Annotated in this window: 50 protein-coding genes (2 of these 50 running past the window's edge); 23 read left to right on the top strand and 27 right to left on the bottom strand. The window is 70.6% G+C overall.

Annotated elements, in window-relative coordinates; translation table 11 throughout:
- On the top strand, positions 1-580 hold the 3' end of the coding sequence (locus ACFXMF_RS03910; RefSeq protein WP_380020509.1) for an MFS transporter. Its footprint begins 1,409 nt before the window's first position; 580 of the gene's 1,989 nt are visible here — the last part of the coding sequence; its start codon lies off the left edge, out of view; its stop codon occupies positions 578-580.
- 20 nt (positions 581-600) lie between these two features.
- On the opposite strand, the gene ACFXMF_RS03905 is transcribed toward ACFXMF_RS03910, so the two are convergent.
- Positions 601-897: a WhiB family transcriptional regulator gene (locus ACFXMF_RS03905; RefSeq protein ID WP_360314541.1), complete on the bottom strand. Its 297-nt coding sequence runs from the start codon at positions 895-897 to the stop codon at positions 601-603.
- 148 nt (positions 898-1,045) lie between these two features.
- On the opposite strand from ACFXMF_RS03905, the gene ACFXMF_RS03900 reads away from it, so the two are divergent.
- A complete protein-coding gene (locus ACFXMF_RS03900; protein ID WP_379988108.1) occupies positions 1,046-1,519 on the top strand; it encodes a MarR family winged helix-turn-helix transcriptional regulator in 474 nt (157 codons plus the stop codon).
- Between the two features lie 42 nt (positions 1,520-1,561).
- Here the strand turns inward: ACFXMF_RS03900 and ACFXMF_RS03895 are convergent, their stop codons facing one another.
- From ACFXMF_RS03895 to ACFXMF_RS03880, 4 genes are read right to left on the bottom strand one after another with little or no spacing between them, the layout of a single operon-like run.
- The gene (locus ACFXMF_RS03895) at positions 1,562-3,220 is read right to left on the bottom strand and encodes a fumarate hydratase (RefSeq protein WP_360314537.1); all 1,659 of its coding nucleotides are present in this window, start codon (positions 3,218-3,220) and stop codon (positions 1,562-1,564) included.
- Between the two features lie 59 nt (positions 3,221-3,279).
- Positions 3,280-3,996 carry a hypothetical protein gene (locus ACFXMF_RS03890; RefSeq protein WP_379988109.1) on the bottom strand — a complete coding sequence of 239 codons (717 nt, stop codon included), beginning with the start codon at positions 3,994-3,996 and terminating at the stop codon, positions 3,280-3,282.
- Positions 3,993-4,640: an RNA polymerase sigma factor gene (locus tag ACFXMF_RS03885; protein ID WP_379988122.1), complete on the bottom strand. Its 648-nt coding sequence runs from the start codon at positions 4,638-4,640 to the stop codon at positions 3,993-3,995. The genes ACFXMF_RS03890 and ACFXMF_RS03885 overlap by 4 nt, the downstream gene beginning before the upstream one ends.
- A 43-nt stretch (positions 4,641-4,683) precedes the next feature.
- Positions 4,684-5,673, bottom strand: coding sequence for an EamA family transporter (locus ACFXMF_RS03880; protein ID WP_379988110.1), 990 nt, complete (start codon positions 5,671-5,673; stop codon positions 4,684-4,686).
- Positions 5,674-5,797: 124 nt separating this feature from the next.
- Here ACFXMF_RS03880 and ACFXMF_RS03875 point away from each other — a divergent pair, with 124 nt between their 5' ends.
- Together ACFXMF_RS03875 and ACFXMF_RS03870 are read left to right on the top strand one after the other, a co-directional pair.
- Positions 5,798-7,189, top strand: coding sequence for a PLP-dependent aminotransferase family protein (locus ACFXMF_RS03875; RefSeq protein WP_360314533.1), 1,392 nt, complete (start codon positions 5,798-5,800; stop codon positions 7,187-7,189).
- A 9-nt stretch (positions 7,190-7,198) separates the two neighbouring features.
- Complete coding sequence (locus ACFXMF_RS03870; protein WP_360314531.1) at positions 7,199-7,918, top strand: DUF1707 domain-containing protein; 720 nt, start codon at positions 7,199-7,201, stop codon at positions 7,916-7,918.
- A gap of 60 nt (positions 7,919-7,978) precedes the next feature.
- On the opposite strand, the gene ACFXMF_RS03865 is transcribed toward ACFXMF_RS03870, so the two are convergent.
- Positions 7,979-9,967: a ricin-type beta-trefoil lectin domain protein gene (locus tag ACFXMF_RS03865; protein ID WP_379988111.1), complete on the bottom strand. Its 1,989-nt coding sequence runs from the start codon at positions 9,965-9,967 to the stop codon at positions 7,979-7,981.
- Between the two features lie 226 nt (positions 9,968-10,193).
- Here ACFXMF_RS03865 and ACFXMF_RS03860 point away from each other — a divergent pair, with 226 nt between their 5' ends.
- Positions 10,194-11,126: a hydrogen peroxide-inducible genes activator gene (locus tag ACFXMF_RS03860; RefSeq protein ID WP_360314693.1), complete on the top strand. Its 933-nt coding sequence runs from the start codon at positions 10,194-10,196 to the stop codon at positions 11,124-11,126.
- Between the two features lie 67 nt (positions 11,127-11,193).
- On the opposite strand, the gene ACFXMF_RS03855 is transcribed toward ACFXMF_RS03860, so the two are convergent.
- The 5 genes from ACFXMF_RS03855 to ACFXMF_RS03835 form a co-directional block, all read right to left on the bottom strand.
- Positions 11,194-11,880: a DUF402 domain-containing protein gene (locus ACFXMF_RS03855; RefSeq protein ID WP_360314529.1), complete on the bottom strand. Its 687-nt coding sequence runs from the start codon at positions 11,878-11,880 to the stop codon at positions 11,194-11,196.
- Between the two features lie 123 nt (positions 11,881-12,003).
- A complete protein-coding gene (locus tag ACFXMF_RS03850; RefSeq protein ID WP_360314527.1) occupies positions 12,004-13,419 on the bottom strand; it encodes a class II fumarate hydratase in 1,416 nt (471 codons plus the stop codon).
- Positions 13,420-13,523: 104 nt separating this feature from the next.
- Positions 13,524-14,171, bottom strand: coding sequence for an LUD domain-containing protein (locus ACFXMF_RS03845; RefSeq protein WP_360314525.1), 648 nt, complete (start codon positions 14,169-14,171; stop codon positions 13,524-13,526).
- Positions 14,168-15,664 carry a lactate utilization protein B gene (locus ACFXMF_RS03840; protein WP_360314523.1) on the bottom strand — a complete coding sequence of 499 codons (1,497 nt, stop codon included), beginning with the start codon at positions 15,662-15,664 and terminating at the stop codon, positions 14,168-14,170. The genes ACFXMF_RS03845 and ACFXMF_RS03840 overlap by 4 nt, the downstream gene beginning before the upstream one ends.
- A complete protein-coding gene (locus tag ACFXMF_RS03835) occupies positions 15,661-16,473 on the bottom strand; it encodes a (Fe-S)-binding protein (protein WP_360314521.1) in 813 nt (270 codons plus the stop codon). The genes ACFXMF_RS03840 and ACFXMF_RS03835 overlap by 4 nt, the downstream gene beginning before the upstream one ends.
- A gap of 164 nt (positions 16,474-16,637) precedes the next feature.
- On the opposite strand from ACFXMF_RS03835, the gene ACFXMF_RS03830 reads away from it, so the two are divergent.
- The 3 genes from ACFXMF_RS03830 (at position 16,638) to ACFXMF_RS03820 (ending at position 22,154) form a co-directional block, all read left to right on the top strand.
- Positions 16,638-19,415 carry an alpha/beta fold hydrolase gene (locus ACFXMF_RS03830; RefSeq protein WP_360314519.1) on the top strand — a complete coding sequence of 926 codons (2,778 nt, stop codon included), beginning with the start codon at positions 16,638-16,640 and terminating at the stop codon, positions 19,413-19,415.
- The gene (locus ACFXMF_RS03825) at positions 19,415-20,311 is read left to right on the top strand and encodes an ABC transporter permease (protein ID WP_379988112.1); all 897 of its coding nucleotides are present in this window, start codon (positions 19,415-19,417) and stop codon (positions 20,309-20,311) included. The genes ACFXMF_RS03830 and ACFXMF_RS03825 overlap by 1 nt, the downstream gene beginning before the upstream one ends.
- 409 nt (positions 20,312-20,720) lie before the next feature.
- Positions 20,721-22,154 carry an alpha/beta fold hydrolase gene (locus ACFXMF_RS03820; protein ID WP_379988113.1) on the top strand — a complete coding sequence of 478 codons (1,434 nt, stop codon included), beginning with the start codon at positions 20,721-20,723 and terminating at the stop codon, positions 22,152-22,154.
- 340 nt (positions 22,155-22,494) lie between these two features.
- Here the strand turns inward: ACFXMF_RS03820 and ACFXMF_RS03815 are convergent, their stop codons facing one another.
- A complete protein-coding gene (locus ACFXMF_RS03815) occupies positions 22,495-23,295 on the bottom strand; it encodes a hypothetical protein (protein ID WP_379988114.1) in 801 nt (266 codons plus the stop codon).
- Between the two features lie 81 nt (positions 23,296-23,376).
- Between ACFXMF_RS03815 and ACFXMF_RS03810 the strand changes: the two genes are divergently transcribed.
- On the top strand, positions 23,377-24,279 hold the full coding sequence (locus tag ACFXMF_RS03810; RefSeq protein WP_379988115.1) for an alpha/beta fold hydrolase: 903 nt from the start codon (positions 23,377-23,379) through the stop codon (positions 24,277-24,279).
- Between the two features lie 1,744 nt (positions 24,280-26,023).
- On the opposite strand, the gene ACFXMF_RS03805 is transcribed toward ACFXMF_RS03810, so the two are convergent.
- The 6 genes from ACFXMF_RS03805 to ACFXMF_RS03780 form a co-directional block, all read right to left on the bottom strand.
- A protein-coding gene (locus ACFXMF_RS03805; RefSeq protein ID WP_379988116.1) for an IS3 family transposase occupies positions 26,024-27,192 on the bottom strand; the annotation gives its coding sequence in 2 pieces (ribosomal slippage) (positions 26,024-26,943 and positions 26,943-27,192; 1,170 coding nt in all).
- A gap of 384 nt (positions 27,193-27,576) precedes the next feature.
- Positions 27,577-27,930 (bottom strand): VOC family protein, encoded by a 354-nt coding sequence (locus tag ACFXMF_RS03800; protein WP_360311920.1) that lies wholly within the window; start codon positions 27,928-27,930, stop codon positions 27,577-27,579.
- Between the two features lie 254 nt (positions 27,931-28,184).
- Positions 28,185-28,868, bottom strand: a complete 684-nt coding sequence (locus ACFXMF_RS03795; RefSeq protein ID WP_360311918.1) for a hypothetical protein — start codon at positions 28,866-28,868, stop codon at positions 28,185-28,187.
- Between the two features lie 323 nt (positions 28,869-29,191).
- Entirely contained in the window at positions 29,192-30,151 is a 960-nt protein-coding gene (locus ACFXMF_RS03790) for a helix-turn-helix domain-containing protein (protein ID WP_360311916.1), read from the bottom strand.
- A 361-nt stretch (positions 30,152-30,512) separates the two neighbouring features.
- Positions 30,513-30,989, bottom strand: a complete 477-nt coding sequence (locus ACFXMF_RS03785) for a hypothetical protein (RefSeq protein WP_379988117.1) — start codon at positions 30,987-30,989, stop codon at positions 30,513-30,515.
- Positions 30,990-31,118: 129 nt separating this feature from the next.
- Complete coding sequence (locus ACFXMF_RS03780) at positions 31,119-31,988, bottom strand: hypothetical protein (protein ID WP_379988123.1); 870 nt, start codon at positions 31,986-31,988, stop codon at positions 31,119-31,121.
- Positions 31,989-32,704: 716 nt separating this feature from the next.
- Between ACFXMF_RS03780 and ACFXMF_RS03775 the strand changes: the two genes are divergently transcribed.
- Both ACFXMF_RS03775 and ACFXMF_RS03770 read left to right on the top strand, forming a co-directional pair.
- The gene (locus ACFXMF_RS03775; RefSeq protein ID WP_078976832.1) at positions 32,705-33,256 is read left to right on the top strand and encodes a peroxiredoxin; all 552 of its coding nucleotides are present in this window, start codon (positions 32,705-32,707) and stop codon (positions 33,254-33,256) included.
- A gap of 3 nt (positions 33,257-33,259) precedes the next feature.
- Positions 33,260-33,784, top strand: coding sequence for a carboxymuconolactone decarboxylase family protein (locus ACFXMF_RS03770; protein ID WP_360311911.1), 525 nt, complete (start codon positions 33,260-33,262; stop codon positions 33,782-33,784).
- Positions 33,785-34,183: 399 nt separating this feature from the next.
- On the opposite strand, the gene ACFXMF_RS03765 is transcribed toward ACFXMF_RS03770, so the two are convergent.
- Positions 34,184-35,494 (bottom strand): TetR/AcrR family transcriptional regulator, encoded by a 1,311-nt coding sequence (locus ACFXMF_RS03765; RefSeq protein WP_379988118.1) that lies wholly within the window; start codon positions 35,492-35,494, stop codon positions 34,184-34,186.
- Between the two features lie 340 nt (positions 35,495-35,834).
- Here ACFXMF_RS03765 and ACFXMF_RS03760 point away from each other — a divergent pair, with 340 nt between their 5' ends.
- Positions 35,835-36,995, top strand: a complete 1,161-nt coding sequence (locus tag ACFXMF_RS03760; RefSeq protein ID WP_360311907.1) for a steroid 3-ketoacyl-CoA thiolase — start codon at positions 35,835-35,837, stop codon at positions 36,993-36,995.
- Between the two features lie 100 nt (positions 36,996-37,095).
- Here ACFXMF_RS03760 and ACFXMF_RS03755 read toward each other — a convergent pair whose 3' ends face one another.
- The 4 genes from ACFXMF_RS03755 to ACFXMF_RS03740 all read right to left on the bottom strand — a co-directional run bounded on the left by ACFXMF_RS03755 (position 37,096) and on the right by ACFXMF_RS03740 (position 42,629).
- Positions 37,096-37,818 (bottom strand): transglycosylase SLT domain-containing protein, encoded by a 723-nt coding sequence (locus ACFXMF_RS03755; RefSeq protein WP_379988119.1) that lies wholly within the window; start codon positions 37,816-37,818, stop codon positions 37,096-37,098.
- 411 nt (positions 37,819-38,229) lie between these two features.
- Positions 38,230-39,546, bottom strand: a complete 1,317-nt coding sequence (locus ACFXMF_RS03750; RefSeq protein ID WP_360311903.1) for a PhoH family protein — start codon at positions 39,544-39,546, stop codon at positions 38,230-38,232.
- A 292-nt stretch (positions 39,547-39,838) separates the two neighbouring features.
- Complete coding sequence (locus ACFXMF_RS03745; protein ID WP_360311901.1) at positions 39,839-40,600, bottom strand: isoprenyl transferase; 762 nt, start codon at positions 40,598-40,600, stop codon at positions 39,839-39,841.
- A gap of 226 nt (positions 40,601-40,826) precedes the next feature.
- Complete coding sequence (locus tag ACFXMF_RS03740) at positions 40,827-42,629, bottom strand: phosphoenolpyruvate carboxykinase (GTP) (RefSeq protein ID WP_379988120.1); 1,803 nt, start codon at positions 42,627-42,629, stop codon at positions 40,827-40,829.
- A 245-nt stretch (positions 42,630-42,874) separates the two neighbouring features.
- Between ACFXMF_RS03740 and ACFXMF_RS03735 the strand changes: the two genes are divergently transcribed.
- The 3 genes from ACFXMF_RS03735 to ACFXMF_RS03725 all read left to right on the top strand — a co-directional run bounded on the left by ACFXMF_RS03735 (position 42,875) and on the right by ACFXMF_RS03725 (position 45,913).
- Complete coding sequence (locus tag ACFXMF_RS03735) at positions 42,875-43,540, top strand: hemolysin III family protein (RefSeq protein WP_360311897.1); 666 nt, start codon at positions 42,875-42,877, stop codon at positions 43,538-43,540.
- 173 nt (positions 43,541-43,713) lie between these two features.
- Entirely contained in the window at positions 43,714-45,312 is a 1,599-nt protein-coding gene (locus ACFXMF_RS03730) for an MFS transporter (protein WP_379988121.1), read from the top strand.
- Positions 45,284-45,913, top strand: coding sequence for a TetR family transcriptional regulator (locus tag ACFXMF_RS03725; RefSeq protein ID WP_360311893.1), 630 nt, complete (start codon positions 45,284-45,286; stop codon positions 45,911-45,913). The genes ACFXMF_RS03730 and ACFXMF_RS03725 overlap by 29 nt, the downstream gene beginning before the upstream one ends.
- Before the next feature lie 67 nt (positions 45,914-45,980).
- Here the strand turns inward: ACFXMF_RS03725 and ACFXMF_RS03720 are convergent, their stop codons facing one another.
- Both ACFXMF_RS03720 and ACFXMF_RS03715 read right to left on the bottom strand, forming a co-directional pair.
- Positions 45,981-48,044, bottom strand: coding sequence for a thioredoxin domain-containing protein (locus ACFXMF_RS03720; protein ID WP_379990883.1), 2,064 nt, complete (start codon positions 48,042-48,044; stop codon positions 45,981-45,983).
- A gap of 77 nt (positions 48,045-48,121) precedes the next feature.
- A complete protein-coding gene (locus ACFXMF_RS03715) occupies positions 48,122-48,478 on the bottom strand; it encodes an ABC transporter permease (protein ID WP_379990882.1) in 357 nt (118 codons plus the stop codon).
- Positions 48,479-48,523: 45 nt separating this feature from the next.
- Between ACFXMF_RS03715 and ACFXMF_RS03710 the strand changes: the two genes are divergently transcribed.
- From ACFXMF_RS03710 to ACFXMF_RS03695, 4 genes are all read left to right on the top strand, one after another.
- Complete coding sequence (locus ACFXMF_RS03710) at positions 48,524-49,066, top strand: TetR/AcrR family transcriptional regulator (protein WP_379990885.1); 543 nt, start codon at positions 48,524-48,526, stop codon at positions 49,064-49,066.
- Between the two features lie 253 nt (positions 49,067-49,319).
- Positions 49,320-50,156: a hypothetical protein gene (locus tag ACFXMF_RS03705; RefSeq protein WP_379990881.1), complete on the top strand. Its 837-nt coding sequence runs from the start codon at positions 49,320-49,322 to the stop codon at positions 50,154-50,156.
- Between the two features lie 168 nt (positions 50,157-50,324).
- The gene (locus tag ACFXMF_RS03700) at positions 50,325-51,074 is read left to right on the top strand and encodes a hypothetical protein (protein ID WP_379990880.1); all 750 of its coding nucleotides are present in this window, start codon (positions 50,325-50,327) and stop codon (positions 51,072-51,074) included.
- A gap of 77 nt (positions 51,075-51,151) precedes the next feature.
- Positions 51,152-52,300 (top strand): cystathionine gamma-synthase, encoded by a 1,149-nt coding sequence (locus ACFXMF_RS03695; protein WP_360311883.1) that lies wholly within the window; start codon positions 51,152-51,154, stop codon positions 52,298-52,300.
- A 17-nt stretch (positions 52,301-52,317) separates the two neighbouring features.
- Here the strand turns inward: ACFXMF_RS03695 and ACFXMF_RS03690 are convergent, their stop codons facing one another.
- Together ACFXMF_RS03690 and ACFXMF_RS03685 are read right to left on the bottom strand one after the other, a co-directional pair.
- On the bottom strand, positions 52,318-53,028 hold the full coding sequence (locus ACFXMF_RS03690) for a hypothetical protein (protein ID WP_379990879.1): 711 nt from the start codon (positions 53,026-53,028) through the stop codon (positions 52,318-52,320).
- The gene (locus ACFXMF_RS03685; protein ID WP_360311879.1) at positions 53,025-53,510 is read right to left on the bottom strand and encodes a hypothetical protein; all 486 of its coding nucleotides are present in this window, start codon (positions 53,508-53,510) and stop codon (positions 53,025-53,027) included. Before ACFXMF_RS03685 ends, ACFXMF_RS03690 begins: the two co-directional genes overlap by 4 nt.
- 297 nt (positions 53,511-53,807) lie before the next feature.
- On the opposite strand from ACFXMF_RS03685, the gene ACFXMF_RS03680 reads away from it, so the two are divergent.
- From ACFXMF_RS03680 to ACFXMF_RS03665, 4 genes are all read left to right on the top strand, one after another.
- On the top strand, positions 53,808-54,305 hold the full coding sequence (locus ACFXMF_RS03680) for a MarR family transcriptional regulator (protein ID WP_360311877.1): 498 nt from the start codon (positions 53,808-53,810) through the stop codon (positions 54,303-54,305).
- Positions 54,306-54,375: 70 nt separating this feature from the next.
- Positions 54,376-55,599 (top strand): threonine ammonia-lyase, encoded by a 1,224-nt coding sequence (gene ilvA, locus ACFXMF_RS03675; RefSeq protein WP_360311875.1) that lies wholly within the window; start codon positions 54,376-54,378, stop codon positions 55,597-55,599.
- Positions 55,600-55,950: 351 nt separating this feature from the next.
- The gene (locus tag ACFXMF_RS03670; protein WP_360311873.1) at positions 55,951-56,982 is read left to right on the top strand and encodes an ATP-binding cassette domain-containing protein; all 1,032 of its coding nucleotides are present in this window, start codon (positions 55,951-55,953) and stop codon (positions 56,980-56,982) included.
- A gap of 130 nt (positions 56,983-57,112) precedes the next feature.
- Positions 57,113-57,671 carry the 5' portion of an ABC transporter permease gene (locus tag ACFXMF_RS03665; protein ID WP_360311928.1) on the top strand. It continues 275 nt past the right edge of the window, so only the first 559 of its 834 coding nucleotides appear in the window; the start codon lies at positions 57,113-57,115; the stop codon falls past the right edge of the window.

Raw genomic sequence — 57,671 nt, 5'->3', positions numbered from 1 at the left:
CCTGGCCGCCTCCTGCATCGTGCTGGTCGCGTTCCTGCTGTCCTTCCTGCTCAAGGAGGTCCCGCTGCGCGAGGCCACCCGCGAGACCGAGCGCACGCCGCTGATGTCGCCGACCTCGCGCAGTTCGGTGGACGAGATCGAGCGCGCGATGGCCCAGATGGTGCGCCGGGAGAACGGCTGGTCCCGCTACGAACGCATGATCCAGCGCTCGGGCGTGGACCTGTCGGTGCCGTGCGCGTACGGACTCGTGCAACTCGACCAGTTGAGCCCGATCTCGATCCCCGACCTCGCGGGCCGACTCCACGAATCCGAGGACCGGGTCCGCCGTTACGCCGACGAACTGACCTTCGCCGGCTACATCGAGCGGCTGGGCGAGGGCACGATGACGCTCACCGCCAAGGGCCACGAGGCGCTGGAGGCGCTGGTCGAGGCCCGTCGGCAGATCCTCACCGAGGTGATGGCGGACTGGTCACCGGAGCAATCCGAGGAACTGACCGCGCTGTTGCACAAACTGGCCCGGCTGACCACCGACACCCCGCGCGACCACATCGTCGGTGAGGCCGACCGGCACCCGAGCTGACCGGGGAGCGGCGCCGGCCCTCAGCGCTGGGCGCGGCGTCGACGCACCGCACCACGCTCGTTCGAGGTCAGGCCGCCGCGCACGCCGGCCGGGGTCGTCTCGGCCAGCGCGCTCGCGCGGCATTCGAGCAGGACGGAGCAGCGTGCGCAGACGCGCTTGGCGTCCTCCTCGCGGGCGAGACGGGCAACGGCGGGCTCCCCCGGAGCACCGACGAACAACTGCCGATCCACGGTCGCACACGCGCCGGCCGCCGGGGGCGTCCAGGTCGCGGTGCGGGTGCCGCGGACCATGTCGATCCGTGCCGTCAGGTCCGTCACGCTGGTCTCCTTCGGTCGGGTGTGTCCGTCGCCTACCCGAGCCGAACCGGCGCATGCGCACCTTCGCGACAACACGACGACAAGTAACCGTAAGGAAACGTCAAGGACATCCGACGCGAAGAAATAGTAGCCATATACCGTATTGCCCATGAGTACGACAACCGAGGGCGCGACACCCGGCTTCCTGGTCTGGCGCCTGTCGATGAAGTGGCGGGTGGCGGTCGATCGGGCCGTCGGACCGTTGGGCCTGACCCACGCGCAGTACTCGCTGCTGGCCTCGTTGTACGGCATGGAACGCTCCGGCCGCAGCCCCAGTCAACGCGAACTCGCCGACCACACCGGCCTGGAGGCGCTCTACGTCTCCAAGCTGGCCCGGACCCTGGAGGGCGCGGGCGTGATCGGGCGCACCCGGGACGCCACCGACAGCCGGGCGATCCGGCTGACGCTCACCGAGCAGGGGCGCGAGGTCACCGGCCGCGCCATCGCCATCGTCCGAGACCTGCACGAACGTTTCCTGGCCCCACTGGACGGCCCGGGAAGCCCACGCAGCCGGGCGTTCGCCGCCGAGTTGGCGGCCCTGCTCGACGCGCCGCTCGACTTCGCCGCCGAGGAGCGGCCGTGACCACCGCCGCCGGCCCGGGAGGGACCCCCGGGCCGGTGGAGGTCACGCGCGCCGGTTGATCTGGAAGGTCGGCACGGTCACGTCGGCGAAGAAGTCCTGGCCCTTGTCGTCGACCACGATGAAGGCCGGGAAGTCCTCGACCTCGATCTTCCAGACCGCCTCCATGCCCAGCTCCGGGTACTCCAGCACCTCGACCTTCTTGATGCAGTCCTGCGCCAGCCGGGCCGCCGGGCCGCCGATCGAACCGAGGTAGAAGCCGCCGTGTGCCTGGCACGCGTCGGTGACCTGCTTGCTGCGGTTGCCCTTGGCCAGCATCACGAACGAGCCGCCCGCGGCCTGGAACTGCTCGACGTAGGAGTCCATCCGGCCTGCCGTGGTCGGGCCGAACGAACCCGACGCGTAGCCCTCGGGGGTCTTGGCCGGGCCCGCGTAGTAGACCGCGTGGTCGCGCAGGTACTGCGGCATCGGTTGGCCCGCGTCCAGCAGTTCCTTGATCTTCGCGTGTGCGATGTCGCGTGCGACCACGACCGGTCCGGACAGCGACAGCCGGGTCTTGACCGGGTACTTGGACAGCTCGGCCCGGATCTCGCTCATCGGCCGGTTGAGGTCGATCTGCACGACGGTGTCGTCCAGGTCCTCGTGGGTGGTGTCCGGGAGGTACTTGGCCGGGTCGGTCTCCAGCTCCTCCAGGAACACGCCCTCGGCGGTGATCTTGGCCAGCGCCTGACGGTCCGCCGAGCAGGACACCGCGATCGCCACCGGGCAGGACGCGCCGTGCCGGGGCAGCCGGATCACCCGCACGTCGTGGCAGAAGTACTTGCCGCCGAACTGCGCGCCGATGCCCATCTGCTGGGTCAGCTTGAGCACCTCGGCCTCGAACTCGACGTCGCGGAAGCCGTGACCCAGCGGCGAGCCCTGGCCGGGCAGCGTGTCCAGGTAACGGGTGGAGGCGTACTTCGCGGTCTTGAGCGCGTGCTCGGCGCTGGTGCCGCCGACCACGATGGCCAGGTGGTACGGCGGGCAGGCCGCGGTGCCCAGGGAGCGGATCTTCTCGTCCAAGAAGCGCAGCATGCTCTGCGGGTTCAGGACGGCCTTGGTCTCCTGGTACAGGTAGGACTTGTTGGCGCTGCCGCCGCCCTTGGCCATGAACAGGAACTTGTACGCCTCGCCGGGAGTCGCGTACAGCTCGATCTGGGCGGGCAGGTTGTTGCCGGTGTTCTTCTCGTCCCACATGGTCAGCGGGGCCATCTGCGAGTAGCGCAGGTTCAGCTCGGTGTACGCGTTGGAGATGCCTCGGGACAGGTGTTCCTCGTCCCGCCCGTCGGTGAGCACGTGCTGGCCGCGCTTGCCCATCACGATCGCGGTGCCGGTGTCCTGGCACATCGGCAACACGCCGCCGGCCGCGATGTTGGCGTTCTTGAGCAGGTCCAACGCGACGAAGCGGTCGTTGGCCGACGCCTCGGGGTCTTCCAGGATCCGCGCGACCTGGGCCAGGTGGCCGGGCCGCAGCAGGTGCGAGATGTCGCGCATCGCGGTCCGCGCGAGCAGCGTGATCACCTCGGGATCGACGTTGAGGAACCGCCGCCCGCCCGCCTCGAACGTGGACACGCCGTCGGCGGTCAGCAGCCGGTACGGCGTGGTGTCCTCCCCCAGCGGCAGCAGATCCGTGTAGGCGCTGAAGGTGTTCTCAGGGGCGGGCATCGTGATCCTCACTCATGCGGTAACGGGGCCTGCTCCAGGGTAGAGCGGCCCCGAATCGGTCACGGCCCCGAGGTCACCGGCGGCGCCGGGTGGTAGCGCGCGCCCGGCGAGTACGGAGGTTTGTCACCGTCCCACGGCGGCGGCCGGTAGCCGGGCCGAGGTTCGAGCTCGCACGGGGCCACCGCACCGGTGGCGAGGGCGAAGGACCCGAACGAGCCGGATTGTCCGCCGTGATCGTAGTAACCCTCGGTGAGCACGAGGGTGGTGCCCGGCGGGATCAGCCCGGGAACCAGTTCGTGCCACCCCTGCACCAGGTGGGCGATCTCGGCGTCGTTCAGCAGCTCGCCGTTCTCGGGCCGGGTCGGCTCCCAGTGGTAGATCGCGGTGAGGCCGTCGCCCGGCATCTCGTATTCGGTGAAACGCGGCTGCTTGCACCGCTTCTCCACCGGTACGTAGTCCACCACCACCGGGACGCCCAGCTCGCGCAGTCGTTGTTCGAGCGCCTCGGGGTTGCGGAACTCGACCACCCGGAACAGGATCCGCCCGTCGTCCTTCCTGATCACCTCGAAGGGCTGGGCATCGGCCGAGGAGCCGTCGACCAGGAGCGGCGCGCCGACCGAGAGGCCGGTCGCGAGCAGCACCGACGCGGCCAGTCCGAACACCGTCCGCCGGTTTCGCCCGAACCGTCGGCCGGTCCGGGGCACCGGCGGCACCGTGTCGTCGGCCGCGGCCACCTTCCGCAACTCGTCCAGCAGTCGTTCCTCGAAGGTGCTCATGCCTTCGCCTCCGCTCGCAAAGCCGTGCCGGGGGTGTCCGTCGGGTACGTCCGAGCACGTGCGCCCTCGGTACGCCGGTCGTCCCCCGGTGCCGGGCGGGTCGGCTCGTCCCGGTCCGCCTTCAGCTCCTCCGTCAGCCGCCGGCGGGCCCGATGCAACCGCACCCGAGCCGACACCGGGCGGATGCCGAGCGCCGCCGCCGCCTCGGTCACGTCCAACCCGTCCAGGTTGACCAGTTCGAGCACCGCGCGATCGGCCTCGGACAGCCGCTCGATCGCCCGGTAGACCCGTCGGGCCGCCGCCTCGGCGTCCAGCCGCTCCTCGATCCGGACCAGGTCGTCGGCGTCGAGCAGGCGCCGACCGGCTATCCGGCGCGACGCGTGCACCTCGCGGGCGGCCCGCCGTCGCTCGCTCGCGACCACGTTGCGCGCCACCCCGTACAACCAGGCCCGCTCACCGCCCGGGCCGCCCCGATAGGTCGCCGCCGAGTCGAGCACGGCGAGGAACACCTCCGCGGTCAGATCCGCCGCCGCGTGCGGATCGGCGACCCGGCGGGCCACGAAACGGTTCACCGCGTCGATGTTTCTCCGATAGAACGCCTCCAGGAGGGCCGGCTCGCGTGCGATCCCGGTCACGTCCCCGATGGTGGGCCCGTCCAAGTCGCGCTCCTCGGTCCGATGAACGTTGTCATCGGTTTGTGGGCGGCGGGCCCACGGGTGTTGCGGGCCGCGCGGAGATTTCCGCGGCCGACTCCCCGACGGACACCGCTTCCGACACCGCTTCCGACACCGCCGGGTCGCCGTGTTCGGCCCGCATGCCCAGCACCACGCCCAGTCCGACCAGGAGCGCGCCGCCGAACTGCCCCACCGTCGGCGCACCGGTGCCCAGGACCAGCCCGGACATCGCCGCCGTCACCGGTACCAGCCCCATGAACAGCCCGGCCCGCTCCGGCTCGATCCGGGCCAGCGCCGAGTACCACAGCAGGAACGCCCCGGCGGTGAGCGGCAGCGCCAGGTAGAGCAGGGCGGCCAACTCGGTCCCGGACGGCATCCGGAGCATCTCGCCGCCGTCGGTGAACACCCCCACCACCACCATCTGCGGAATCGCCATCGCGGTCGCGTACGCGGCGATCCGCCAGGCCCCCAGTCGCGGCAGCAGCGGCACCGCGATCAGCGTGAAGCCCATCTCGCACAACGCCACCCCGCACGCGAAGAGCAACCCGAGTGCCGTACCGCCGCCGAGCCCCTGCACCGTCGCCGCCCCCGCGACCACCACCAGCGAGGCGAGCAGCACCGACCGGCTCGGCCGTCGCCCGCCCAGCACCGGCGCGGCCAGCACCAGCAACAGCGGCGTGGCCCCCAGGATGCTGCCCACGGTGGCCGGATCCGCCCGGTCCAGCGCGGCGAACAGGAACAGGTTGAACAGGGTCTGGCCGCACAACGCGAGCAGCCCCAGCCGGAGCAACTCCCGCCGGGTCGGCCGCAGCAGCGGGATCCGGCGCAGCCGCAGCACCCCGAACAACACGAGCGCGGCCACCGCGTAGCGCACCATCTGGCCGCCGGTCACCGGATAGTCCGACAACACCGCGGAGACCCCGGCGGCGGCACCGATCAGCCCCTGTGCGGACGCCGCGCACACCAGACCGATCGAACGGGGAGACATCGAGGAGGGCTTCATGTGACGTAACGTTAGGAAGCCGGTGGATTCCCCGGCAGAGCCACTTCCGGGCCGAAAAACCGGACCAATTCCGGATCGCCGACGCACCGGTCGGCCCCGGCGAACCCGAGGGCAGGTGTCCCGAGTGCGTGAACTCCTCGTCCACCTCGACCGATCGGCGGGCCGGCTCGGCGCCCAGGTGCAGGCGGGCCTGCGGGCCGCGATCCGCTCCGGCCGACTCCCGGCCGGCTTTCGCATGCCGTCCACCCGGGCGCTCGCGGAGAGCCTGGGCGTCTCCCGGGGCATGGTCGTCGACGCCTACGAGCAACTGGTCGCCGAGGGTTATCTGACCTCGCGGCACGGCTCCGGCACCCGGGTCACCGCGGCCTGCACCGCACCGCAACCGGCCGACCCGGGCGGCCCGGAGCCGACCGTCCCGATCACCCACGACCTCAAGCCCGGGGTGCCCGATCTGGCCGCGTTCCCGCGCGCCGCGTGGTCGGCCGCGACCCGGCACGTGCTGCACACCGCCCCGCACAGCGCGTTCGGCTACCCCGGCCCGTCCGGCACGAGCGAACTGCGCGTCGCGCTGACCGACTACCTGGGCCGGGTCCGCGCCGCACAGGCCCGCCCCGAACACATCGTCGTGGTCGACGGCGTGGCCCAGGGCCTGTCCCTGGTCTCCCAGGCACTGCGCCGACGCGGCCTGGACGTGCTCGCGGTGGAGGACCCCTCCAGCGATCGCCAGCGCGACGTCTTCACCACCCACGGCCTCGGCGTCGCCTACGCCCGCACCGACTCCGAGGGCATCGACGTCGACGCGCTGGCCCGTACCGGCGCTCGCGCGGTGCTGGTCACCCCGGCGCACCAATACCCCACCGGCGTGGTCCTGTCGCCTCGCCGCCGCGCGGCCCTGGTCGACTGGGCGCGCGCCAACGACGCGCTGATCGTGGAGGACGACTACGACGCCGAGTTCCGCTACGACCGCGACCCGGTCGGCTGCCTCCAGGGCCTGGCCCCGGATCGGGTGGTGCACCTGGGTTCGACCAGCAAGGCGCTGGCGCCCGGGATGCGGCTGGGCTGGGCGGTGCTGCCCGCGCCGCTGATCGAGCGGATCCACGAGCTCAAGACCAACGCCGATCTGGGTTCGGCCACCCTCCCCCAACTGACCCTGGTCCGCATGCTGGCCACCGGGGCGTACGAGCGCCATCTGCGCACGATGCGCGCGCACTACCGGATCCGCCGCGACGCGGTGGCCGAGGCGCTCGCCGAGCACCTGCCCGCGGCCCGCGTGCACGGCATCGCCGCGGGCATCCATCTCTACGTCGAACTGCCGCCCGGCTCCGACGAGTTCGCCACCGTACGGCGGGCCCGGGAACACGGCGTGCGGGTGGCGCCGATGGCCGAGTTGCGCGCGATCACCGCCGGCCCGCCCGCGGTGATCATCGGATACGCCGGACTCTCGCCCGACCGACTGCGCGAAGCGGTGCGACTGCTCGCCCGGTCCGTACTCCCGGCCGTTGCACCCGCGAGTTAGATTTACCTCGTGGACAACAGCCCAGAGCGTCGAGCCCAGCCGCCCACCCCCGAGCTGCGTGCCTCCGACGCCGACCGCGACCGCTACGTCAACGTGTTGCGGGACGCGCTCGCGGAGGGCCGGCTGACCGCCGACGAACACGCGGAGCGGGTGGACGCGGCGCTGGCCGCGAAGACGCTGCGCCAACTCGAACCGCTCATCGCCGATCTCCCCGCGCCCGGCCCGATCGGTTACGAACTCGCGGCGGCCAACGCGGTGCCGCCCCGCCCGGCCCGGTCGAACATGTTCGCGTTCTGGAGCAGTTCGACCCGCAAGGGCCGCTGGCGGGCGGGCTCGAAGCTGAACGCGGTCGCGGTGATGGGCGGCGTGGAGATCGACCTCACCGACGCGGTGTTCGACGAACCCGAGTTGGTGATCAACGTGTTCACCATCTGGGGCGGCATCGACATCCGGATCCCGGAGGGCGTCACCGTCCGCGATCACGGGTTCGGCTTCATGGGCGGCTTCGACGTGCACGAGCAGTACACCGACGATCCGCGCGCACCCGTCGTGGTGGTCAAGGGCATGGCGATCATGGGCGGCGTGACGGTCAAGGCGAAGCGCCGCAAGGAACAGCGCCGGCGCGAATTCGACCACGACCCCCGCCCCGGCGACCCGGGCGACCGCTTCCGCAAGGACTCGCAACACCCCGAGATCGACCGCTTCCGCAAGGACCGGGATCGACCGTAGGACGGCAGGCCGCGGCCCCCACCCGTGCTCGGGGCGGGGGCCGCAGGTTCGACGCCCGGATCAGTAGGCGTCGTACGGGATCACCGAGTACGGCAGCGGCACCGAGGTGCCCGCCGTCCACTGCTGCGCCGCCGAGCCTCCGGCAGGCTGCTGGGTGATCGCGCCGTTGCCCGCGCTCGGCGCGGTCGCGACCAGCCCGGAGACCCGGCTGATCAGTCGGCCGTCCGCGCCCACGTCGAAGCGCAGGTTGTTCAGGTAGGCGCCGTGCGCGTCGTCACAGCGCCAGATGCCCATCCCGGCACCCGCCGCCGCGGCCCCGCGGTTGTCGAGGCAGTACGCCGGGTCCTTGAGGCTGTGCAGTTGACCCGTGCCGGGGTTGCGCCACCACTTCTGGTTGGTGTTGCCCGTGCAGTCCCAGGCCAGCACACCGCGCCCGGAGCTCATCTCGCCGCCGTCCACGTCCAGGCACTTGGCGGTACCCCCGGCCTTCAACTCGGCGAAGCGCACCGACTGCCCGGGCTCCTTCACCCAGCGCTGCGCCGCCGAACCGTCGCATCCGGCCAGCACCAGCTTGGCGCCCACCGTCGCGTCCGCAGCCGCCGGTGCCACGCACAGGGATTGGGTATCGGCCGGTCGCAGCGTGCCCGCGACCTCGACGAAGCGCTGGTTGCCGCCGCCGTTGCAGTTCCACAACACCAGCGCGGTACCCGAACTGCGCCCGCCGCCCAACGGATCCACACACCGGTCCTGACTCAGCTCGGTGTGCAGCGACTGGTTCGCCGCGTCGTACCAAAAGCCCTGATTGCGCCCGCCGTGACACGCCCACAGGCCCACCGGGGTGTAGTTGCGCGAGGAGAAGCCGTACGCGTCGGCACACAACCCGACGCCCTCGTTGCGCAGTTGCCGGAAGTCGGCACTGAGCACACCCTGGTACAGAGTGGCCGCCCCGGTGCTTGCCGAGTCCGCGCAACTCGCCTGATTCCAGCCCGAGTTGTAGAGCCGGGTCAGACAGGACGCGAAGGCCAGATGACCCCGGGCGTTGGGGTGGAAGCTCTGTCGGGTGGTGTTCGGGTCGAAGATGTCCGGCCCGGCGAACCACAACCCACGCGCCCACGTGTTGTCGGTACAGACCTCGTGCCCGTGGAACAGCCGGGAGTTGTCCAGGTAGGTCGCGCCGGTGTTCGCCGCGGCCTGGCGCTCGGCCCGCTCGAAGATCGGCACCGCCTCGTTGCGCCCCCACGCCGCGTCGCGCAGGTAGCCCAGACAACCGCCGCCGTACCAACCGGGGAAGTCCGGGTTGTCCTCGACGTCCGGGGCGATCGGCGACGGGTAGCCCATCACCACGAGCTTGTAGTCGCCGGCGAGGTAACCCGCGTCCGCCATCGTGGTCTTCAGGTCGCGGACGGTCTGCTCGACCTTGGGCCGCATCGCGTCGGCGCGTGCCTGCCAGCCGGATTGGTAGGTGCCGTAGCACTCGCCCTGGAACAACACCCGCCTGGTCACGCAGTCGGTCATGGTCGGACCGAACTGGATGTCGTCGTTGGCGCCCGCCACCAGCAGGATCAGTTGCACCCTGGTGTTGCGCGCCTTGATCGCCAGGTTGTCCGACTGCACCAATTCGTCGGCGTACTGCTTGGCGCCGCCGATTCGGATGTTCACGGTGGACGCCCCGGAGCACGCGACGTTGTAGGTCACGTCGGCCGGGATCCCGGTGCGGTGGATGGCCGCGTCGGGCGACCGGTGACACCAGTTGTCCGGGCCGTCCGTGCCGGGTTCGTACACGCCGACGCCCTCGCCGGCGATCTCGCTGTCACCGAGCGAGATCAGCGAGGTCTTGCGCTCGGCCAACGGTTTGATCCCGGTGCTCCCGTACAGCGCTTGGGCCTCGTGCTGCCGGATCGTCTCCAGCCCGGGAGGCAGCGCGGTGGCCGCGGGACCCGCCGAGGTCGTGCCGGCCGCCTGGCCCGGCAGACCGCCGGTGAGGCCGATCAGGGTGGCCATCAGCGCCACCGGTAGCACCTTGTTGCGCACTCGCTCGAATGTGGACATGCACCCTCGCCTTCGTGGCATGGAAGGAACACGCACGAGCCGCCCAAAGGGGACTTGGGCACTGTGAAGCGAAAGAAAGCTACCCGCGGGTAGACGGGAAATGAAGGCATCTGCGTGACAACCCTGCCCGCGCCCGCGGGCCGCCGGCGCGCGTCCGGGCCGATCGAAGCGGTTGCCCTATCGTGGAAGACGGCGGGATCCACCGTCCGCACGTATTCGACAGGTGATTCCCATCAGCACTCGCACCCCGACGTTGTCGCAGCTCAGGGCCTTTTCCGCAGTCGCCGACTATCTGCATTTCCGGGATGCCGCGGCAGCGGTGGGCACCAGCCAGCCCGCGCTCTCGGGAGCGATCGCCGCGCTGGAGGAGGCGCTGGGCACCCAGCTCGTCGAGCGCACCACCCGCCGGGTCCTGCTCACCCCGGCCGGCGAGCGGGTCGCGCGGCACACCCGCCGGGTGTTGGACGCGCTGGCCGATCTGGTCGACGAGGCGGAATCCGCCCGCCGCCCGTTCACCGGCCCACTGCACCTGGGCGTGATCCCGACCGTGGCCCCGTACGTGCTGCCGGCACTGTTGCGGCTGATCCGCGAGGAGTATCCGGAGCTGCGGCTGTACGTGCACGAGGAGCAGACCGGCTCGCTGCTGGACGGGCTCACCGGCGGTCGACTCGATCTGCTGCTGCTCGCGCTGCCGTCCGGCATCTCCGGCGTCGAGGAAATCCCGCTCTACGAGGAGGACTTCACCCTGGTCGTGCCCGAGGGGCACGAGTTGGCGGGCCGGTCCGACGTGCCCCGCGCGGCGCTGCGCGGCCTGGACGTGCTGCTCCTGGACGAGGGCCACTGCCTGCGCGACCAGGCCCTGGACGTATGCCGCGAGGTGGGCGCGGGCGAGGCGGGCGCGACCCGCGCGGCGAGCCTGCCCACCCTGGTGCAACTGGTCGCGGGCGGTCTGGGCGTGACCCTGCTGCCGCAGACCGCGATCGACGTGGAGACCCGACCGGGCTCACAACTGGCGGTGTCCCGGTTCGTCGCGCCCGCCCCGTACCGGCGCATCGGCCTGGTGATGCGATCCAGCACGGGACGGGGCGAGGAGTTCGCGAACCTGGCGGCGGCACTGCGCCGCGCCGTCGACGCGCTGCCGGTCCGGGTGGTGGAGTAGCTCCGCCCGGGAAGGGCCGACGGCCGACGGCCCCGGCCGATCCGCCGCGATCGGCCGGAACCGCTCGCTAGGCGATGCGGACGTTGTCCGCCCAGTCGTCCGGGAGCTGGGGCAGTGGCCAGGCCGGGTCCGGGCGCCAGTTCTCCCACCCCTGGTCGAACGGCGCGCCCCAGGCCCGGATCGCCTCGACGGCGGCCCGCCCCTCGGCCTCGATCGCCTCGACCTGCTCGTCGGTGAGCCGACCCGCCTCCCGGGACGCGGCCAGTTCGTCCTGGTCCTTGTACTCCCAGCGCCGGTCCGGGGTGACCCACACGTCGAGCACGTGGTCCTCGGTGTCCACCCCGCCGGACCACCGGGTGCGCGGGCGTTCGAGGTTGACGTACCAGCCGGAGAAGCGCCAGTCGGCCTGCCAGAACAACCAGACCGACCACGGTTCGCCCGGTCGGGCCAGCATCAGCACCCCGGTCCCGGTCCACTCGACGATCGAGGGGATGCGGCCGAGTCGGAATCTGCGTTCGATCGGCGCGGTACGGATATCCGATCCGTCCGGCAACATCGGCTTGACCCGGGAGGTGCCCCCGGCCAGCCAGACGGCGAGTTGGTCGGGGTCGTCGCGAACGACGGTCACCGGACGGCAGTCCAGGACCTGATCGCCGCGTAGATAGCGCCACAACACCTGGTCGCCGGGAGACCAGGCGCCGGGCGCGGAGCGGGGATCCTCGAAGTGCTCGTGCATACGCAGAATGTTGGACATGACCTTGGTTTACCCAGGGCCCGTGACACCTGACCGTGAGTCATGTTACGGGTGGGTCATCATGCGAAGAACATCACGGGTGTGCGGGTACGCACGGTTGCCGCGCGTGCGACGCGCGTGGGGTCACGGACGGGTCATCCCGAGCACGTCCAGCGCCGTGTCGAGCTCGGCCTCGGTCAGCCGGCCCGCCGAAACGTGGCCGCGCTCGATCACCACCTGCCGGATCGTCTTGCGCTCGGCCAGCGACTGCTTGGCGATCCTCGCCGCCTCCTCGTAGCCCAGGAAGCGGTTCAGCGGGGTGACCACCGACGGTGAGGATTCGGCGTACTCCCGCATGCGTTCCACGTCCGCCTCGATGCCCGCGACCGTGCGATCGGCCAGCACCCGCGTCACGTTGTCGAGCAGGCGGATCGATTCGAGCAGGTTGCGGGCCATCACCGGAAGCATCACGTTGAGCTCGAAGTTGCCCGCCGCGCCGCCGAAGGCCACCGCCGCGTCGTTGCCGATCACCTGCGCGACCACCTGGCCGACCGCCTCCGGGAGCACCGGATTGACCTTGCCCGGCATGATCGAGCTGCCCGGTTGCAGATCCGGCAGCCGGATCTCGGCCAGCCCGGTGCGCGGCCCCGAACCCATCCAGCGCAGGTCGTTGACGATCTTGTTCAGCCCGACCGCGATGGTGCGCAACTGCCCGGACAACTCGACCAGTGCGTCCCGCGCGCCCTGTGCCTCGAAGTGGTCGCGCGCCTCGACGAAGGCCAATCCGGTGGAGGCCGCGATCTCCGCGATCACCCGCGCCGAGAAGCCCGGCGGGGTGTTGATGCCGGTGCCCACCGCGGTGCCGCCCAACGGCAGTTCGACCACCCGCGGCAGGCTCGCGTGCAACCGCTCGACGCCGTACCGCACCTGCGCCGCGTAGCCGCCGAACTCCTGACCCAGCGTCACCGGCGTGGCGTCCATCAGGTGGGTGCGCCCGGACTTGACCACGTCGGCGAACTCGGTCGCCTTCGATTCCAGGGTGGACGCGAGGTGGTCGAGCGAGGGGATCAGTCCGTGGGTGACCGCGAGCGCCGCCGCGATGTGGATCGAGGACGGGAACACGTCGTTGGACGACTGGGACGCGTTGACGTGGTCGTTGGGATGCACGTCCCGACCCAGGCGCTCGCCGGCCAGGGTGGCGAGCACCTCGTTGATGTTCATGTTCGAGGAGGTGCCCGAACCGGTCTGGAACACGTCCACCGGGAACTGGTCGGCCCACCGACCGGTCACCACCTCGGCCGCGGCCTGTTCGATCGCCTCCGCGATGTCTCGCTCCAGCACGCCCAGTTCGGCGTTCACCCGGGCCGCCGCGCCCTTGATCCGGGCCAGTGCCTCGACGTGCGCGGGCTCCAGGCGCTGTCCGGAGATCGGGAAGTTCTGCACGGCGCGCTGGGTCTGCGCCCGCCACTTGGCGGCGGCGGGCACCAGTACCTCGCCCATCGAGTCGTGCTCGACGCGAAACTCGCCGGTCGAATCTGCGGACGGTGCTGCCTCGGACATCGCTGTCGCCTCCTGGATGAGCGTTCCAAGGCCACAACGGCCCGCCGGCCCGGCCTGTTCCTTATCGAAGCGCGGGGCGGGCGCGGGCCGGGCCCGGGGCGTCCCTACCCGATCAGCACGACATGCAACGTGCGCGGCCCGTGTACGCCCTCCACCCGCTCCAGTTCGATGTCGCTGGTCGCCGACGGGCCGGAGATCCAGGTCTGCGGGCGGCGCGGATCCAGCCGGGCGATCGCCTCCGGCACGGTGCCCACGATCTGGGCGGCGCGCACCACACACAGGTGGTAGTCGGGCACCAGGGTGAGCGCGCGACGCCCCTGGTCCGGGCCGGTGTCCAGGACGATCGTGCCGGTCTCGGCGATGGCCAGCGCACATCCGGTGGCCACGGCGTCGATCTCGCCGAGCGTGTCGTTGTCCAACGGGGGCGAGTCCACCACCAGTTCGACGCCGAGCCGGGCCAGCCAGGCGAGCCGGTTCCCGGGCGGCACCGCCAGCCGGGTGGCACCGGCGGTGCGCAGCAGTTCGCTCGTGCCCAGCAGCAGATCCCGGGTGTCCTGCACACGCAGCACGGTGGCCTCGTAGTCGGCGACCCGTTCGGCGAACCGCCCGACCACGTCCAGGCCCGCCGGGCGCTCGCGCCGATACGTCCGACGCACCGGCGGCGGCTTGGGCCGGTCGTCCAGGGCCGTGCGCAGCCGGTCCAGGATCACCGTACGGGCCTCGCGGTCCGCCTCGTATCGCTCCACCGTCATTCCTCCAGACCGCCGTCGGTGCGCTTGTACCAGGAGCGGAACGACTCGGCCGGCGGCGCGGGCGCGTCCCGGTCGGCGAACCACGCGCCCACCGGCCCGGTGAACCGCTTCGGCAGCGGGACCCGGCCGATCACGCCGTGCCGGGCGAACCGCGCGCCGACCCCGGCCACGTGCTGGGCGAAGCCGATCCGCCACGGCTTCTCGAAGGTCCACCGCACGGCCGCCATGCCCACTTCCTCGGCCCGATCGTGCGGTCCGCGGCCGCCGTCCACAACCTGTGTACGAAGGTGTACGAGCACCTCGGGGATGTCGATCCGCACCGGGCACGCGTCGAAGCACGCGCCGCACAGCGAGGAGGCGAACGGCAACGACGCGGTCTGCGCGTCCACCCGGTGTGCCGCGATGCCGCGCAACTGCGGGGTGAGGATCGCGCCGATCGGCCCGGGATACACCGACCCGTACGCATGCCCCCCGGTGCGCTCGTACACCGGGCACACGTTCAGGCACGCCGAACACCGGATGCAGCGCAGCGCCTGCCGGCCCACCGGGTCGGCCAGCACGTCGGAGCGGCCGTTGTCGAGCAGGATCAGGTGGAAGTCCTGCGGGCCGTCGCCGGGGGTGACGCCGGTCCACATCGAGGTGTAGGGGTTCATCCGCTCGCCGGTCGAGCTGCGCGGCAGCAGTTGCAGGAACACCTCCAGATCGCCCCAGGTGGGCAGCAGCTTCTCCACCCCGAGCACGGTGATCAGCGTCTCGGGCAGGGTCAGGCACATCCGCCCGTTGCCCTCCGACTCGACCACGCACACCGTGCCGGTGTCGGCGATCGCGAAGTTGCCGCCGGAGACCGCGACCTTGGCGCGCAGGAACTTCTCCCGCAGATGCCGGCGCGCGGCGGTGGCCAGCGCACCCGGCGCATCGGTCAGGTGCTCGGGCGCCGGTCGACCGACCCCGCCCATCTCACGGACGAAGATCTCCCGGATCTCGGCCCGGTTGCGGTGGATCGCGGGCACCAGGATGTGCGACGGCAGGTCCTGTCCGAGCTGGACGATCAACTGCGCCAGGTCGGTCTCCCACGCGTGGATGCCCGCCGCGGCCAGCGCGTTGTTCAGCTCGATCTCCTCGGTGACCATCGACTTGACCTTGACCACCTCGTCCACGCCCTTGGCCCGGGCGATCGCGACCACGATCGCGTTCGCCTCGGCCGCGTCCCGGGCCCAGTGCACGACGCCGCCGGCCGCGCGGACCGCCACCTCCAGGCGTTCGAGGTGGCCGGGCAGTCGGGCCAGCACGTCGTCCTTGATCGCCTCGCCCGCGCGGCGCAGCAGTTCCCAGTCGGGCAGCTCGGCGACCACCTCGTCGCGCCTGGCCCGGATGGTGTGCGTGGCCGCGCGCAGGTTGGCCCGCTGGACCTCGTTCGCCAACTCCGCGTGCGCGGCCTCGGGGAACGGCGGCATGCCGACGAATGTGGGTTCCCCGCGTACGGATGCGGTCATCGCGCTACCTCCGGTCCCGGGGCCTGCCCGGCGGCGAACCCGGCCCGGTCCGGGGCCGGCGCGTATGGAGGCACGTCCGGCAGCGCCTCGGTGCAGGCCAGGATGTCCGCGAGGTGCAGCACTCGGATGCCCGCGTGGTGTCGCGACATCAGTCCGCCGATGTGGGTCAGGCACGAGTTGTCGCCCGCGCACAACACCTGGGCGCCCGATTCCAGCGCGGCGCTCACCTTGTCGTCGCCCATCGCCACCGAGGTGTCCACGTTCTTGACCGCGAACGTGCCGCCGAATCCGCAACATTCGTCCGCGCGCGGCAGGTCCACCAGGGTGAGGCCGCGAACCGCGCGCAGCAGTCGGGTCGGCCGATCGCCCACCCGCAGCAGGCGCAACGAGTGGCAGGTGGGGTGGTAGGCGACGCTGTGCGGGAAGTAGGCGCCCACGTCGGTGATGCCGAGCACGTCGACCAGGAACTCGCTGAACTCGTACACCTTCGGCGCGACCCGCGCGACGCCGGCCGGCAGCGAGCCACCCGCCTCCCGGGCCACGCTCGCGTGGTACTCGCGCACCATCGCGGTGCACGACCCGGACGGCACGACCACCGCGTCGTAGCCCTCGAAGGCGTCCACGAAGGACCGCACCAGCGGCACCGCGTCCTTGCGGTAGCCGGAGTTGAAGTGCATCTGCCCGCAGCACACCTGGCCGTACGGGAACTCCACCTCGTGTCCGAGGCGCCGCAGCACCCGGACCACGGACTTGCCGGTCTCCGGGAAGAGCGTGTCGTTGAAGCACGTGACGAAAAGGGCAAGGCGCACAATTGACCTCCGCGATCGACTGTACGGATGTCCTCCGGCGGGCGCCCGGCCAAACCTGTCGCACGCGTCCGGTCGTGTGACGCGGGGGCCTCGGCGGATCGGGCGGACCGCTGTGCGGGGCCCTTGTGCCCGGCCTGCGGGGTTGCACCACGTAGGGTCGGCGCATGAGCCTCCGGACGGCACTCGGCCGCCCCTTCGCCGTTGCGCGTTCGCGGTTGACCACGCGTCGATCACGTGTCCTGGCCGGTGTCCTGGCCCTGGTGGTGGTGATCGTCGCGATCGTGGGCGTCGGCGCCCTGGTCCGAGACGACCCGGCGGCGGCCGTGCCCGCGACCGAGCAGCGCATCGACGTCGCCGCCGGGCCGGGCGATCCGGCCCGGATCGGCATCGACACCACGCTGTTCCTGCCGCCGGGAGTGCGCGGGCGGGCGCCCGCCGTACTGCTCGCGCACGGATTCGGGGGCAGCAAGGCCGAGTTGCGCCGGGACGCGGAGGCGTTGGCCCGTTCGGGGTATGTGGTGCTGACCTACTCGGCCCGCGGCTTCGGCGGCTCGGCCGGGCAGATCATGCTGGACCAACCGGATTACGAGGTGGCCGACGCACGGGCGCTGATCGACTGGCTGGCGACTCGACCGGAGGTGCGGCTGGACGGGCCGGGCGACCCGCGGGTGGGCGTCGCCGGTGCCTCCTACGGCGGTGCGCTCGCGCTGTTGACCGCGGCCTACGACCCTCGGGTGGACACGATCGCGCCGCAGATCACCTGGCACGACCTCGCCGACGCGCTGTTGCCGAACGCGGCGGGCGGGGGGCCGGCCGACGGGGTGTTCAAGAAGATGTGGGCCGGGCTGTTCTTCTCGTCCGGGACGAACCCGCTGGGCTCGCTGGCCCCGATAGACGCGAACACCGGTTGCGGACGGTTCGCCGAGCAGGTGTGTGCGGTCTACCGCGAGGTGGCCGTCGGGGGGAGGTCCACGCCGCAGGCGATCGACCTGCTCCGACGGGCCAGTCCGGCCTCGGTGGCGGACCGGATCGCGGTGCCGACGTTGTTGATCCAGGGCCAGAACGACTCGCTGTTCCCGCTCGACCAGGCCGACCGCAACGCCGCGGCGATCGCGCGCAACGGCGCGCCGGTGGAGACGGTGTGGACGGCGGGCGGGCACGACGGCGGCCGGCCGCAGAGCGCGATGGTGCGCGATCGGGTCACCGGGTGGTTCGACCGGTGGCTGAAGCCGGCGCAGGCGACGCCCCGGGCCGGTACGCCGACCGCCGCCGGGGAGTTCCGGGTGACCCGCTCCGGCGGGGTGGACAGCGCCACGCGTGAGCAGCGACTGCGGATCGCCGACACCGGCCACTACCCCGGTCTGGGCGGCACCCGGCAGCGGGCCGTCGCGCTGGCCGGGCCGGAGCAGACCGTGGCCAATCCGCCGGGGGGTGCGCCGACCTCGGTGTCCGGGCTGCCCGGGCTCGGCCTGCTGGCCGGCGCCGGCAGCCTGGGCGCGCTCGCGTCGGGGGCGGGCGACCTGGGCGGGATCGCGTTCGACCTGCCGGGACAAAGCGCGTTCTTCCAGAGCGAGAAGTTCGACCAGAGCACCTGGATCACCGGCTCGACGACGGCCCGGGTGCGGGTCTCCGGTGCGGACGACATCGTGCTGTTCGCCAAGTTGTACGACGTCGCGCCGGGTGGCGGCACGGTGTTGCCGCACCAGCTCGCGGCGCCGATCCGGGTGAGTGGCGCCGCGGCCGGGCGGGATGTGGAGATCCGGTTGCCGGCGATCGACCATCAGGTCGACTCGGGCCACCGGCTGCGGCTCGTGCTCACCGCGACCGACCTGGGCTTCGCGTCGCCGGGCGCGCCCGCGAGCTATCGGGTCGCGCTCGCCGGTCCGTTGACCGTGCCGTCGGTGCCGCAGTTGCACGTGGCCTCGACCGGCTACCCGTGGTGGACGTGGGGCCTGCCGCTGATCGCCGTGCTGGTCGCGCTCGCGCTGCTGCTCACCGGGCGTCGACGTGCGGCGGCCGCGGCACCGGATCCGGCGCTGGCCGAGGTGCCGTTGCAGATCCGGGGACTGACCAAGCGGTACAAGGGCGGCAAGCTCGCCGTCGACGACCTGTCCTTCCGGGTGGAGGCGGGCCAGGTGCTCGGCCTGCTGGGCCCCAACGGCGCGGGCAAGACCACGACGCTGCGGATGTTGATGGGGCTGATCCTCCCGGACGGCGGCGAGATACGGATCTTCGGCCGGGTGGTCGGCCCGGGGGCGCCGGTGTTGTCCCGGCTCGGCTCGTTCGTGGAGGGCCCCGGCTTCCTGCCGCACCTGTCCGGGCGGGAGAACCTGTCGCTGTACTGGCGGGCCACCGGCCGCCCGCACGCGGACGCGCACTTCGACGAGGCGCTGGAGATCGCCGGGTTGGGCGAGGCGCTGGATCGCAACGTACGCACCTACTCGCAGGGCATGCGGCAACGGCTCGCCATCGCCCAGGCGATGCTCGGCCTGCCGGACCTGCTCGTGTTGGACGAACCCACCAACGGGCTCGACCCGCCGCAGATCCGGGCGATGCGCGACGTGCTGATCGGCTACGCGGCCACCGGCCGCACCGTGGTGGTCTCCAGCCACCTGTTGGCCGAGGTCGAACAGACCTGTACGCACGTCGTGGTGATGCACCGGGGCCGGCTGATCGCCTCCGGCCCGGTCGGCGAGATCGTCGGCAACGGCAACACGTTGGTGATCGGCACCCCGGTGCCGGACCTGGCGATCGCGACCCTGAAGGATCTGCCGGGCGTGGGCTCGGTGGAACCCGAGGAGGGCGGCGTACTCGTGCAACTCGCGGGCGCGCAGGCCTCCGTGCTGGTGGCCGAACTCGTCGGCGCGGGTGTCGCGGTGGACCGGGTGACCGCGCGCCGCCGCCTGGAAGACGCGTTCCTGACGCTCATTGGGGAGTCCTGATGACCCGCACGCTCCCCGAACTGCCGACCGACGAGGGCGCGCACCCGATCCCGGGCGCGTCGCACGCACCCGGCTATCGGCCACGCCGCACGTTGCCGATCCGGGTCGAGGCCGTACGCCAATTCCGGCGCCGGCGCACCCTGTTCATGATCGGCCTGCTGCTCGCGCTGCCGTGGATCCTGGTCGCCGCGTTCAAGATCGGCGGCGACCCGTCGCCCGACGCGGTGCCCACGCTGGTGGACGTGGCGACCAAGAGCGCGCTCAACTTCACCGCGTTCACGCTGTTCGTCTCGACCGGCTTCCTGTTGGTCGTCGCGGTGGCGCTGTTCTGCGGCGACACCGTGGCCAGCGAGGCGAGTTGGTCCTCGCTGCGCTACCTGCTCGCCGCGCCGGTGCCCAGGGCGCGGCTGCTGCGGGTCAAGCTCGTGGTCGCGCTCGGCTACAGCGTGCTGGCCCTGGTACTGCTGCCGCTGATGGCGTTGATCGCGGGCGTGATCGCGTTCGGCTGGGGCCCGTTGGACCTGCCGGTGGGGGCGTCGCTGCCGACCGGCGAGGCGCTCGGGCGCATGTCGGTCGTGGTCGTCTACGGCGTGGTGGCGCAACTCGTGGTGATGGGCATCGCGTTCTGGCTCTCCACGGTCACCGACGCGCCACTGGGCGCGGTGGGCGGCGCGGTCGGCCTGGTGGTGGTCTCCAACATCGTGGACGCGGTGACGGCGCTCGGCTCGTGGCGCGACTACCTGCCCACGCATTGGCAGTTCGCGTGGGTGGACGTGCTCCAGACGGACCCGCAATGGGACGGGATGATCAAGGGCAGCGCGGTCTCGGTCGCGTATGCGGTGGTCTTTTTGGCGTTGGCTTTCCGCCACTTCGGGCGGAAGGACATCGTGTCGTGATGGTTGTGGCGTGGCGTTTGTGTCGTGGCGTTGTGGCGTGACGTTGTGGCGTGACGTTTTGTGCCGTGAGTTCGTCCTGCGTTGACCACCGGCAGTGATGGTTATCAATCCGAAACCCCGTCGTCATTAGCATTCAGAGCCGTCCGAACTCATCGAACGCACCTGAATGGAACGTGACTTCGTGAATGTTCGAGTTGGGCCGGCGAGATCGCGTCGCGGCACCGTCCTGGCGGCCTGCATGTCCGTCGCCTTCGGATTGACGGTCGTTCCCGCCGCGGCAGAGGATTCCGGGCTGGCCCCGTTCCTCCGGCAGTCGGTGTCCTGGGCGCGGTGTGTTCCCGGACCGCCCCCGTCCGACATTCCGCAGGAGGAGTGGAACAGGCGTTGGGCCGGGTTGGATTGCACCACGTTGACCGTCCCGCTGAACTATCGCAAACCCGGTGACGGCCGGCTCGACATCGCGGTGAGCCGCCGCAAGGCCGACAGTCCGGCCAAGCGACAGGGCGTGCTGCTGGTGAATCCCGGTGGGCCCGGCGGCGAAGGGCTGGCGTTACCGACCGAACTGGCCGGGGAGGCGATCGCGGGCAGCTTCGACCTGATCGGCTTCGACCCACGAGGGGTGGGCCGGTCCACGCCGCTGCACTGCGAGGCGGTGGAGCAATCCGTCCCGCGACCGACCCGGCCGACGGACGCGCAGTTCCCGGCGATGGCCGCCGCCGCGCTGCAACGCGAACAGGCGTGCCAACGGGCGGGCGGCGGTATGCGGCCGTTCGTCAACACCGCGAATACCGCTCGGGACATGGACTTGATCCGGGCCGCGTTGGGCGAGAAGAAGATCAATTACCTCGGGTTCTCGTACGGTACCTATCTCGGCGCCGTGTACGGCAGCCTGTTCCCCGGCCGGCTCAACCGCAGTGTGCTGGACTCGTCGATGCACCCGGACTGGCTCTACTACGAGCAGTTCAAGCAACAGGCCGTCGCGGCCCGGCAGAACGTCGAAGCCTGGGCCGGCTGGGTGGCCGAGCGGGACAACACGTATCACCTGGGCAACTCGCTCACCCGGGTGATGGCCAATCTCGACGCGATCGGCGAGCAACTGGCGATCAAGCCGGTGCCGTCGCCCGGGTATCCCGAAGACCCCAAGATCGACCGCAATTACTTCGACGCCATGCTGGGCTACGAGACCGTTCCGCGTGCCGTCTGGGCGCTGATGGCCGAACTGGTCATCGAAATCAGGAAGGCGGTCGGCGGAACGTTGTCCGCCGACGCGGCCAAGGCCCTTGCGGTGCTGGCCGAACGGTCCATCCCGCCGACGGTCAACGGCACCTACCAGGCGGTGACGTGCGAGGCCGACTGGCCCACGGACCCGAACGTCTACTACGAGCAGATGCGGATATTCCGCGAGCGGTACCCGTACGGCAGGGGTGCGGCGGCGGCCGAGCCGACCGAATGCACGTTCCGGTCGTTCACACCACAGGAGCGGATCACCGACCTGAAGCGCAAGGGCTATCCGATCGGAGTCGTGGTCCAGGCCGAGTTCGACCCGGCCACCCAATACGACGGCGGCCCGGCGATGGCGGCCAAGCTGGACGACAACCTGATCTCGGTCACCGACGAGGGCACGCACAGCCTGTACGGCCGCAATGGCTGCGTCACGAAGAAGGTCGACGACTACCTGATCAACGGCGTGCTCCCCGGCTCCCGCGCCACGTGTGCCGGTCCGCCGAGGCCGGACGTTCCGGCGGATGGCGCCACAGCTCGCTCGACTCCGCAGCCGGACCGGTCTCTGGAGGAACGCGCCCACGAGCTGATCGAGAACCGCAAGCCGAACCGGCGGTTCTGAACCCCGGGACGACGTGGGCGCCGGCCGGCCCTGTGCTCGGCCGACCCACGCTCGGGTCGGCCGGGCGTCGTGAGGTGGTTCGCTGACGTGGTCCGGCGTGGCCGGCGTCGTGCTGCGGGTGCCGGGCGGGCCGGCGGCGGGTCCGGTGAGGGTCGCGGGGCCCGGATCGCGAATGCGGCGAATCGCCGGGAGGGTTAGCCGCCGCAGGCCGGGGCGAACTACGCTCGATGGCATCCGAGTTGCGTACTCTGGACCGGTCGTGTGCGCCCACCGGACGATGGGCGCCGGCGAGGTCTTCGGCAGGATCGCTCTGCCGCCGTAGGGCCGATGGGTGGTCCGGTCAGGTCGCGGCGTGGATATGCCGCGCTGCCGTGAGATTGGCGATGGTCCGAAGTCTCGCGAAGTAGGAGGCGCAGTATTCCTCGTTGAGCAGGGGAACAACCCCGTTCAGATCGGCAATACGGGCCCAGAGGACGGCGATGCCATCGTCGTCGAGCCCGCCGTTCAGCTCGCGCTGAACGATGCCGGCGACGTCGGCATCCACGAGAACCAGCTCCACGCCGCCGACGTCCACGCCTCGGAAGCCGGCCGGGAAAGGCGCACGCAGGTGTTCGACCCAGAGCCCGGCAAGTCGATCATCGGGATGTACGGCCGCCGCCTCCGCCTCGACTGCGGATGGCAGGCGAAGGAGCACGGCCACCGCATCGAAGACGGCACGCACCATACCGACGGCCCGGAGCGGACCGAGGGCCGCACTCGTCACGGTGCCGTGCGTGAGGTCGTCGCGCAGCACCCGACTGCGGTCGACCTCGGCGGCGAGCTCGACCGCGATGAGCCCTGCGTCCACGGCCCGCCCGATCAGGTCCCGGAGCGGTGCGTCGACGGCCAGACGCTCGGCGAGAACCTGTTCCAGGGCGAACAGGGAGTGCATGACGGCCACCGTGGCGAACTCGTACCGGTAGTAGGAGTGGCGGATGAGTTCACGGGAGGTTTCCAACGCGCTCATGACCTGCATGGACGCTTCCCTGGGCAACACGAGGTCGGCAAGCAGGGCTTGCATGTCCGCGTAATCGAGGACGAGGCCCCGGCCACGAGGGTCCCGCACCGGCAGAGGCAACGGCGCACGCGAGAGGCTGTCCACCGTCCTAATCCTGTCGCCGACGGGCGGTCGATGCCATCGGATTTGACCCTGACGCAGGGTCCACCTCCCAGCATGGTCGGCATGACTACGAAAGACGACGATGCGATCGAGGCTGCGGGGCCGGGCCGGGCGTACGACGACAACGAGGAGCGGGCCGGCCGGCGGTTCACGGTGCACCACGACGGGGTCACGATTCCGGTGTCTCGGGGCGGGCGGGGACGACCGCTGGTCCTGGTCCCGGGGCTGATGTCGACCCAGGCCGACCTACACGCACTGATCGAGCTGCTGCGGCGCGACCACGACGTGGTGACCTTCGACCTCCGGGGCCACGGCCTCTCCTCGGCCGGCGATCGGTACACCTTCGAGGCGTTCCTCGGCGATCTCGTCGCGGTGATGTCGGAGATAGCCGCGTCGGAGCCCGGGCGCGCCGTCCCGCCCATACTCGTGGGCTACTCCCTCGGCGCGGACCTGGCCGTGCACTACGCCGCCGAACATCCGGACGCCGTCGCCGAACTCGTGCTCATCGACGGGGCAAACCCGCTGCCGGAACCGTTCATCACCGAGATCGACCTACCGGAATTCCGCGCAATGGCAGAGGACCCGACAACCCGGCGTGAGATCGAGCAGTCCATCGGCACGCCGCGTCAGGTGCTACCCACCGCCAAGGAAATCTTCGACCTACAGTTGCAAATCGACATGGTCCGCTCCCGAATCCTCGACCGATTCCGCAAGGTCACCTGCCCCATAACCATGATCATGTCGACCTCGATCGCAGGCACCGGCACGGACGGCCGCACCCCCCGTCACAACCACCTCTGGCGCACCGGCATCGCACGCCTACTCCACGAGCCCCCACCCACCCCCACCGTGACCTGGCTCCCCACCAACCACCGACTCGTATTCACCCATGCCCGAGAAATCGCCCAACTCATCCAAGCCAGCCCCACCCCGGCTCCAGCCCCGGCTCCCCGAACAGCTCCCTGACCACCGCAAGCCGGCACCATGGCCGCCTCTCTCGGCCGAGGTGGTCAACCCTGTCGAGGGAGTATGGATACTCGAAGTCGACGCCTGCGGGCGGGTGTTGGTGGGGTTGGGCGCGGGTGGCTTTGTGCTAAACGGTCGGCGTGGACCGGCGGAGATCAGCCCGGTCCCACGGTCACCGGCGGCCGGGAGCCCTGGGCTCCCCGGCGAGACGCGCGCGTTGCCTGCGGGGAAAGGCGCTGGCAACGGCGGAGCGGGAGGGCGGCCGAGTTGGGTTCGCCGGGGAGCCTTTCCGAGTGGGTCGGGCGTTCGCGGCCGGCGGTCGCGTCTTGGTGGGCGGCGGGTGGCTTTGTGCTAAACGGTCGGCGTGGACCGGCGGAGATCGGCCCGGTCCCACGGTCACCGGCGGCCGGGAGCCCTGGACTCCCCGGCGAGACGCGGGCATTGCTCACCGGAAAGGCGCTGGCAACGGCGGAGCGGGAGGGCGGCCGAGTTGGGTTCGCCGGGGGACCTTCCCGAATGGGCCGGGCGTTCACAGCTGGCGGTCGCGACTTGGTGGGCAGCGGGAGGCTCAGTGCTAAACGGTCGGCGTGGACCGGCGGAGATCAGCCCGGTCCCACGGTCACCGGCGGCCGGGAGCCCTGGATTCCCCGGCGAGACACAGGCGTTGCTCGCCGGAAAGGCGCTGGCAACGGCGGAGCGGGAGGGGAGCCCGGTGAGGTTCGCCGGGGAGCCTCCCCGAGAGGGTCGGGCGGTCGCGGCTGGCGGTCGCGTCTTGGTCGGCAGCGGATGGCCTTGTGCTAAACGGTCGGCGTGGACCGGCGGAGATCAGCCCGGTCCCACGGTCACCGGCGGTCAGGAGCCCTGGACTCCCCGGCGAGACCCGGGCGTTGCTCACCGGAAAAGCGCTGGCAACGGCGGAGCGGGAGGGTGCTTTCGTCGGGTCCGCCGAGGAGCCTTCCCGAGTGGGCCGGGCCGTTTTGACGGGCGTTGTGGGGTGGGTGCGCGGGCGGAAAGGCTGCCCGTGGGTTGGGCGGGTCTCGATCCGGATCGCGGGACGCCTTCGGACCCGCTGTTTTGGGGCTGACCTGCGGTTTTGTGCAACCGGCCGGCGAGAGTGCGTGCCGGGGGCCGGGTTGCGCACGCAAGCAGCCGATTTCGCGTGGGTCACGGCTCTCGGTGGGCGTTTCGGGTCGGCGCGGCCGGGTGGAGAACCGTCTGTGAGCCCGGAGGGTCACGCCCCGGATCCCGAGACGGCTGCCCGCACCCGGGGTTCCTCTGACCTGCGGTTTTGTGGGACCGAGCGGCGAGAGTGCGTGCCGGGGGCCGGGTTGCGCACGCAGGCGGCCGATTTCGCGTGGGTCAGGGCTCTCGGTGGGCGTTTCGGGTCGGTGCCGCCGGGCGGAGAGCCGTCCGTGAGCCTTGAAGGGTCACAACCCGGATCCCGAGACGGCTTCCCACCCCCAGAGTGCCACTGACCTGCGGTTTTACGTGACCGCGCAGCGAGAGCGCGTGCCGAGGGCCGGGTTGTGCACCCCGGCGACCGCAACCGCCCACCCACGGCCCGCTCTTCTTCTCCCCTCCCGCCACCACACACCCACCACAACCCGAAACGGCCCGACCCTCTCGGAAAGGCTCCCCGGCGAACCCAACCCGGCCGCCCTCCCGCTCCGCCGTTGCCAGCGCCTTTCCCGCCAAGCAACACTGAGGTGCCCCGCGTTTTCCGGACGCCTGGTTTGCTGTCCTTTTATGCGGCGAGTCCGAGCTCGGGGTGGTCTTGCAGGGCTTCGAGGGGCGTCCGGTATCCCAGGGCGGAGTGGAGTCGTCGGCGATTATAGAAGCCCTCGATGTATCTGACAACTTCGCGGCGGGCTTTCGCGTGGTTCGTGAAGACGTAGCGGTTGAGGCATTCGTTCTTCAGCGCGCCGAAGAAGGACTCGGCCATTGCGTTGTCCCAACATACTCCGGTGCGTCCGACGGATTGCCGCATTTCGAGGTTGTCCAGAGTCTGGGCGAATGCCTCGGAAGTGTAGTTGCTGCCGCGATCGGAGTGAAAGATCGCGTCCTTCTCCATTTTCATGCGCCCGCGGGCCATGTCGAGTGCCGAGGCGACGAGCGAGGTTTTGAAATGGTCCGCCATCGCCCACCCGACGACCGCCTTGCTGTGGCAGTCGATGACGGTGGCGAGATAAAGGAATCCCTCCCACGTCGGAATGTAGGTGACGTCGCCGACGAGTTTGGTTCCCGGCCGGTCCGCGGTGAAATCCCGGCGGACCAGGTCCGGGGTGCGCGGGTGCGCGTCGCCGGACAGCGTCGTGACGGCCCTCCACGGCCGGGGTTGGCAGGGCACCAGCCCCAGCTTGCGCATCAGCGTGCGAACCAGCTCCGGCGAGGCACTCTCGCCGGAGCGCGCGAGGACGGCGTGGACGCGGCGATATCCGTAGGTCTCGTGATTCGCGGCGAAGATCTCCTTTATCGCGGCGGTCAGGCGTCGGCGTCGGCTTCCGACGGTGGATTCCGGGCGGGTGCGCCACTCGTAGAATCCGGATCGGGATACGTCGAGCCATCGGCACATGTCGGCGATGCGAAAGGTTGCCTTCTCCGCGTCGACGAGTTCGTAGCGGGAACTCACCGATGGTTGCGGGCGAAGAAGGCGCTTGCTTTTACCAGGAACGCGTTCTCCTCGCGGAGCTTCCGGTTCTCGCGTTCGAGTTCCCGTTCCCGCGCGGTCACGGGTTCATCGCCTCGCGGCGTCGATCCGGGATCCGTCAAGGACCTGCGGTATTGCGCAACCCAGTTCCCGAGCGTGGTGTCGTTGACACCCAGCTCGCGCGCGACCTGGATGATCGGACGGGGGCCGTCCAGCACCAGGCGAACGGCTTCGTCCTTGAACTGCTGTGTGTATCTCTTGGGCACGTGCTTTCTCTTTCCGGTTTCCTACAACCCTACGCGGGTCACTGTCCGGAAGATCAAGGGCACCTCACACCCACCTCTCGCCGGGGAGCCCAGGGCTCCCGGCCGCCGGTGACCGTGGACCCGGGCCCATCTCCACCAATCCACGCCGACCGTTTAGCACAAAGCCACCCGCGCCCAACCCCACCAACACCCACCCGCAAGCTGCGAAACGCCCCGCCACTCAGCCCCAGCCCCAGCCCCAGCCCCAGCACCCCAACCGAGCCCACGCAGTCGGCGAAGCAAAGTCACCACGCCCACCGCCATGATCCACGGCACGCACGGCGGCGCCATCTCCTCCGATCCAAGAAGCGTGACCAAGGCCGATCGGCGTGCGTGGTCCGCCTGTTACGCCGGCTGCCAGAGTTCGATGCGGTTGCCCTCGGGGTCGGTTACCCAGCCGAAGCGGCCGACGCCTTCCATGTCCTGGATCTCGTCGGCTACGTCGGCGCCCTTGGCGCGGAGCTGCGCAAGCATGGCGTCCAGGTCGCGGACGCGGAAGTTGAGCATGGTCTGTTGGGAACGGGAAGCGAAGTAGTCGGTGTCGGCCTCGAAGGGCGCAAAGACCGTGAGTCCCGCTTCCTGGTGCCATACGCCGTGCTCGTCCGCATCCAGGCCGAGGAAATCCCGGTACCAGGCGCCCAACGCAGCCGGGGTCGAAGCGCGAATGAAGTATCCACCGATTCCGAGCACGCGTTCCATGCCGTGATTTTGCCAGGCGGCAGCCCGGCCGGGACCCGGACACGCAGACTGCCGGAACGGCTCGCCCGGGACTGCGGACCCCGCGCCACGGAAGCCGGGCGCCGCCCGCGCGTTCGCACCCTCCGGCGACTCGGCCCGACACCCGGACACAGGCCGGCTTCCGCCGCCTTCCCCGCCGTCACCCGCCGTGGGTCCGCAACGCCGGTGCTGCGGACCCACAGGGTGTTCCGGCGCGGAGGCCGTCGGGACGGGGCCTAGCGAGTGAGGGTCCGGACCGTGTAGGTGCCGCCGGAAGGGGGGTTTTCGACGGGAGCGTCGCCGCGCACGGTGGGGGGCTTTTGGAGTTGGGCGGCGGTGGTCTTGGGGCCGCCGGGGCTGCCCAGGCGTACCTCGCCGCGCTTGATGGCGTCGGCCGCGTTGGTCTTCGGCGCTGCCGGGGGGCTGCTGGGGGCGGTGGAGAGGTTCAACGCGGGGACCCACTCGTTGTTCGAGCCGACCCAGGCGCCGCGCCAAGCGGAGCCGTCCCATCCGTAGGCGGCCGTGAACGTGGCGTGCCAGAGGTTCCCACCGCAGCGGTAGTGGCTTTCGATCCCGACACGGAAGGCGGAGCCGCCGTTTCGAGCCGGGCCTTCCGTGGCGCAGGTGAACCAGACGTTACCGGGCGCATCGTAGGCAAGTAAGTGCTTCTCGACCGACAATACGCCCGTGGGCCTGTTCACGAGCGTGCAGGTGCCGTTGCTGTTTCGCTTGTAGCCGTACGTATATCCCGAAGAGAACGCGTCGGCGTTGGTTATCGATTCACCGCCGACGCACATGTTGGAGTTCGTGTAGGTCAATGCGAACTGTGAGGCGGCCGTGGCTTGGCCGGTGAATCCGAAAGCCAGGCCGGCTGCGGCGGCCGTGACTCCCGCACAGCGGGCGATCCTGCGACGCTTCATGTGTACTCCTCCGTCATTGCCGGTACGGCTGGGGCGGAAGCGCGCTCGGGCAACACCGGTGGGGGATTGCCTGGACGTACTCGGCACGCCCGGGCAATCCCCCGTCCCTGAGCCGGCTGATCACCGCACGGAATCCTCGGTTGCCGCCCGATTCCCGTGCCCCGCGCCCCCTTTCTCATGGCGCCTGTCCACCCTCTCCCGGCCGGAGCACCTTGGTCATCCGCGTTCGGCGCAGCGTTCGTCCGCATTGCGCGCACACCGCCGGCGGGTTCGACGATCGTGACCGGCCCGCTCGGTTCGCCTGCCGGGCGACCGGGGCGGGGCTATCGGCCCGGGCCTCGCGTATGCGGCCGGACTTCGTGCGGCAGGACCCCGTAGACGCTGCGGAACGCGCGGCTGAAGTCGCCGGGACGCAGCCCCCAGCGGGCGGCGGTCTCGCCGATCGTGCGGTGCCGCAGCGCCGGGTCGGCCAGGTTGGCGTGGCAACGTTCCAGACGGCGCCGCCGGATCGATGCGGCCACCGATTCCGGTTCGTCGCGGAAGAGTTCGTGCAGGCTCCGTACGGAGATGTGGTGGTGCGCGGCAATCGCGGCCGGCCCCAGTTCGGAATCGGCCAGGTGGCGGTCGATGAACGCGTGGACGCGTGCCAGCAGTGCAGCCCTGCGGGTGGCGTGAGGCAGGGCGTCGTGGGTGTCGAGGCCGGAGGCAACGACGGTCGCCGCGAGGTCGACGCCGATGGCCGCCATGCGAGCCAGGTCGCCGGGGGCGCTACCGTGCGCGGCTTCGGGAAGTTGTGCGAGGTAGGAGGCGAGGAGGCGGCCCGGCCCGGCGCGAGTCGAAAGGGGTTCGCCAAGCAGCCTGTCGGCGCTCCTGCCGGCCGGCGGGCGCGACGCGCGCGGTAGGCGGATCAGCGTCAGCCGGGACCGGCGACCGACGTCGACGAAGTCGACGTCCAGCGGATGAGAAGTGGAGAACAGTGTCATCCCGCCTGCCTCCAGGCACGCGGTACGGCGTTCCTGCGTCAACCGGATCGGGCCGCCGCGCACCAGCACCAGGTAATAGCACTCGGGGTCGTACCGGCGGATCTGCACGGCGGAACGGCGGGCCGTCATCGGCGAGAAACCGAAGGCGGCCACCTGGCCGTCCGGCGTCTCCACGGCTTGGGCGTCGCCGCGGAACCGCGCCGTGTAAGCGCTGTCGATGGACACCGCCATGACGTGACGGCCGACCAACTCGGCCCACCAGCCGAACCGTTCCGGTTCCGGAATCGCGTCGGTACTCATCACCGACAGCCCCGTCGGACCAGGCCCCTGTTGTAACGCTCCCCCACCGACGAACATCCCGCGATCATCCCGAACCAACCGCACGCCCGGAAGAGTGTTGTGAACCACACCCACACCCCGACACACACTCGGAACGGGCCGGCCGCGACGACACCGTGACACCGATGCGCCGGAAGCAAACGTGAGGTGTCCTCGCGAAGCCATGCGCCACACGCACCCCCGGGCTGCTCCCGGCCGGACGGCGGGCGCGCGCTCGGAACGCAACACCCGTACGTCGCGACGTAGTCGGCGTCAAAGGCGCGGGTCGGCCCGATCTCCCGGTGCGGGGGACCGGGAGCATCACGATCTCCTTTGCCTTCCGCTACATCGGCTGAACGGACCCGGCAGCACCGCGGCTCCGGCTGGTCGGGACGGGGTTGTCCGGGTCGTCCAGCCATAGCTGTTCGGTGCCGTCCGGGTGGGCGGTGAGGCCGTAGCGGTGGAAGTCGGGGCGGCCCTGGTCGTGCCACCAGCGCCAGGCGGTTTCGAGTTCGGTCCACAGGCGACGTGGGCCGGATTGGGCGACTTCGAAGGTGTCGGCGCCGGGGATGTAGTCGGTGGTCGCCCAGCTCGTGACGTCCGTGTCGAAGAGCCGGAAGCGGTAGGGCTCGTCGCCGCTGGTTCCACCGTCGGTGATGTCCGGGAAGATGTCGGGGACTTGCACGCCGATGGCGAACATCGCGATCCAATCGCCGACATCGTCGGGCGACAGCGTGGTCGAGGAACGTTCTGCGGCGGCGGGCCACGGGTTGGCCAGGTAGCGCGACCGTGGCGGCTCGACTTTGCGTTCCCGGCGCATGCGCATGAACGCCGAGGACGAGACGAAGTGGCCCGCTGCCGAGCCGTTTCGGCTTCGTCACCCGGTACGGGCGCCGTTGGTGCGGAGTGCGGATCTCCGCTTACCCGGTTCCGGGCCTCCCGCGGTCCCTCACTGGACCAGGTCGACGTGCGGGTGGCCTCCGCTCGCCGGGCAGGCGTACAACTGGAGGTGATTGGCGTCCAGCACGGTGATCTCGGGCGGATTGCACCAACTGTCCTCGGACACGCCGGAAACCCTGTCCTCGTACGGGATCCAACTCGTGCTGTCGGGGTGCCATTCGGACGAAGCGATGGTCAGCAGCGGCGTCATTGCCGTACCGCAGGCCACACAGAACCGCGGCATGGGGTCGGTGAGTCCCCAGGGGGCCCAGCCGCCGATCTTCCAACCGGGAGCGTGGGACAGCGCGTTGTCATAGATCTCCTGCGGGTAGGCGTCGTCGACCACGATGCCCGCCGCCCGCCAGTGCGCGGGGTCCGTGATCTGCTGCTTCGACTCCTCGGGGAGTTCCAGGAAATCGGGGTACTCGGTGACCTGCTCCGGCGCGAGCACGCACGGCTCGGGCACGTAGAGGTCCTCGTCCGCGTCGAACGGCTCGGGCGGCGCGGCCAACACGTCGGTGACATCCGCGGCGGTCCGCCAGGACAACTCGATCGGAATGCTCGAGTCCGGCGCGTGCTCCGAAGGGCACCACAGAACCTGCAGCAGGTCGGTCCGCCCGGGCGGCCGCAGCAGGGGTATGTCCCGCGCATACAACTGGGCCACGGGCACCAGGGGGTGGAGGCCGTCATGCTCGATGCGGCAGTACCGCCAGGGTTCCTGTGCGGGCCACAGCAGGGGTCCGCCGATCGAGCTGTCGTGCACCGTGGGGGACCCGGGACGCGGGTGCAACCGGACCGCCGGGCGGGCCAGCGGAGCCAGCGCGGGGAAGACCGCGGCGATGTCGACCGGCCGCGGCGGGGTGGTACGTACGCCAATCATGGCGATGATCTTGTCAACACTCTCCGACAGCGGGCTGCCGACCTGCCCGGCCAGGCTGTTGTCCCGCCACGTGCACAGGAACTCGTACACCGCCTGGTCATCGGGTTCCAAGTGCCGGAACGGCCGCATGGTCGGCCGCGAAAGCGGTGTCCTTCGCCGGTGTTTCACCCGCTCCTCGGCACACATCCGCCCACCCTCTCCACGCTTGCCGGGTTCCGGCATCGGCGAGCGCAATCACCCCGCAACACCCCTTCAACGGGGGGACTTACCACGACGCTTCGGCGTGGGAACGGCCGCGCCGCGCCACCGGAATCCGCCGGGGCCGAACTCAACGCCGACACCGACCATGACCATGATCACGGTCACGACCCGTGACCGCCCCTCTCCCCCACCCGACCCCACCACTCCCCCGCCAACCGCCCCGGCCACCCCCGAGCCGCCCCGATCGCAAGATCATCCCAATGTCCCGATTCGGTGTTCGACGAAACGGCGCGTAAGCTCCTCGTCCGCCTGCCGTTCGCGCCCCGTCCCGCGATCGAACCGGCGGGCGTGGCGCTGAGCTGGGCACTTCCCGCCCCCGCCCACTGATAGGCGATCACGATCAATGGTTGAGCCATTGCTTATTTCATCTATCAATTCTCCTGTGACATCGTGATCAACGTACGTCCGACCGGGATGGTGAACCTGCCTTCCCGGCCCTTCGCGGAGGAGATTCAGTGCTTACTGTCGGTAACCAGTTCCCCGAGTACGACCTCACCGGCGTTGTGTCGCTGGAAGCGGACAAGGCTTTCGAGCAGATCACCAACAAGTCCTACGACGGCAAGTGGCGCGTCGTCTTCTTCTGGCCGAAGGACTTCACCTTCGTGTGTCCGACCGAGATCGCCGCGTTCGGCCGTCTCAACGAGGACTTCCAGGACCGTGACGCGCAGCTCCTCGGCGTATCCGTGGACTCCGAGTTCGTGCACCTGGCCTGGCGCAAGGACCACCCGGACCTGACCGACCTGCCGTTCCCGATGCTCTCCGACCTCAAGCGCGAGCTGTCCTCGGCCGCCGGTGTGCTCAACGCCGACGGTGTCGCGGACCGCGCGGTCTTCATCATCGACCCGAACAACGAGATCCAGTTCGTCATGGTCACCGCCGGCTCGGTGGGCCGCAACCCCGACGAGGTGCTGCGGGTCCTGGACGCGCTGCAGACCGACGAGCTGTGCCCGTGCAACTGGCAGAAGGGCGGCGAGACCCTCGACGCCGCCAAGCTGATGGACGCCTGATCCATGGGTCTCGACGTCCTGAAGGCCGCACTGCCCGAGTACGCCAAGGACCTCAAGCTCAACCTGGGCTCGGTCGTGGGCAATTCCAAGCTCGCCGAGCAGACGCTCTGGGGCACGGTGCTCGCCTGCGCGATCGCCACGCGTAGCCCCAAGGTGCTGGCCGAACTCGAACCCGAAGCCAAGAGCCGGCTGTCCGACGAGGCGTTCACCGCCGCCAAGGCCGCTGCCGCGATCATGGCGATGAACAACATCTACTACCGGTCGATGCACCTCATCGGCGACCCGGAGTACAGCAACCTCCGGGCCGGGCTGCGGATGAACGTGATGGCCAACCCGGGTGCCCCGAAGGCCGACTTCGAGCTGTGGTCGCTGGCGGTCTCGGCGATCAACGGCTGCGGCCGGTGCCTGGAGTCGCACGAGCAGGTCCTGCGCAAGGAGGGCGTGCCGCGCGAGACGATCCAGGAGGCGATCAAGATCGCCGCCGTGATCCACGCGGTCGGCGTGACGCTGGAGACCGACCAGGGCTGAGCACGCCCTGATCGCCCCGGCGAACACCCGAGACACCCGCTATACCCGCAACATCGGTAGCACCCGTGAGAGCCCGCCCCACCCGGTGAATTCCAGGGGCGGGCTCTCACGCGTTTCCCCAAGTTCCCAACCCCCGAACTCCCCGAACCCGCCCCCCTCACCGCCGAGCCCGCGACCGCCCCGCCGGACGCGACCGAATCGCCCACCGCGAGCGCGTCACCCACAACGCACACGTCGCCCACCACAACCGCGTCAACCCCTGCAACCGCGTCACCCGCCGCAGCCGAATCGGCCCCGGCACAGACCCCGGCCCGGACCCCGCCCCGACCCCGGAGCCCGACCCAGCCCCGGACCCGACCCCCGACCACCCACCGAACGCCGACTCCTCACGCCGCCGGCTCACCGTGCCGCCCCCATCCCGACCAGCGCGACCTCCCGATACAACCCCACCGCGTCCCGCACACCCATCCCGCGATATATCCGGCTCCCGGTCGAGATCGCCGTGCGCAACACCCGCTGGGTGAACGCCGGATCCAGATCGGGGTGGAAGTCGCCGGACCGGATCCCGGCCACCAGCGCCCCGGTCCAGGTGTCGGCGACCTTGGCCCGCTGCGAGGTCAGCCGGCCGGCCGGGAGTTCGTCGCCGCGCACCTCGTTTATCGCCAGCACGGTGGAGACCCCGTGATAGGCATGCGCCTCCACGGTCCGCCCGATCAGGCCGCCCAGCCGCTCCACCGGCGCCGGTTGCGCGGCGGCGTCCTTGTCGAACGCGGTACGCAGATCGCCTAGGAACTCGCCGAGCAGCTCGGCGAGCAACTGCTCCTTGGAGCCGATGTGATGCGCGAGGCTGCCGACCGGCACACCGGCCAGGTCGGCGATCCGACGCACCGTGGTGCTCGCGTATCCGTCCTGCTCGAAGAGCAGGTTGGAGGCGATCCGGATCCGGGTGCGCGCGTCGGCCTGCGGCGGCACCCGGGCCATCCGCCGTTCGGCCTCGATCCGGGCGTCCTCGATCGGGCCGACCCGACGCAGCGTGGGCACCGCGTAGCGCGCCGGCCCGAGCAGGTTGCAGATGCGCTGCGAGGAGTGCCGCCCGGGCCGCACGATGCCGCGCACGAACACGTCCACCAGACGCCCCGCGGCCGCGTCCGGGTCGTAGCGGCCGCTCGGCCGATACCACTGGGCCATCCCCCACACTGCCGATTGCAACATCAGCGACAACAACACGGGGTGCAGGTCCCGGCGCAGACTGCCGTTCTCGACGCCCCGGCGCAACACCCGCCCCCACAGGGTGGATGCCTCGGCGGTGCGGTCGGACAGCCAGACGAAGCCCTCGCTGCGGGAGAGTCGGCGCGACTCGCCGACCACCACGATCGCCGCGTCGGGACTGTTGCCGATCACTTCGAGGCTGTCCCGCAACAGGCCGCGCAGCGTGGCGATCGGCTCCTCGCCACGCTCGACGGTGGCCCGCTGTCGGCTCATGATTTCGGCGAAGAAGCTGTCGAGTACTTCGAGCAACATCGCTTCCTTGGACGGGAAGTGGTGGTACAGGCTGCCCGAGAGCATGTCGGCGGACTCGGCGATCTGCCGGACGGTCGTGGCGCCGTAGCCCCGCTTGGCGAACAGCGCACAGGCGTGTCTGATGATCTCCGCGCGTCGATCCGCTCGCGGCTTGATGTGACGCTCCGCACCCGCTCGATCGCTCAACACGATGCCAAGCGTAGTACGCCTGGGAATCCCATGCGGAATATCACGTTCCGGTAGTCCCTACTCGCCCCACGAGCCCCACCCGAACCACCCGACCGCACACCCGAGTCGCAGTGCGAACGAGTACAAAGCGCATCGGATGCGGGCACGACGACAGTCGCAACGAGCCTTCGAGCCCTCCGGATACCACCTGGGACCGAAAACGAGGCACCCGACCCCGCGCCATCATATCCTTGACTTAGTCATACACTTGGGGCAGGGTGAGATCAGGCTGGATCAATGCGTCGCCATCCGTGGACCGGCCCCGAAGACCGGCCACGCAGGACTCGCTAGGAGCGACCCCATGGGCAACCCCGTCATCGTCGAAGCCGTGCGCACCCCCATCGGCAAGCGCAACGGCCGGCTCGCCGGCCTGCACCCGGTGCAGTTGTTGTCGGCCGTCCAGCGCGGGCTGATCGAGCGGGCCGGGATCGACCCCGAACTGGTCGACCAGGTGATCGGCGGCTGTGTCACCCAGGCCGGCGAGCAGTCCGGCGACATCGTCAAGCACGCCTGGCTGTACGCCGGCCTGCCGCACCGCACCGGTGGCACCACGATCGACTGCCAGTGCGGATCCGCCCAGCAGTCGGTGCACCTGATCGCCGGACTGATCGCGACCGGCGCCATCGATGCGGGAGTTGCATGCGGCATCGAGTCGATGAGCCGCAACCCGCTCGGGCACACCGCCAAGCCCGGCCAGAAGTCCAAGCCGGAGGACTGGGCGATCGACCTGCCCGACCAGTTCACCGCCGCCGAGCGGATCGCCCGCAACCGCGGCATCACCCGCGCCGACGTCGACGCCCTGGGCGTGCGCTCACAGGCCAACGCCAAGCGCGCGTGGGACGAGGGCCGGTTCACCTCGCAGGTGGTCCCGGTCGAGGCACCCGTACTGGACGCCGAGGGCAAGCCCACCGGCGAGACCGTGCTGGTCGACCGCGACCAGGGTCTGCGCGACACCACGATCGAGAGCCTGACCCGCCTCAAGCCGGTGCTGCCCGACGGCATCCACACCGCCGGCAACTCGTCGCAGATCTCCGACGGCGCCGCGGCGCTGCTGATCATGGACGAGGACAAGGCACGCGCGCTCGGCCTGCGTCCGCGCGCTCGGATCATCGCGCAGGCGATGGTCGGCGCCGACCCGCACTACCACCTGGACGGTCCGAACGACGCGACCGAGCGGCTGTTCGCCCGCTCCGGGATGGCGATGTCCGACATCGACCTGTTCGAGGTCAACGAGGCGTTCGCGTCCGTCGTGCTCTCCTGGGCCCAGGTGCAAAAGGCCGACCTGGACAAGGTCAACGTCAACGGCGGCGCGATCGCGCTGGGCCACCCGGTCGGCTCCACCGGCGGCCGACTGCTGACCACCGCGCTCTACGAACTGGAGCGCACCGACAAGCAGTTCGCCCTGGTGACGATGTGCGCGGGCGGCGCCAACGCGTCCGGCACGATCATCGAGCGGATCTGACGCCCGCCAACCGGCACCGCACACGATCGAGCCCCGCACGCCGTCCGGCGTGCGGGGCTCGACCCGCGTTCATGGGCGAGTCGTGCGACTCGCGGCCCACTCAGTACCAGTGGTGGCTCTGCCAGAACGTCCACGCCTGGCACGGGCTGCCGTAGCGCTCGTTCATATAGCTCAGGCCCCACTTGATCTGCGTCTCGGGGTTGGTCCGCCAGTCGGCGCCGGCCGTGGCGTACTTGCTCGCCGGCAGCGCCTGCATCAGGCCGTACGCGCCGGACGACTTGTTCGTCGCGTCGACCCGCCAGCCGCTTTCCTTCGTGACGATGTTGCTGAAGCACGTGTACGCGCTCGAACTCATCATCGACTTGGCGATCGCCTGGGCGTCGGCGGCGGACGCCGACACCTTCTCCACCGCGCCGCGGTTGTCCGAGCGGGCGGCACGCTCCTGGGCCGCCTTGCGGTCCGCGGCCTCCTTGTCGGCCGCGGCCTTGTCCGCCGCCGCCTTGTCGGCCGCGGCCTTCTCCGCTGCGGCCTTTTCGGCGGCGTCGCGCTCGGCCTTGACCCGGGCGGCCTCTTCGGCCTGTACGCGCTGCGCCTCGTCGTAGGCGGCGGTCTGCGCGTCGGCCTGGTGGGTGATCCCGGTGCTCAGTTGCTGCGCCGCAGGGGCGGCAGGAACCTCGAGAAGCTTCGTGGTGCTTGCTTCGTCTACCGTCTGGGCGTCGGCGGACGCGGAAACTCCCGTGCCACTGAATCCGACCACGGCGCCAACGGCCGTGACAGCGGTGGCGGATGCCACGGCTATCCCCCGAACCGAGATCCGGCTCACACACGTTCCTTCCGACAGGCGCGCACCGCGGTCGAGCGGCGTACGAGTCCAACCCCCGGTCTGCCCACGCTCCCGGAGGGAGCATTTCGGCCCTCGCGCCGAACGATCGGTCCGGCGCGTGTGGCGGGCGGCGTACAGCAGGTCATGTGTCGAGTCGTCGGGCAGCGCTGTACGCGAGGGTCTTACAAGTCCAGCAGCCTGCCTCAGCCAAACATTCGGAAGCAATTTTCGAAGACGTGGCGAACATCACAACTCCGGGAAGGCCAAAGGCTTTTCCCTTTCCGCCGCGGACCGTTTCCACCCGGAATATGCGGACACGGCAAGGCCCCGCCGTCGACGTCTCGAAGCAGTCGAGACGTCGCCGACGGGGCCGGCCGAACAACTCCCTCCGGGGGCCTCACCAGGCATCCGTCAGCCGGGCAGGTCCTCCAACATCTCGGTCACCAGGGCCGCGATCGGCGAGCGCTCGGACCGGGTCAGGGTCACGTGCGCGAACAGCGGGTGTCCCTTGAGCTTTTCCACCACCGCGACCACCCCGTCGTGCCGACCGACCCGCAGGTTGTCCCGCTGCGCGACGTCGTGGGTGAGCACCACCCGCGAATTGCTGCCGATCCGCGACAGCACGGTCAGCAGCACATTGCGCTCCAGGGACTGCGCCTCGTCCACGATCACGAACGCGTCGTGCAACGACCGGCCGCGGATGTGGGTGAGCGGCAGCACCTCCAACATCCCGCGGGCGACGACCTCCTCGATCACGTCGGATGTGGTGACCGCCGACAGCGTGTCGAAGACCGCCTGGGCCCAGGGGCTCATCTTCTCGTTCTCGGTGCCGGGCAGGTAGCCGAGTTCCTGACCACCGACCGCGTACAAAGGACGGAAGACCATCACCTTGCGGTGCTGGTTGCGCTCCAGCACCGCCTCCAGGCCCGCGCACATCGCCAGCGCCGACTTGCCGGTACCGGCCCGGCCGCCCATCGACACGATTCCGATCTCCGGGTCGAGCAGCAGATCCAGCGCTATCCGCTGCTCGGCACTGCGCCCGTGCAGACCGAACACGTCCCGATCGCCGCGCACCAGGCGCACCCGCTTGTCCGCGGTGACCCGGCCGAGCGCCTTGCCGCGCTCGGAGACCAGCACCAGTCCGGTGTGGCAGGGCAGGTCGACGGCCTGCTCGATGTGCGTGCGATCGTGTTCGAACAGGGCGTCGATGTCGGCGGAATCGACCGTGAGTTCGGCCATTCCGGTCCAGCCCGAGGTGTTCACCAGTTCGGCGCGGTACTCCTCCGCGTTCAGTCCCACCGCGGACGCCTTGACGCGCATCGGCACGTCCTTGGACACCAGCGTCACATCGTGGCCCTCGGCCATCAGGTGCCTGGCCACCGCCAGGATGCGCGAGTCGTTGTCGCCCAGCCGGAATCCGGGCGGGAGCACGGTCGCGTCGATGTGATTGAGCTCCACCCGCAGGGTGCCGCCGGAATCCCCGATCGGCACCGGGGCGTCCAGGCGCCCGTACTGCGTACGAAGCTCGTCCAACATCCGCAGCGCGTGCCGGGCGAAGTAGCCCAACTCCGGGTGGTGCCGTTTGGCCTCCAACTCGGTGATCACGACGACGGGCAGAACGACCTCGTGCTCGTCGAACTTCAAGAGCGCCGACGGATCGGCAAGGAGCACGCTGGTGTCGAGGACATACGTCCGGTGCTGCGGAGCACGGCGTTGGATCGTGGCCACGGAGTGCCTCGCCCCCTCTCAGGGCACGCGCACCGTGCGCCCTGATCGCTCGGAGTCCGGGCCCCGGCCCGAAGGCCGGGTGCCCGGCCCTCCTGTCGCCGTGAACTGTGGAGCATGTAGAGCACGGAAGGGCCTCCCGGGCAGGTGACGGGGTGTCACCCACATATCGCACCGGCCCACAAGGATGTGCGCCGGCCCGACGGGGTTATTCCCGTCCAGGGCACCGCCAACACAAACCGGATGATCACATGCCGATGGAAACCCGGTCGTGAACGGCGGCGGTGACCGGGTGTCAGGCGCCGTAGCGGCGATGCCGGGCCGAGTAGTCGCGCAACGCCCGCAGGAAGTCCACCTTGCGGAAGTCCGGCCAGAACGCCTCGCAGAAGTAGAACTCCGAATGCGCGCTCTGCCACAACAGGAAACCGGACAACCGCTGTTCACCCGATGTTCGGATGACCAGGTCCGGATCGGGCTGGCCGCGGGTGTAGAGGTGCTCGGCGATGTGCTCGACGTCCAGCACCTCGGCCAGTTCCTCGATCGAGGTGCCCTTGCCGGCGTGCTCCACGAGCAGCGAGCGAACCGCGTCGGCGATCTCGTGCCGACCGCCGTAGCCGACCGCGACGTTGACGAACACTCCGGTGAGGTCGGCGGTCTCGGTCTCGGAGCGCTTGAGCACCTCGCGCGTGTGTTCGGGCAGCAGGTCCAGTGCGCCGACCGGGTGTACCCGCCAGCGGCGCGCGGCGGCCAGATCGGTGACCGCGTTCTCGATGATCACCATCAGATCGGCCAGTTCCTCCGGCGGCCGATTGAGGTTGTCGGTGGACAGCAGCCACAACGTGACCACCTCGACACCGACCTCTTCACACCAGGTGAGCAGCTCGTGGATCTTGTCGGCACCCTTGCGGTGCCCCTCGGCCACCTGTTCGCCGTACGCCTTGGCCCAGCGGCGATTGCCGTCCAGGATGACGCCGACGTGACGCGGTATCACCGTACGGTCGAGCGACGCCTCGATGCGCTTGCCGTATGCGCCGTATGCGAGGTCCCGCAGGCCCATGTCCACCTGCTCCTCCGTCCGTGATCACCCGCGCCGAAAACCCTACTCCCGTCCGACACCCGCTCGACGTCACGCGGCGGAGGGCGGGCGTGAAGATGCGGTGAAGGTCGGCTCGCGGACGGCGTGTCGCGCGCTCATCCGAGGGTGGCTTTCCGAACGCCGAGGGCCCGGCGGGAGAGATCCCGCCGGGCCCGGAGCGTACCGGTATTTTGACGTCGAGTCAGCTTCAGCCGTCGAGTCGCGAGACCAGCTTGTTGTACTCGTCCCACAGGCCCTGCGGGGTGTGCGAGCCGAACTTCTCCAGGTGCTCGGGGACCAGTGCGGCCTCCTGCTTCCAGATCTCGCGGTCCACGGTCAGGAGCAGGTCCAGCTCCGTGTCGGTGAGGTCCAGGCCCTTGAGGTCCAGGGATTCACGCGTGGGCAGTACGCCGATCGGGGACTCGACGCCGTCGGCGAGTCCTTCCAGGCGCTCGACGATCCACTTGAGCACCCGGCTGTTCTCGCCGAAGCCCGGCCAGACGAACTTGCCGTCGGCGTCCTTGCGGAACCAGTTCACGTAGTAGATCTTCGGCAGCTTGTCCGCCGAGGTGGCCTGGCCGATGTCCAGCCAGTGCGCCATGTAGTCGCCCATGTTGTAACCGCAGAAAGGCAACATGGCGAACGGGTCGCGACGCAGCTCGCCGACCGTGCCCTCGGCCGCGGCGGTCTTCTCCGAGGCGACGTTCGCGCCGAGGAAGACACCGTGCTGCCAGTCGAAGGACTCGGTCACCAGCGGCACCGCGCTGGCGCGCCGACCGCCGAAGAGGATGGCCGAGATCGGCACACCCTTCGGGTCCTCCCACTCGGGCGCGATCGTCGGGCACTGGGCGGCCGGGACGGTGAACCGCGCGTTGGGGTGGGCGGCGGGGGTCTCCGACTCGGGAGTCCAGTCGTTGCCCTTCCAGTCGACCAGGTGCGCGGGGGCGTCCTCGGTCATGCCCTCCCACCAGACGTCGTTGTCGTCGGTGAGCGCGACGTTGGTGAAGACCGAGTTGCCCCACATGGTCTTCATCGCGTTGGCGTTGGTGTGCTCGCCGGTGCCCGGCGCGACACCGAAGAAGCCCGCCTCGGGGTTGATCGCGTACAGCCGGCCGTCCTCGCCGAACCGCATCCACGCGATGTCGTCACCGACGGTCTCCACCGTCCAGCCCGGAATGGTCGGCTGGAGCATCGCGAGGTTGGTCTTGCCACACGCGGAGGGGAAGGCGGCGGCGATGAACTTCGGCTCGGCGCCCGAGGGAGGCGTGAGCTTGAGGATCAACATGTGCTCGGCCATCCAGCCCTCGTCCCGCGCCATGACCGACGCGATCCGCAGCGCGTAGCACTTCTTGCCGAGCAGGGCGTTGCCGCCGTAGCCCGAACCGTAGGACCAGATCTCCCGGTCCTCGGGGAAGTGCGTGATGTACTTCTCGCTGTTGCACGGCCACGGCACGTCCGCCTCGCCCTCGCCGAGCGGGGCCCCGACGGTGTGCACGGCCTTGACGAACTCGCCGTCGGTGCCCAGGAAGTCGAGCACCGCCTGGCCCATCCGGGTCATCGTGCGCATCGAGACCGCGACGTAGGCGGAGTCGGTGATCTCCACCCCGTAGGCGGCCAGCGACGAGCCGATCGGCCCCATGCAGAACGGCACCACATACATCGTGCGGCCACGCATCGAGCCGGCGAACAGACCGCCGAGCTTGGTGCGCATCTCGGCCGGGGCTATCCAGTTGTTGGTCGGACCCGCGTCCTCCTCCTTCTCGGAGCAGATGTAGGTCCGGTCCTCGACGCGCGCGACATCCCGAGGGTCGGAGGTCGCGTAGTAGCTGTTGGGGCGCTTGTTCTCGTCGAGCTTGCGGAAGGTGCCCTTCTCGACGAGGAGGTCGGCGAGGCGCTGGTACTCCTCGTCCGAACCGTCACACCATTCGATCCGGTCGGGCTGAGTCAGCCGGGCGATCTCACTCACCCAGTCGAGTAGCTGCCTGTGTTTCGTCGGGACCTCGTTGGCCACGATCGCTCCATTTCGCGCCTGGGACGGCGAGTCCCCGGCGTCGGGGTTGAGGGTTGCGGGGATTTTATCCGGTCGGCCGGGCGCAGAACCGCCCGGGACAGGGCCCCACCTGGAAGTTGTGCCCCGTACCGGACCGAAAACCCCAAAGACGTGCGCTTTCGCGCCCCTCCGGGACAAGATCTCCCGTGATGCGTCTCACTTTGTACTTACCAGTAACCTACGTGGGCGTAAGTACACTCGGCGACATGAGTGTGGACGCGCACGCCTTCCCGGCGCCCTTGACGCCCATCAAACCCAAGCTGCGCGGCTGGATCCACGCGGGGACTTTTCCCCTCGCGGTCGCCGCGGGCATAGTTCTGGTCGCCCTGGCCGGGGACGCCAAATCCCGCGTCGCCTGCGGCGTGTTCGCACTGACCGCGGCGATGCTCTTCGGCACCTCCGGGGTCTACCACCGAGGCAACTGGGGGCCGCGCGGCGAGGCCGTTCTGCGCCGGCTGGATCACGCCAACATCTTCCTGATCATCGCGGGCACCTACACCCCGTTGACCATTCTATTGCTGGGCAAAAGCGACCAAATCCTACTGTGGGTGGTGTGGATCGGGGCACTCGCCGGGATCGGTTTCCGGGTGTTCTGGATCGGCGCGCCACGCTGGCTCTACACCCCGATCTACGTCGCGCTGGGCTGGGCGGCGGTGTTCTACCTGCCCGAGTTCATGCGCGAGGGCGGCGTCGCGGTGGTGGTCCTGGTGATCGTCGGCGGCGTGCTCTACAGCCTCGGCGCGGTGGTCTACGGGATCAAGCGGCCCAACCCCTCGCCACAGTGGTTCGGCTTCCACGAGGTCTTCCACGCCTTCACACTGCTCGCCTTCGCGAGCCACTTCGTCGCCGTCGCGCTGGTCGCGCTGGACTGATCCCCTCCCGCTCGTCGCCTCGAAGGCCCGCCGCTCCGTTCGGAGTTGCGGGCCTTCGAGCTTTTCCGGGTTTTCCCCCGAGCTTGGGCTGCTCTTTGCCGAGAAAATCGACCGTCACTCGATTTTGAGAGCTACTGTCAGAAGGCAGAAGCAATCAATAGATGGGGACTGTCATGAATGCGACGCAGCAGGGGTCGGATCGCCCGGCCGAAGCCGACGCTCCGCCCGACCCCAGGCGGTGGTGGGCGTTGGGCGCGTTGGTGGTCGGGCTCTTGGTGGTCGGCCTGGACACCACGATCATCAACGTGGCGATGCCGACGCTGAGCGAGCAACTGGGCGCGAGCACGGGCGACCTGCAGTGGATCGCCGACTCGTACATCGTGGTGTTCGCGGCGCTGATGCTCCCGGCCGGACTGATCGGCGACCGCTACGGCCGGCGTCGCTTCCTGCTCGTGGGGCTGGCGATCTTCGGCGTCGGCTCGGTGGTCGGCGCGCTGGTCGGCTCGGTCGAAGGGGTGATCGCGGCGCGCGCCCTGATGGGCATCGGCGGGGCGTTCATCATGCCGCTGTCGTTGTCCATCCTGCCCGCGCTCTTCCCGGCCGCCGAGCGCGGCAAGGCGATCTCGGTCTGGGCCGCGAGCACGGCCCTGGGCATCCCGCTGGGCCCGATCCTGGGCGGGCTGCTGCTGGAGCACTTCTGGTGGGGCTCGGTGTTCCTGATCAACATCCCGATGGTCGGGCTGGCCCTGCTCGTCAGCGTCTTCCTGCTGCCGGTCTCGCGCTCCCCCGAGGCACCGAAGGTGGACCTCACGGTCACCGCGCTGGTGGTCGCCGCGCTGACCACGCTGATCTTCGCGCTGATCGAGGCGCCCGAGTGGGGCTGGGCCGACACCCGCGTGCTCGCGCTGTTCGGCGCGGCGGCGCTGCTGATCGCGAGCGTGGTGGTGCGCGAGACCCGGGCCCGGCAGCCGATGATCGACCTGGGGCTCTTCCGCGACCGCAACTTCCTGTGGGCCACCATCGCCGCCCTGGTGCCGTCCTTCGCGATCTCCGGCGTGTTGTTCCTGGTCCCGCAGCGCTTCCAGGGCGTGGACGGCCACAACGCGTTCGGCACCGGACTGCGGCTGCTGCCGCTGCTGGGCGGGCTGTTCGTGGCCTCGCTGACCAGTACCCGGCTCGCGGCGCGGTTCGGCTACAAGGTGGTCATCCCCAGCGGCCTGTTCGTGCTCGGTTGCGGGCTGCTGTTGGGCGCGACCGGCTCGGCGGACGACGGGTACGGGCGGACCGCCTTCTGGCTCGTGGTGACCGGGCTGGGCCTGGGCACGTCGCTGGTGCCCTCGATGGACGCGGTGATGGCCAACCTGGCGCCGGAGCGCACCGGGATGGGATCGGCCCTGGTGCAGACCCTGCGCCAGGTGGCGGGCGCACTCGGGGTGGCCATCCTGGGCAGTGTGCTGGCCTCCGCCTACCTGGACCGGATCGACACCGCCGGTCGCCCCGGCCCGGTCGCCGACGCCGCACGCGATTCGATCGGCGGCGCGGTCAAGGTGTCCGACCACGGCGCGGACCCGACGCTGCTCGACTCGGCCCGCGAGGCGTTCGTACACGGCATGAATCTGAGCCTGCTGATCTGTGGCATCGCCTCGCTGGTGTTCACCGTCGCGGTGGCGATCTTCCTGCCCCGGCGCACCGTCGCCGCACCGGGGTCCGCGCCGGGTGTCGGTGAACCGGGAGAATCGACGCATGACCGCGAAGGAGTCCTCCATCCCTGACCTGCCCGGCTCGCCCGCGGGGTTGCGCGAGCGCAAGAAGATCAAGACCCGGCAGGCGATTCGCCGGGAGGCGTATCGACTCTTCCGCGAGCACGGCTACGACGCGACCACCGTCGACCAGATCGCCGAGGCCGCGGAGATCTCGCCCAGTACCTTCTTCCGCTATTTCCCGAGCAAGGAGGACGTCGTACTCACCGACGAGTACGACCCCCTCCTGATCGAGATCCTGCGGACGGCACCCGACGACATGAGCATGCTCCGGGTGGTGCGCACCAGGGTGCTGGACGTCCTGCGCGAGATCATCCGGGTGGACGGTGCGGAGATGGCCACCCGGATGACGCTGGTGCTCAACGTGCCGGCGCTGCGGCGGCGCACCTACGAGCAGCAGATGTCGTCCTGGACGCTGATCGCGGAGGCGTACGCCGCCCGCTCCGGGCGCTCCCCGTACGACCTGGAACTGCGCGTCGCCGCCGCCTCGATCAACGCGGCGATGGCCGAGGCGATCATGGCGTGGGCACGCGCCGGCTGCACCGGGGACCTGGTCGCCATGGTCGACCGGGCCCTCGCCCTGTTGGAGACGGGGCTGCGGCACAACCCGTGATGTCGGTGGTCGTTCGGTGCGGCCCCGGCCCGTGGGCGCCGGGGCCGCGGCGGCGCGGGCGCCGGTCTCAGGCCCGGGCCACCGCCTTGGACAGCACCTGTTCGGCCAGTTGCTCCGGGTCGGTCACCGGCGCGTCGCAGGTGAAGTGCCGACATACGTACGCCGCCGGTCGGCCGCCCACCAGCGGCCGGTCGCGCAGCAGCGGCATCGGCGACTCCTCGGCCGGGTCGCCCATCGCGACCACCGCGCCGGGGGCGGTGGACATCAGCGCGGTCAGGTAGAGCGCCCAGGTCGCGTCGTCGTCGCGCGGGCCGACCACGGCGATCTCGCGTGGCCCGTCCAGCCACGCCTCGGCGACGGCCAGGCCCCAGCCGACCATGCGCGGGGCCTGCGCGGCCAACACCTTGACCAGGCCCAGCGCGCGGCCGGCGGCCTCGCGGTGGTCCTCCGAGCCCAGGTGCGCCGCGTAGCCCAGCAGCGCGCCGGCCGCGCCGGTCCAGCCCGACGGGGTGACGCCGTCGGTGGGGTCCTGCGGTCGGCGGAAGAGTTCCTCGGCGTCGTCGGCGGTGTCGTACAGCGCCCCGTCCTCGTCCACGAAGTGCCCCAGCACCACGTCCACGAGCACGCCGGCGAAGGTCAGCCACGCGTCGTCCGAGGTCACCGCGTACAGCGCGAGGAAACCCTCGGCCACGTCCGCGTAGTCCTCCAGGACACCCGCGTTCGGCCCCGGCCGGCCGTCGCGCGAGGTGCGTACCAGCCGGTCGCCCAGCTCGTCGTCCTCGTCGCCGCCCAGATGCACCGCGAGCAGCAGGTCGGCCGCCGCGAGCGCGGCGTCGAGCAGGTCGGGGCGGGAGAACAGGGTGCCGGCCTCGGCCAGCGCGGCGATGGCCAGCCCGTTCCACGCGGCCACCACCTTGTCGTCCCGGCTCGGCCGGGCCCGCTCCGCGCGGGCGGCCAGCAACCTCGCCCGTACGTCGGTCAGTCGCTCGACGTCCTCGGGGTCGTCGAGCAGTTGCAGGACGGACATGCCGTGCTCGAAGGTGCCCTCCTCGGTCACCGCGAACACCTCGGCCGCCCACGCGCCGTCCGCCTCGCCCAGCACCTCGACCAGTTGCGCCGGGGTCCAGGCGTAGAACGCGCCCTCGACCGACTTCCCGTCCGGGTCCGGGCTGTCCGCGTCCAGCGCGGAGGCGAACGCGCCCTCGGGGGTCCGCAGTTCGCCGACCACGAAGTCGGCCGTCTCCAGCGCGATCCGCCGGGCGAACTCGCTCCCGGTGGCCCGCCACAGGTGGGTGTACACCCGGATCAACTGGGCGTTGTCGTAGAGCATCTTCTCGAAGTGCGGCACCACCCACGCCTCGTCCACCGAGTACCGCGCGAAGCCGCCGCCGAGTTGGTCGTAGATGCCGCCCCGGGCCATCGCCTCGCAGGTCTCCTGGGCCATCTCCAGCGCCGCCTCGGACTCGGTCCGGGCGTGGTGCCGCAGCAGGAACTCCAACACCATCGACGGCGGGAACTTGGGCGCGCCGCCGAAGCCGCCGCGCGCACCGTCGTACTCGCGCGCGAGCAGGGTCAGCGCCCGGTCCAGATCCTCGGCGGTCGGTGCCTCGCCGCCCGTGTGCAGGTCGCGCGGGGCGGCCAGGGAGGTGGCGACCTGGAGGCCGGTGCGGCGCACCTCGTCGTTGCGGTCGACCCAGGCTTCGGTGATCTTGTACATGATCTGCCGGAACGAAGGCATCCCCCGGCGCGCCTCGCTCGGGAAATAGGTGCCGCAGAAGAACGGCTCCCCGTCGGGCGTGGCGAACACGGTCATCGGCCAGCCGCCCTGGCCGTGGTTCATCGCGACCGTGGCCTCCATGTAGATCGCGTCCACATCCGGCCGTTCCTCGCGGTCGACCTTGATCGCGACGAAGTTCGCGTTGACGATCTCGGCGGTGGCCTCGTCCTCGAAGGACTCGTGGGCCATCACGTGACACCAGTGGCACGCGCTGTACCCGACGCTGAGCAGGATCGGGACATCACGACGACGGGCCTCCGCGAACGCCTCCTCACCCCACGGCCACCAGTCGACGGGGTTGTCGACGTGTTGGAGCAGGTAGGGCGACGTGGATCCCGCAAGACGATTCGGCATACCGCCATCCTCGCGTGCCGACCCCGGCCGGAGTCGGCAACCCCCGGCGCGTCGGCGCGGCCGGGCCGGATTCGTCGTCAGTCCCGTCTGCCGTAAAGGTGGAGGGTGATCGGGCCGCAGATGAGGGTGAGGGTGGCGGTTGCGGCGAGGGACCAGAGGATCTCGCCGGTGCCGCCGGTGCCGCCCATCAGGGCGCGGGCCGCGCTCGCGACGTGGCTGAGCGGGTTGATCTCGACGAAGGCTTGCAGCCGGCCGGGCATGGTGCTCGGCCGGACGAAGACGTTGCCGGCGAAGGACAGCGGCATCAGCACGGCGTTGGCGATGCCCAGGACGACGGCGGGGTCGCGGACGGCCGGCGCGACCGCGGCCCACCGCAGGGACAGCGAGAGCCCGAAGGCGACGACCAGGACGACCGCGGCGAGCACGCCCGGCACGCCGCCGCAGCACCGCGGCGCCGCCGATCCGATGCCCGGCGCAGCATCGACGCCATCCTCGACGCGGCCCGCGTCGTGCTCGGCGAACGCCCCGACGCGAGCATGGAGGAGGTCGCCGCCACGGCCGGCGTCACCCGCCAGACCGTCTACGCGCACTTCGCGTCACGGGACGCCCTGGTCGTCGCCCTCGTCGAGGCCGCGGCGGCCGAATACCTCGCCGCGCTCGATGCCGCGGGGCTCGACAGCGCCCCGCCCGCCGACGCGCTGGCCCGGTTCCTGGACGCCGGATGGCAGTTCCTGCGCCGCCACCCGCTCCTGCTCAACCCCACCGCGCCCGGCGCTCCGCAGCCCAACCGCAACGCTCTCTCCGAGGTCGTCCCCCGCCGGCTCGAACGGCTCATCCAACGCGGCCGACACACCGGCGACTTCGACGCCGCCCTCCCCGCCGGGTGGCTCGCCGACGCCGTCATCGGCCTCCAGCACACCGCCGCGGCACAACTGGCAGCCGGCCGGGTCACCACCGACGAGGCGGCAACCCTGTGCCTGGCGAGCGCCCTCCGCCTCTGCGGCGACGGGACACGTCGCTAGGGCGTGTCTTCGATCCCCCGCCGAGCGCCACGACACCCGCGGTCCGGCCGGGTCGTCGTCCGTCGGTCCCACTCCCATGGAATTCACACGGAACCCGCGTAGACCCCGACCAGGGCCGGAACGACGGCCGTGCCGAGGTCGTGGATCGCGTCGAAATGGGCCCGCAGTGCGGGCGTTCGCGCACGAGAGGCTTCGGCAGCGGCTTCAATGGGGTCGAGGCGACGTTGGGAATCGGGGGCATTCCATGATGCGGGTGACGGCGGTGGGGGCGGCCCTGATCGTGAGCGGTGCGCTCGTGGTCGGGTGCCAGGGGGGTTCGTCCAAGAGCGGTCCGTTCGGCCTGGGGGCGACCGACTCGCCCAGTGCGAGCGCGAGTACGGATCGGCCCGGTCCGCCGCCGCCTCCCCCGCTCGACCCGGTCACCTCCGCGCCGCCGACGACCAGCGCGCCCCCGAGCCCCACCACGACCACCCGCGCCGATGTGCAACTGAGCGCCGCGCAGGCCAAGACGCTGGTCGCGGGGGTCGCCCTGGTACCCAAGGACTGGGGTCCGACCTACGTCCCCCAGGAGCGCAACTACGAGTACGGCGGCCTGGATCGGGTGGTCACCGGCACCGACTGCAAGCAGGTCGTCCAGGGCACCACGGCGGGCGCACTCGCGACCCTGTCGCGCTACGTGTACATCCCGGACGGCCAACCGAGCGTGGACAACCTGAGCAAGACGCTCGCGACGTCCTCGGCGACCGTCTACTCCAGCACCGCGGCGGCGCAGACCGACATGCGGATCGGTATCGCCGACGGCCGACGCTGCCCCAACCAGGTGCTCGTCGGAGACGAGAAGCTGAACGACATCCAGGTCTACGACCTGACCGTGCCGGGCATCGACGAGGTGCACCTGGCGCGCGCCAAGTGGTTCGCCAAGGGCGGCGGATCGCCCTTCCAGTACGTATGGGTGACGGCCCGTCAAGGCCAGATGGTGCTCACCGCGGCGGTCGTGGACCGAGGCGACAAGACCTTCGAGTCGGCCAAGGACCAGGCCATCGACGCACTGGCCAGGATGGTCGTGCGCACCCGGACGCAACTGCGCTGACCCGGCGCGACCACGCTGATTACCATGGGGCTCCACGCTTCACGGGGGGTCGTCGGCATGTATGGCACAGGCATACGCACAGGCACCGGCATACGCACGGGCGGCATACGCACGGGCGCCATACGCGCAGGCGGCGGAAACCGGGCGGCGGTTCGCGCGATCGGTCCGGTGCTGGGCGTCCTGCTGCTCGCGGGCTGCGCCGACGGCGGCGACGACCCGTTCGCGATCACCCCGAACGGCGCGCCCACCGGCACCTCCCCGGTGGTCAAGGGCCCCGGCCCGACCACCAGCCGTCCGTCCGCCACGCCGGCCACGTCCGCACCGCCGAGCCGCACCCCGGAACAGGCCCAGGCCCTGGCCGCGTCGCTCGCCCTCACCCCGGAGGACTGGGGTACCGGCTTCGCCAAGCAGGGCACCTACGAGTTCGCCGGCGAGACCTGGACGGACTACGCCGCCGACTGCACCCAGCAGACCGTGCCGTTGGCACCGAGCATCACCGGCCAGTGGGTGCGCCAGGTGCAACTGTCGGACACCGCACAGACCAAGGTGCTCTCCAGCGGCAGCACCACGGTGGTCGTGCACAAGGACGTGCGCGGCGCGCACGAGCAGGTCCAGAACGCGCACCAGGTCAAGGACCGCTGCCCGACCCGCACCTACACGGACGGCACCCAGGCCAAGGACACCCCCGGCGCCGAGCAACCCCCGTTCGCCGAGGCCGACGAGGTGTTCGCCGAGGAGGGCCTGATGTACCCCAAGGGCGGCGGCGGACCGTACCCCTACGTCGTGTTGACGCTGCGCAAGGACACCGTGGTGATGTCCGCCTACTTCAGCGCCCCCGCCGCCGACCGCATGCCCGAGGTACGCACCCGCACCACCCAGGCGGCCCGCCTGATGCTGGACCGTCTGCTGCGCCGGTAGCGGTGTCCGCCCGAACGCGCGCCCTCGCCCGAGTGACGCGTCAGCGCCCGCCCGTCCGGGCGACTAACGTTCCGGTCATGACCCAATCGCACGGCTTTGAGACCCTGGCGATCCATGCCGGGCAGGAACCCGACCCGCTGACCGGGGCCGTGGTTCCGCCGATCTACCAGGTGTCCACGTACAAGCAGGACGGCGTCGGCGGGCTGCGTGGCGGCTACGAGTACAGCCGTTCCGGCAACCCGACCCGTACCGCGCTCGAAGAGTGCATCGCGGCCCTGGAGAACGGCACCAGGGCACTGACCTTCGCGTCCGGTCTGGCCGCCGAGGATTGCCTGTTGCGCTCCCTGTGCGCACCCGGCGACCACGCGGTGATCCCGGACGACGCCTACGGCGGCACCTTCCGACTCTTCGCGAAGGTCGCCTCCCGATGGGGCATCGACCACACCCCCGCGCACGCCGGCGACCTCGACGCGGTGCGCGCCGCGATCCGGCCGGGCGTGACCCGGCTCGTGTGGTGCGAGACGCCGAGCAACCCGCTGCTCGGCGTCGCCGACATCGCCGCGCTGGCGAGCGTCGCGCACGACGCGGGGGCGCTGCTCGTGGTGGACAACACGTTCGCCTCGCCCTACCTCCAGCAACCGCTGACGCTGGGCGCCGACGTCGTGGTGCACTCCACGACGAAGTACATGGGCGGGCACTCCGACGTCATCGGCGGCGCGCTCGTGGTGAACGACACCGCGTTGGCCGCCGAGTTGGTGTTCCACCAGAACGCGATGGGCGCGGTGCCCGCGCCGTTCGACGCGTGGTTGACGCTGCGCGGTCTCAAGACCCTCGGGGTCCGGATGGACCGGCACTGCGCGAACGCCGAGCGGGTCGTGGACCTGCTGTCGCGCCACCCCAGGGTGCGCGAGGTGCTGTATCCCGGGCTGCCCGGGCACGCGGGACACGACGTCGCGGTCAAGCAGATGAAGGCGTTCGGCGGCATGGTGTCGTTCCGGGTGAACGGCGGCGAGGATGCCGCCGTACAGGTGTGCAACCGGACCGAGTTGTTCATCCTGGGCGAGTCGCTCGGCGGCGTCGAGTCGCTGATCGAGCACCCGGGCCGGATGACCCACGCGTCGGCGGCCGGCTCGCCGCTGGAGGTGCCCGGCGACCTGGTCCGGCTGTCCGTGGGCATCGAGTCCGCCGACGACCTGCTGGCGGACCTGGAGCAGGCGCTGCGCTGACCCTTCGACCGGCCTGCCTAACGCGTCGTCTCCGAGCACGCCGAGCACGCGGTCACCAGGTTGCCGGTCTCGTCGTAGACGGTGATCGAGACCGGGGTGTCGGTGGCGAACGCCCACAGGTAGGCGACGCCGGGCAGGCCGGGCGGGCGGTCCAGGCGCATCTGTTGCGCGCCGGCGGCCTCGCGCAGTTCGCCGCGTACCGCCGGGGCGGGCATGCTCTGGCCGACCAGGACCGCGACCACCAGGCGCCGCCCGGTCGGCGCGTACACGCCCGGGTCCAGGGCCATCGTGTCCAGCCGGCCGGGAGTCGGCAGGAAGTGGCAGATCGGCGCGCCCGGCGCGGTCGGTTCGCTCGGCTCGGTCACACTGCCCAGACACCACGACGAACCGTATTCGGGACCCCCGTCGCCGATCCACACCGCGCCGCCGAGCCCGACGTCGGTCCGCGGCGACCGCGGCGTCTCGTTCTCGACCGGCCACAGCGGGGTCGGGGCCGGTGGCGCCGGCGGCAACCCGCCTCCGCCGCCGGTCCCCGGGGTGGCCAGCCACCCGCCGATCGCCGCACCGGCCAACAGGCCCGAGGCGAGCAGGTGCCGCAGCCGGTGCAGGTACGCCCGCCGCCGTACCCGGTGGGCCAGGTTCGCGGGCAGCGGCCGGTACGGGAACCGCGGCGGCTCGGGTATCTCCTCCGGGTCCGCCGCCCCCGGCGTCGGCGCCGTCACGCTCATCGGATCGGTTCCGCGCTCGCGACCGACCGCGCGCGATCGGGCGCCGGCAGGCCGGCGGCCGGCATCCGGGCCATCCCGCGCCGCCACGCGAGAGCCACCGTCTCGATCGGCAACCCCAGCGCCTCGGCCGCGTCGTACTCGTCCAGGCGGGCGTACAAACGCAGCACCACGGCGGCCCGCTCGACCCGGCCGAGTCGATCCAGCGTGGTGAACGGTTCGCCCCCGTCCGGGAGTTCGCCCCGATAGCCGCGCGGCCCCGGCCGCCAGGGGTCCAGGTATCCGGCCATCAGCGCCCGCCACGCGGTGCGGACCGGATCCTGGCCGGGCGATCTGTTCCAGTGCACACACGCATGCGCCAGAGCCCGCTCGACCCGACGCTCGGCGCGTCGGCGGTCGCCGGTGAGCAGGTCGGCGGCCTGCAACAGTTGGGTGCCGACGGTCTGCACGAAGAGATCGAACTCGCGAGCGTCGCGCCTGTGCACGGTCCCTCCCGCAGGTCTGCCGAGCGGATGCCCTGGGGCCGGCCCGTTGCCGTCGCCGCTCACTTGTGTTGCTGCCCCACACCTGTTCGGGTAGTCGCGTATCGCGACATGTCGGCCCCTGTCGGCTGTCGCCGCCGGCCGAGCCCCCACCGGGCGCGACGACGACACCACACTTCGTTGTCGCCACGGTAAAACGTGCGGCCCTCGAAGGGGGGTGGAATCGAGCGGTCGGGCCCGCCGATCTTGGTCCGCGCAATATCCTTCGGAGCACCACATCCGATCGACGAACGAGCGGCGATGACAGCGGACCAGGCCCATGACGACCCCACCGGCTCTGCCGACCCGCTCTACGACCGCCTGCAGCACGAGGTGGCGTTGTTCGCGCGCCGCGCCGAGCAGACCCGGCTCGGTGCCGTAGGCGAACTGCGCAACTCGATGGACCGGGCGGCCTACCTGCTGCTCGGCCGGCTGGAGACGGGCGGGCCGATGGGCGTCAAGGCCCTCGCGCAGGCGATGACGATCGACTCGTCCACGGTGACCCGGCAGGTCACCCCATTGGTCGAACAGGGCCTGGTGGATCGGGTGCCCAATCCCGACGACGGCCGCGCCGTGCTGCTCGAACTCTCCGCCGAGGGCCGGGATCGGCTGCACCAGGTGCGCAACGCCCGGCAGCGCCTGATGGCGGAGATCTGCGCGGGCTGGAGCCTGGACGACCGCGAGCGGTTCACCGAATTGCTCACCCGATTCAACGCCTCGATGGAGCGCCGGCAGAGCCGCAACCCGGCCGGCTCCTGAACTCCCGGGACCACCGGGGCGGAAGGAGACCCGGCGCATCCGCACGGGCGGTTGGTGCGACACTCGGCGTATGAGCAGCCCAGCCCCGGCCACGGTGACCCTCCACGACATCCGCATCGCGCGAAAGATGCTGGAGAGCGTCATTCGCGAGACCCCGATCAGGCCGTGTCGGGCGCTGACCGACCGAATCGGCACGCCGGTCCACCTCAAGTGCGAGAACCTGCAACGCACCGGGTCCTTCAAGATTCGCGGCGCGTACGTGCGGATCGCGGGTCTGTCCGAGGCCGAGCGCGCCCGCGGCGTGGTCGCGGCCAGCGCCGGCAACCACGCCCAGGGCGTCGCGCTCGCGGCCCGCACCCTGGGCGTCGCGTCCACCGTGTTCATGCCGGCCGGCGCGCCGCTGCCCAAGGTGGCCGCGACCCGCTCGTACGGCGCCGAGGTGATCCTGGGCGGCGACAACGTCGAGCACGCGCTCGCCGCCGCGCGCGCGTACGCGGACGAGACCGGGGCGGTGTTCATCCACCCCTTCGACCACCGCGACGTGGTGGCCGGTCAGGGCACCGTCGGCCTGGAGATCCTGGAGCAGTGCCCCGACGTCAAGACCATCCTGGTGGGCACCGGCGGCGGCGGCCTGTTGGCCGGAATCGCCGTCGCGGTCAAGGCACTTCGCCCCGACGTCAAGGTGATCGGCGTCCAGGCGGCGTCGGCCGCCGCGTACCCGCCCTCGCTCGCCGCCGGCGCACCGGTGTCGCTGCCGTCGTTCGGCACGATGGCCGACGGCATCGCGGTCGGCCGCCCCGGCGAGGTCCCGTTCGCGCTGATCCGCGAGCACACGGACGGCATCCGCACGGTGGGCGAGGAATCCCTGTCGCAGGCCCTGCTGCTGTGCATGGAGCGGGCCAAGCTGGTGGTCGAGCCCGCCGGCGCCGCGTCGGTGGCGGCGCTGCTGGAGTCCGACGAGCCGGTCGAGGGCCCGGTGGTAGCGGTGTTGTCCGGCGGCAACGTGGACCCGCTGCTGATGTTGCGGGTGCTCCGGCACGGCCTGGCCTCGGCCGGGCGCTACCTGTCGCTGCGAGTGCGCATTCCGGACAGCCCCGGCGCGTTGGCCACCCTGCTGGGCCGGTTGGCGGAGACCGACGCCAACATCGCGGCGGTGTCGCACGTGCGTACCGACGCGACGTTGCGGGTCGGCGAGGCGGACGTGGACCTGCAGTTGGAGACCAAGGGCCGCAGCCACTGCGCGGCCGTGGTCGAGGCGCTGTACGGCGCGGGGTACACGGTCAGCAAGAGCTGAACCGTCGGCGAGCGCCGAGCCGTCGACGGGAGTCGAGCCGCCGGGGCCGGTGCCGATCCGCGCCCGCAGGAGAGCATCGCCGGGTCGGCCGTTCGGGGTCGTCGTCGCGTTGTCGGTGCCGTGTGCTTGGCTGGCAAGCCAAGCCATGTCCGTCCACGGAGGACGCGGCCGAGAGGCAGTCGGGGTCGTCGACGCACGAGCGGGCGATCACGGAAGCGCCGTCGACCGGATACGCAGAGTTACGCTTCCGGGGAAAAACGGTCGCATGCTCGGTGCGTTGGGCGCATGGTGGAGATCTGAATCGATCGGCCCGCCCCCATGCCCCATCCGCACGAGGAGTGATCCACCGATATGCAGGAAGCGATCGTCGCCGAAGGTCTCGTCAAGACCTTCGGCTCGGTCCGAGCGCTCGACGGCGTGGACGTGAGTGTGCCCACGGGCACCGTCCTGGGCCTGCTCGGACCGAACGGCGCAGGCAAGACGACATGCGTACGTGTGCTGACCACCTTGCTCGAACCCGATTCCGGGCGAGCCGTGGTGGCCGGTCACGACGTGCTCAAGAACCCCAACGCGGTCCGCCGCTCGATCGGCCTGTCCGGCCAGTTCGCCGCCGTCGACGAGTATCTGACCGGCCGGGAGAACCTGCGGATGGTCGGCGAGCTGTACCAGCTCAGCGGTCGAGACGCCAAGCGTCGGGCCGACGAACTGCTCACCCAGTTCGACCTGTCCGAGGCGGGGGACCGACCCGCCAAGACCTATTCGGGCGGCATGCGCCGCCGGCTCGACCTGGCCGCGGCGCTCGTGGTCAGCCCGCCGGTGATGTTCATGGACGAGCCGACCACCGGGCTCGACCCGCGCAACCGCATGGCGTTGTGGCGGGTGATCGAGGAACTGGTCGCGGGCGGCACCACGTTGCTGCTGACCACGCAATACCTGGAGGAGGCCGACCACCTCGCGCACGACATCGCGGTGGTCGACCACGGCAAGGTGATCGCCCGCGGCACCGCCGACCAGCTCAAGGCCAAGGTCGGCGGCGAGCGGGTCGAGGTGGTCGTGCACGATCCGGAGCGCCTCGCCGACGCGAGCGAGATGCTGACCTCGTTCGGCAAGGGCGAGTTGGGCGTGGTCAAGCTCCAGCGGCGGATCACCGTCCCGGTCACCGGCGGCGCCAAGCTGCTCGCCGAGATCATCCGCGAACTCGACGCGCGTGGCATCGAGATAGACGACATCGGGCTGCGCCGGCCCACCCTGGACGACGTGTTCATCTCGCTGACCGGCCATGCCACAGAGGGTGAGGGCAACACCGGCACCGGCAACGAGGACGACGAGCACCCGAGCGAGGACGGCCCGCAGCGTGGCCGTGCCAAGGCGGTGAAGCAGTGATGGCAGCGATGGCAGTAACGGCCGGGACGGCCCTGCCGACCCAGACCCCCGCGGCCGCGCCGCGAAACCCGACCGGACTGGAGGTCGAGGGCCGGTGAGCACCGAGACGACAACCCTCGCGTCGAAGACATTGGCGCCCGCCGCCCGCGGCGATGTGGCGCGCTCCATCCACGATTCCCTGGTCATCGCCCGCCGGAATCTGATTCGGATGACCCGGATTCCGGAGATGATCCTCTTCGGCGTCATCCAGCCGGTGATGTTCGTGGTGCTGTTCACGTACGTCTTCGGCGGTTCGATGAACGTCGGTGGCAGTACCGACGCCGACGTCTACAAAGACTTCCTGATGGCGGGCATCTTCGCGCAGACCGTCACGTTCGCCACCGCGGGATCGGCCGCCGGCATCGCGGACGACATGCAGAAGGGGCTGATCGACCGGTTCCGCTCGCTGCCGATGGCGCGCGGTGCCGTGTTGACCGGCCGCACGGTGGCCGATCTCGTCCAGACCGCCATCACGATGCTCGTTCTCGCGGTCGTCGCGCTGATCGTGGGCTGGCGCACCGGATCGGCCGATCCGACCACCGCCGGGCGGGTGCTGGCCGGCTTCGGCCTGCTGCTGCTCCTGGGCTACGCCTTCACCTGGATCGGCGCGCTGATCGGGCTGTCCGTACGAACCCCGGAGGCGGCGACCT

The sequence above is a fragment of the Embleya sp. NPDC059213 genome, from assembly GCF_042754445.1.
Classification (GTDB): Bacteria; Actinomycetota; Actinomycetes; order Streptomycetales; family Streptomycetaceae; genus Embleya.
This window is presented reverse-complemented; position numbering and strand designations above follow the sequence as displayed.

Excerpts from the sequence above, each read along its gene's own strand:
- ACFXMF_RS03720 (WP_379990883.1), bottom strand. The coding sequence starts at position 48,044 with ATGCCGAATCGTCTTGCGGGATCCACGTCGCCCTACCTGCTCCAACAC.
- ACFXMF_RS03770 (WP_360311911.1), top strand. The coding sequence starts at position 33,260 with ATGGGTCTCGACGTCCTGAAGGCCGCACTGCCCGAGTACGCCAAGGAC.
- ACFXMF_RS03865 (WP_379988111.1), bottom strand. The coding sequence starts at position 9,967 with ATGTCCACATTCGAGCGAGTGCGCAACAAGGTGCTACCGGTGGCGCTG.
- ACFXMF_RS03830 (WP_360314519.1), top strand. The coding sequence starts at position 16,638 with ATGAGCCTCCGGACGGCACTCGGCCGCCCCTTCGCCGTTGCGCGTTCG.
- ACFXMF_RS03735 (WP_360311897.1), top strand. The coding sequence starts at position 42,875 with ATGAGTGTGGACGCGCACGCCTTCCCGGCGCCCTTGACGCCCATCAAA.
- ilvA (WP_360311875.1), top strand. The coding sequence starts at position 54,376 with ATGAGCAGCCCAGCCCCGGCCACGGTGACCCTCCACGACATCCGCATC.
- ACFXMF_RS03760 (WP_360311907.1), top strand. The coding sequence starts at position 35,835 with ATGGGCAACCCCGTCATCGTCGAAGCCGTGCGCACCCCCATCGGCAAG.
- ACFXMF_RS03900 (WP_379988108.1), top strand. The coding sequence starts at position 1,046 with ATGAGTACGACAACCGAGGGCGCGACACCCGGCTTCCTGGTCTGGCGC.
- ACFXMF_RS03840 (WP_360314523.1), bottom strand. The coding sequence starts at position 15,664 with ATGACCGCATCCGTACGCGGGGAACCCACATTCGTCGGCATGCCGCCG.
- ACFXMF_RS03810 (WP_379988115.1), top strand. The coding sequence starts at position 23,377 with ATGACTACGAAAGACGACGATGCGATCGAGGCTGCGGGGCCGGGCCGG.
- ACFXMF_RS03780 (WP_379988123.1), bottom strand. The coding sequence starts at position 31,988 with ATGATTGGCGTACGTACCACCCCGCCGCGGCCGGTCGACATCGCCGCG.
- ACFXMF_RS03790 (WP_360311916.1), bottom strand. The coding sequence starts at position 30,151 with ATGAGTACCGACGCGATTCCGGAACCGGAACGGTTCGGCTGGTGGGCC.
- ACFXMF_RS03745 (WP_360311901.1), bottom strand. The coding sequence starts at position 40,600 with ATGGGCCTGCGGGACCTCGCATACGGCGCATACGGCAAGCGCATCGAG.
- ACFXMF_RS03670 (WP_360311873.1), top strand. The coding sequence starts at position 55,951 with ATGCAGGAAGCGATCGTCGCCGAAGGTCTCGTCAAGACCTTCGGCTCG.
- ACFXMF_RS03795 (WP_360311918.1), bottom strand. The coding sequence starts at position 28,868 with ATGAAGCGTCGCAGGATCGCCCGCTGTGCGGGAGTCACGGCCGCCGCA.
- ACFXMF_RS03825 (WP_379988112.1), top strand. The coding sequence starts at position 19,415 with ATGACCCGCACGCTCCCCGAACTGCCGACCGACGAGGGCGCGCACCCG.
- ACFXMF_RS03785 (WP_379988117.1), bottom strand. The coding sequence starts at position 30,989 with ATGCGCCGGGAACGCAAAGTCGAGCCGCCACGGTCGCGCTACCTGGCC.
- ACFXMF_RS03855 (WP_360314529.1), bottom strand. The coding sequence starts at position 11,880 with ATGTCCAACATTCTGCGTATGCACGAGCACTTCGAGGATCCCCGCTCC.
- ACFXMF_RS03890 (WP_379988109.1), bottom strand. The coding sequence starts at position 3,996 with ATGAGCACCTTCGAGGAACGACTGCTGGACGAGTTGCGGAAGGTGGCC.
- ACFXMF_RS03695 (WP_360311883.1), top strand. The coding sequence starts at position 51,152 with ATGACCCAATCGCACGGCTTTGAGACCCTGGCGATCCATGCCGGGCAG.
- ACFXMF_RS03800 (WP_360311920.1), bottom strand. The coding sequence starts at position 27,930 with ATGGAACGCGTGCTCGGAATCGGTGGATACTTCATTCGCGCTTCGACC.
- ACFXMF_RS03845 (WP_360314525.1), bottom strand. The coding sequence starts at position 14,171 with ATGACGGTGGAGCGATACGAGGCGGACCGCGAGGCCCGTACGGTGATC.
- ACFXMF_RS03690 (WP_379990879.1), bottom strand. The coding sequence starts at position 53,028 with ATGAGCGTGACGGCGCCGACGCCGGGGGCGGCGGACCCGGAGGAGATA.
- ACFXMF_RS03680 (WP_360311877.1), top strand. The coding sequence starts at position 53,808 with ATGACAGCGGACCAGGCCCATGACGACCCCACCGGCTCTGCCGACCCG.
- ACFXMF_RS03730 (WP_379988121.1), top strand. The coding sequence starts at position 43,714 with ATGAATGCGACGCAGCAGGGGTCGGATCGCCCGGCCGAAGCCGACGCT.
- ACFXMF_RS03850 (WP_360314527.1), bottom strand. The coding sequence starts at position 13,419 with ATGTCCGAGGCAGCACCGTCCGCAGATTCGACCGGCGAGTTTCGCGTC.
- ACFXMF_RS03895 (WP_360314537.1), bottom strand. The coding sequence starts at position 3,220 with ATGCCCGCCCCTGAGAACACCTTCAGCGCCTACACGGATCTGCTGCCG.
- ACFXMF_RS03880 (WP_379988110.1), bottom strand. The coding sequence starts at position 5,673 with ATGAAGCCCTCCTCGATGTCTCCCCGTTCGATCGGTCTGGTGTGCGCG.
- ACFXMF_RS03725 (WP_360311893.1), top strand. The coding sequence starts at position 45,284 with ATGACCGCGAAGGAGTCCTCCATCCCTGACCTGCCCGGCTCGCCCGCG.